We start from the raw sequence: 57,671 nt of genomic DNA, 5'->3' as shown, positions 1-57,671 counted from the left end.
TGCACGACCAGATCATCGCACTCTCCGGCGTCTTCGAAGCCGCCGCCCTAGTAGACCGCCTCGCCCGCACCGGCCAGGTTCCCGAGGCGCCGCTGGGCTGCATGCTCGGCAGCCTGCTGGTGCGCGACCCGAAGACCACCCTCGACGTCTACGGCGGCGACACCGCCAACCTGCGCGAGGGCTTCCGCGCCCTGGTCAGCGCTCTGGAGCGCGACCCGAACAGCCTGCAGCGCGAACCGCTGCGCTACGCCCTGTCGCTGATCGGCCTGGAACGCCAGCTGAACAAGCGCGACGACATGCTCGACATCATGGGCACCCGCCTGGACCAGATCCAGCAGCAGGTACAGCACTTCGGGCTGGTCCACGAGAACGTCATCGCCTCCTGCGCCGGCCTCTACCAGGATACCCTGAGCACCTTCCGTCAGCGCATCCAGGTGCACGGCGACATGCGCCACCTGCAGATCAATGCCAACGCCGCGCGCATCCGCGCCCTGCTGCTGGCCGGCATCCGTTCCGCACGCCTGTGGCGACAGCTCGGCGGCAACCGCTGGCAGATGCTGTTTGCCCGAAAGAAAATGCTCAACGAGCTGCGCCCCCTGCTGCGCGGCTGAAGCATGCCCTTCCGGTCGCCGCAAGGGCGACCGGTTCGCGCCATTCGTGTATGATGTGCGCCCTTTTCGTTGACCGACAGCTACGAGAACGCCCCCATGCAGCTTTCCTCCCTTACCGCGGTTTCCCCCGTTGACGGCCGTTACGGCAGCAAAACCAGCGCCCTGCGTCCGATCTTCAGCGAATACGGCCTGATCCGTTTCCGCGTCCTGGTGGAGGTCCGCTGGTTGCAGCGTCTCGCCGCCCATGCCGGCATCCCTGAAGTAGTGCCCTTCTCCACCGAAGCCAACGCCGTGCTGAACCAACTGGCCGACGACTTCCAGCTGGAGCACGCACAGCGCATCAAGGACATCGAGCGCACCACCAACCACGACGTCAAAGCCGTGGAATACCTGCTCAAGGAGCAGGCGGCCAAACTGCCGGAACTGGCCAAGGTCAGTGAGTTCATCCACTTCGCCTGCACCTCCGAGGACATCAACAACCTGTCCCACGCCCTGATGCTGCGCGAAGGCCGTGACACCGTGCTGCTGCCGCTGATGCGCCAGATCGCCGAGTCCATCCGCGAGCTGGCGGTGAAGTTCGCCGACGTGCCGATGCTCTCGCGCACTCACGGCCAGCCGGCCTCCCCGACCACCCTGGGCAAGGAACTGGCCAACGTCGTCTACCGCCTGGAGCGCCAGATCAAGCAAGTCGCCTCGATCGAGCTGCTGGGCAAGATCAATGGCGCCGTGGGCAACTACAACGCCCACCTGTCCGCCTATCCGCAGGTTGACTGGGAAGCCAACGCCCGCGAATTCATCGAGGGCGACCTGGGCCTGAACTGGAACCCCTACACCACCCAGATCGAGCCGCACGACTACATCGCCGAGCTATTCGATGCCATCGCGCGCTTCAACACGATCCTTATCGACTTCGACCGCGACGTCTGGGGCTACATCTCCCTGGGCTACTTCAAGCAGAAGACCGTCGCCGGCGAAATCGGCTCCTCGACCATGCCGCACAAGGTCAACCCGATCGACTTCGAGAACTCCGAAGGCAACCTGGGCATCGCCAACGCACTGTTCCAGCACCTGGCCAGCAAGCTGCCGATCTCCCGCTGGCAGCGCGACCTGACCGACTCCACCGTGCTGCGCAATCTGGGCGTCGGTTTCGCCCACAGCGTCATCGCCTACGAAGCCAGCCTGAAAGGCATCGGCAAGCTGGAGCTGAACGCCGCGCGCATCGCCGAAGACCTGGACGCCTGCTGGGAAGTCCTGGCCGAGCCGGTACAGACCGTCATGCGCCGCTACGGCATCGAGAACCCCTACGAGAAGCTCAAGGAGCTGACCCGCGGCAAAGGCATCAGCGCCGAGGCCCTGCAGGTCTTCATCGAAGGTCTCGACATGCCGGCTGAAGCCAAGGCCGAACTGAAGAAACTGACCCCCGCGAACTACATTGGTAACGCTGCCGCCCAGGCCAAGCGCATCTGAGATTCGCCCCGACTTTGCACGCCCGGCTGTGCCGGGCGTTTTTGTTTCAAGGACTTAGACATGAATCCTGCTATTCCTCTTCAGCTTTTGGGCGGCATCAGCGCCGAAGAATTCCTCCGCGACTACTGGCAGAAGAAGCCCCTGCTGGTGCGCCAGGCCATCCCGGATTTCAAGAGCCCACTCGACCCTGACGAACTGGCCGGCCTCGCCCTGGAAGAGATGATCGAGTCGCGCATCGTCGTCGAGCACGGCGACAGCCCCTGGGAACTGCGCCGCGGCCCGTTCCAGGAAGACACCTTCAGCCAGATGCCCGAGCGCGACTGGACCCTGCTGGTGCAGGCTGTCGACCAGTTCATCCCGGAAGTCGCGGAGCTGCTGGAACACTTCAAGTTCCTGCCCAGCTGGCGTATCGACGACGTGATGATCAGCTATGCCGCACCGGGCGGCGGAGTTGGCCCGCACTTCGACAACTACGACGTGTTCCTGCTGCAGGGCCACGGCCACCGTCGCTGGAAAGTTGGCCAGACCTGCGACGCCAGCAGCCCGATGCTGCCGCACGCCGACCTGCGCATCCTCGCCGAATTCGAAGAGAGCGCCGAGTGGGTCCTGGAGCCCGGCGACATGCTCTACCTGCCGCCGCGCATAGCCCACTACGGCATCGCAGAAGACGACTGCATGACCTATTCGGTCGGCTTCCGCGCCCCCAGCGCCGCCGAAGTGCTGACCCACTTCACCGACTTCCTCGCCCAGTTCCTTTCCGACGAAGAGCGTTACAGCGACGCCGGCATGGCCGCGATGAAAGGTGATTTCGACCAGCACCAGATCCAGCGCGACGCCCTCGACCGCCTGAAGAACCTGCTGCAGGAACACATGAGCGACGAGCGCCTGCTGCTCACCTGGTTCGGCCAGTTCATGACCGAGCCACGCTACCCGGAACTGGTGGCCGGCGAGGAGATCGAGGAAGCCGACCTGACCGCCGCCATCGAAGACGGCGAGGTCCTGATTCGCAACCCCAGCGCCCGCATGGCCTGGAGCGAAGTGGACGTCGGCCTGCTGCTATTCGCCAGCGGCCAGACCGTGGTGCTGCCGGAAAAACTGCGCGACCTGCTCAAGCTGGTGTGCTCGGCGGAATCGCTGCACGAAGGGAATCTCGGCCAATGGCTGGCCGACGACGATGGGCGTAAGCTCATCGGAGAACTGATCAAACAGGGCAGTCTGGAGTTTGCCGATGAGTAGCAAGATCAGGGTTCGCGTCGCGGACTGGCAGAAGGATAATGCCGACCTGCGGCGCATTCGCGAGGCGGTGTTCATCGCCGAGCAATCGGTTCCGCCGGAACTCGAATGGGACGCCGAGGATGTCGAAGCCGTGCACTTCCTGGCCTTCGAAGGCGACTACGCCATCGGTACCGCCCGACTCCTGCCGGACGGGCATATCGGCCGGGTATCGGTGCTCAAGGACTGGCGCGGCCTGAAGGTGGGCGACCTGCTGATGCGCGCCGCCATCGAGCAGGCCGAAAGCCAGGGGCTGAAACGCCAGCTGCTGACGGCACAGGTCTACGCCATTCCTTTCTACGAACGGCTAGGCTTCCAGGTAGCCAGCGGTGAATTCCTCGACGCCGGCCTCCCCCACGTGGACATGGTGCGCGAAAGCGCCTGAGCACTTGCCAGGCAAGTGCCTGATAGAAAGGAGCGACATGGAAAACGCCCCGGACCAAGACGACCTCCCGGTAGAACTGCCGGACATCGAGTTTCAGTCACCGGGGCGTTTTGCCGTCCACAACCCGCCCAGCGAAGCGCTGCCGCCCATCACCCTGGAGCCGGCGCCCTTTCGCCTCAGCGAAGGCGATCAGCTGCACCGCTTCAGCAAGCCGGACGACGCCCGCGCACACGCCCTGGCGCTGATCCAGCAGGCACGCCGCACGCTTTATCTCTATACGCCCGACCTGGAGCCCTGGCTGTACCATCACAGCAGCATCCAGGAGGCCTGCACGCAACTACTGCTGGGCAATCCGCGCAACCGCCTGATGATCCTGGTGCGCGACAGTACGCGCGCCGTGAAGGAAGGCCATCGCCTGCTCAACCTCAGCCGACGCCTGTCCAGCTACTGCCAGATCCGCCGGATCAATCCTGATTACCCGAGCGAGGAGCACGCCTTCCTGCTCGCCGACAATTGCGGCCTGCTGCTGCGCCCGGAGCCAGGCGAGTACGCGGGCTACGCGCACTACAACAACAGCGGGCGCGTCCGCCAATTGATCGCGCAATTCGAACAGACCTGGAACACCAGCGTCCTCGACCCGAACCTGCGGAGTTTCCTGATTTGAGCCTACGCCCACTTGCCCTGGTGCTTGCCTGCGCCTTCAGCCTCAGCGCTGTAGCGGCGCCGCGCACCGAGATCCTCCCGCTCAACTACCGCACCGCCGAAGATGTGCTGCCGGTGGCACAGCAGGTACTAGGCAACGAAGGCCGAGTCACCGCCTACGGCAACCAACTGGTCGTGAATGCCGAACTGGCAAAGATCCGCGAACTGCAGCAGGTGCTCGAACAACTGGATACCCGCCCACACCAACTACTGATCAGCCTCGACACCGTCGACGGTAGCCAGGGCAGCCAGAGCGGCTACTCGGTGAATGGATCGGTCAGCGCCGGCAATGTGGAGATCCAGTCCGGCCGCGGCGAAGTGAACGGCCGAGACCAGGTGCGCATCATCAACCGCTCCACCAGCAGCCGCGGCGGCGGCACCCAGCAGGTGCGCGTCACCGAGGGCTCGCCCGCCTTCATCCAGGTCGGCCAGAGCCAGCCGGTGACCAACGCTGGTGTAGGTCCCTACGGCCAGGTCTACAGCCAGACCGAGTACCGCGACGCCAACCAGGGCATGTACGTGACCGCGAGCCTCTCGGGGAACCTCGTGCACATTACCCTGAGCACCCGCAACGACCGCTTCAACGGCAACTACCAGGGATCGATGAACACCAGCTCGGCCGACACCCAGGTCAGCGGTCCGATTGGCCAGTGGATCGAAATCGGCGGCGTCAGCGAAAGCAACCAGAGCACCCAGGGCGGCTACACCCGCCAGTACAGCACCCAGGGGCGCAGCGACAGCAGTCTGCGGGTGAAGGTCGAAGTGCTCGACTAATCCTTCCGTAGGTGACCTGCCAGTCCTCGTTAGACCTTCGTGTAGTAGTCCAAAAAAAACACTACAAAACGTTTGACGAACGCTCGTTTGAAAGTGCATGATGGCCTCGCTCCCGCTAACCAGAGGGCCTCAAAGCCCTCCGGATCGTGCCAACGGCCTACCCGTCGCGCCGGTTCGTGTTGTTAAGCCCACAAGGCGGATCGACGAGGTTGCGACTGGCAAGAGGTTGTCCTGAGGGACGGGGAAGCAAGCCTAAGCAACAGCACGAAGTGACGGATTCAGCCGTCCACCATTGCCCAACGGCTGCCACGAGCCGGCAAGCGATTCTGGATGTCACCGCTGCAGTCACGAGTCTGTACGCCGCGCCACCCCACTCCTCCAGCGTCATTCCTTCTTTCGGTCGCCCCTTCGCCCTCCCGCGGCGAGCAACCCGCAGCCAATTCCGTTTCGATACAGGTTTTGAGTGGGTAAGTCGGTGCTCAACCAAACACATACTTTGAAGGATTGACCATGTCCGCATATCAAAACGACATCAAAGCCGTTGCCGCTCTGAAAGAGAAAACCGGTAACAGCTGGAGCGCTATCAACCCCGAGTCGGTTGCCCGTATGCGCGCTCAGAACCGCTTCAAGACTGGTCTGGACATCGCCAAGTACACTGCGGCCATCATGCGCAAGGACATGGCCGAGTATGACGCCGACACCTCCGTCTACACCCAGTCCCTGGGTTGCTGGCACGGCTTCATCGGTCAGCAGAAGCTGATCTCGATCAAGAAGCACCTGAAGACCACCAACAAGCGCTACCTCTACCTGTCCGGCTGGATGGTTGCCGCGCTGCGTTCCGACTTCGGCCCGCTGCCCGACCAGTCCATGCACGAAAAAACCGCCGTCTCCGGCCTGATCGAAGAGCTCTACACCTTCCTGCGCCAGGCTGACGCCCGCGAACTGGACCTGCTCTTCACCGCCCTGGACAGCGCCCGCGCCGCCGGCGACAAAGCCAAGCAGGACGAAATCCAGGCTCAGATCGATGGCTACGAAACCCACGTAGTACCGATCATCGCCGACATCGACGCCGGCTTCGGCAACCCGGAAGCCACCTACCTGCTGGCCAAGAAAATGATCGAAGCCGGTGCCTGCTGCATCCAGATCGAGAACCAGGTTTCCGACGAGAAGCAGTGCGGCCACCAGGACGGCAAAGTGACCGTTCCGCACGAAGACTTCCTCGCCAAGATCAACGCTGTTCGCTACGCGTTCCTCGAGCTGGGCGTTGACGACGGCGTGATCGTTGCCCGTACCGACTCCCTGGGCGCCGGCCTGACCAAGCAGATCGCCGTGACCAAAGAGCCGGGCGACCTGGGCGACCAGTACAACTCCTTCCTGGATTGCGAAGAAGTTTCCGCTGCCGAACTGCAGAACGGCGACGTAGTGATCAACCGCGGCGGCAAACTGCTGCGTCCGAAGCGCCTGGCTTCCAACCTGTTCCAGTTCCGCAAGGGCACCGGCGAAGACCGTTGCGTCCTCGACTGCATCACCTCGCTGCAGAACGGCGCTGATCTGCTGTGGATCGAAACCGAGAAGCCGCACGTTGGCCAGATCAAGGGCATGGTTGACCGCATCCGCCAAGTCATCCCGAACGCCAAGCTGGTGTACAACAACAGCCCGTCGTTCAACTGGACCCTGAACTTCCGCCAGCAGGTCTTCGACGCGTTCGTTGCCGAAGGCAAGGACGTTTCCGCCTACGACCGCGCCAAGCTGATGAGCGTCGAGTACGACGAGACCGAACTGGCCCAGGTTGCTGACGAGAAGATCCGTACCTTCCAGCGCGATGGTTCCGCCCACGCCGGCATCTTCCACCACTTGATTACCCTGCCGACCTACCACACCGCCGCCCTGTCGACCGACAACCTGGCCAAAGGCTACTTCGCCGACCAGGGCATGCTGGCCTACGTGAAAGGCGTTCAGCGTCAGGAACTGCGTCAGGGTATCGCCTGCGTCAAGCACCAGAACATGGCTGGCTCGGACATCGGCGACAACCACAAAGAGTACTTCGCTGGCGAAGCCGCTCTGAAAGCCTCGGGTAAAGACAACACCATGAACCAGTTCCACTAAGAACTGGCTCACCGGCCCTTCGGGGCCGGGAGGCACCGCAAAACCCCGGCACTCGCCGGGGTTTTGCTTTTTGTGCTTGGCCGAACCGCCAGCCGCCCGCTCCCCGCCCGCCAAGGGCAGATCAGCATTCACGTGCCAGCCTCGGGCCTCCTCCATATGAATGGAAACGCCCATGCCCCAGCGCAACCGCCTCGCCCTCGCCGCCCATCTCATCCAGCGCCTGCCGCGCCGTCTTCACGAGTCGCTGCTCAGCCGCCTGTTCTGCTCCCAGGTACGCTTTGCCGGCACCGCGGGCATACGCATCCAGAAGCTCTCCAGCGATGAAGTACGGATGAGCCTGGCCAACCACCGCCGAGCCCGCAACCACATCGGCGGCGTACATGCCGCCGCCATGGCGCTACTGGCCGAATCCGCCAGCGGCTGCCTGGTCGGCATGAATCTGCCCGATCACAAGCTGCCACTGATCAAGACCCTCAGGGTGGATTACCTGCGCCGGGCCCGCGGCAGCCTGCGCGCTATCGCCACACTGGCGCCTGAGCAGCGCCGTGCGATGCTGGAGCAAGACAAGGGGGAAGCGATGATCCAGGTGACGCTCCTGGACGACTCCGGCGCAGAGCCGGTGCGCTGCGAGATGCACTGGGCGTGGATTCGGAAGGGAAATTGAACCACCCCGAACGAGGGGCGCCAAAGGGAACTGCCAGGGGATAATTGAATGCCGAGAATTGAGCGAAATAAAAGCGCCGCCGCTTATATGTAGTAAAGTTACGGATATACGACACTGCAAATGATAATACTTATCATTTATCGATTGGCAATTTATTGCGGCCAAATACCTCGAAAGTACTATTCGACCAAAGCCCAAGTGCCGCCACACTAAGCGCCCAGAGCCGCGCAAACAGGGCGCTACGGGAAATGCAAAAGGCTTTTGCCCGAATTAGAAGCATCTGTTTGTGTTGGAAAAATTTACTTGCTGAAGGCTTTGGGCATAAAATTGGAAAGATGACCTGAACCCTTAGCTCACTATCCTTGAGTTGTCGGGTTCGCAGTAGTCAGGCGTTGCGCCTGGAACCCAAGACAATCGTTATTTGTAGGAAGGAGTATCGGCATGCCCAATCCAGCTGAACTTGCAGCTCAACACTGGGGACTCGCCGCCTTCCTTTTAGGAGTGCTGGGCCTGCTCGGCTTCATGCTAGGGGTTTCCAGCCTGCTTGGCAGTAAGGCATTTGGTCGCAGCAAGAACGAACCGTTCGAATCCGGGATCGTTCCTACCGGCAGCGCACGCCTGCGTCTGTCGGCAAAATTCTATCTGGTCGCGATGCTCTTCGTGATCTTCGACGTCGAAGCCCTCTTCCTTTTCGCCTGGTCAGTGTCCGTCCGTGAAAGCGGCTGGGCCGGTCTGATCGAGGCAACCATTTTCATAGCAATTCTGTTGGCAGGTCTTGTCTACCTGTGGCGTATCGGCGCGCTCGATTGGGCGCCGGCGGCACGTCGCGCACGGCAGGCGAAGCTAAAACAATGAGGCTTTGGCGATGCAATACAAACTTACCCGGATCGATCCGGATGCGCCCAATGATCAGTACCCGATCGGCGAACGCGAAACGGTAGAAGACCCGCTCATCGAAGGGCAGGTCCACAAGAACATCTTCATGGGCAAGCTCGAGGATGTTCTCAACGGTGCGGTGAACTGGGGTCGCAAGAACTCCCTGTGGCCGTACAACTTCGGGCTGTCCTGCTGCTACGTGGAGATGACCACGGCGTTCACCGCGCCGCACGACATCGCCCGTTTCGGCGCCGAAGTGATCCGTGCATCGCCGCGCCAGGCTGACTTCATGGTCATCGCCGGCACCTGCTTCATCAAGATGGCTCCGGTCATCCAGCGCCTGTACGAACAGATGCTGGAACCCAAGTGGGTTATCTCGATGGGGTCGTGCGCCAACTCCGGCGGCATGTACGACATCTACTCGGTCGTTCAGGGGGTCGACAAGTTCCTCCCCGTGGACGTGTACATCCCCGGCTGCCCGCCCCGTCCGGAGGCGTTCCTGCAAGGCCTGATGCTGCTGCAGGAATCCATCGGCCAGGAGCGTCGTCCGTTGTCCTGGGTTGTAGGCGATCAAGGCGTCTATCGCGCCGACATGCCTGCCCAGAAGGATCTCAAGCGCGAACAGCGCATTGCGGTCACCAACCTGCGCAGCCCCGACGAAGTGTGATCCGGCCCTCCACGAGAGGCCCGTTTTCACTCCACCGTTGACCGAGTGACTTAAAGACTATGAATGCAGACTCCGCTCTGTACATCCCGCCTTACAAGGCAGACGACCAAGATATCGTCGTCGAACTGAATTCCCGCTTTGGCGCCGAGACCTTCACCGTCCAGGCCACCCGCACCGGCATGCCGGTGCTCTGGGTCGCCCGTGAGCGCCTGATCGACGTCCTCACCTTCCTGCGCAATGTGCCCAAGCCGTACGTCATGCTCTATGACCTGCACGGCGTGGACGAGCGCCTGCGCACCCATCGTCGCGGCCTGCCGGGCGCCGATTTCAGTGTGTTCTACCACCTGATGTCGCTCGAGCGTAACAGTGACGTGATGATCAAGGTGGCCCTCTCCGAAGGCGACCTGAACGTACCGACCGCCACCCGTATCTGGCCGAACGCCAACTGGTACGAGCGTGAGGTCTGGGACATGTATGGGATCACCTTCAATGGTCACCCGCACCTGACCCGCATGCTGATGCCGCCGACCTGGGAAGGTCACCCGCTGCGCAAGGACTACCCGGCGCGCGCCACCGAGTTCGATCCCTACGCGCTGTCCGCCGCCAAGCAGGACCTCGAGCAGGAAGCCCTGCGCTTCAAGCCCGAAGACTGGGGCATGAAGCGCCACGGCGAGAACGAGGACTTCATGTTCCTCAACCTCGGCCCGAACCACCCGTCCGCCCACGGTGCGTTCCGCATCATCCTGCAGCTGGACGGTGAAGAGATCCTCGATTGCGTTCCGGAGATCGGCTACCACCACCGTGGCGCCGAGAAGATGGCCGAGCGTCAGTCCTGGCACAGCTTCATTCCGTACACCGACCGTATCGACTACCTCGGCGGCGTGATGAACAACCTGCCGTACGTGCTCTCGGTCGAGAAGCTCGCCGGCATCAAAGTGCCGCAGCGCGTCGACGTCATCCGCATCATGATGTCGGAGTTCTTCCGCATCCTGAACCACCTCCTCTACCTGGGTACCTACATCCAGGACGTGGGTGCGATGACCCCGGTGTTCTTCACCTTCACCGACCGCCAGCGCGCCTACAAGGTCGTCGAAGCCATCACCGGCTTCCGCCTGCACCCGGCCTGGTACCGCATCGGCGGCGTCGCCCACGACCTGCCGCGTGGCTGGGACAAGCTGGTCCGCGAATTCCTCGACTGGATGCCCAAGCGTCTGGACGAGTACGAAACCGCTGCCCTGAAGAACAGTATCCTGCGTGGCCGTACCATCGGCGTTGCCCAGTACAACACCAAGGAAGCGCTGGAATGGGGCACCACCGGTGCCGGCCTGCGCGCCACCGGCTGTGATTTCGACCTGCGTAAAGCCCGCCCCTACTCCGGCTACGAGAACTTCGAGTTCGAAGTGCCGCTGGCGGCCAACGGCGACGCCTACGACCGCTGCATGGTCAAGATGGGTGAGATGCGCCAGAGCCTGCGCATCATCGAGCAGTGCCTGAAGAACATGCCCGAAGGCCCGTACAAGGCGGATCACCCGCTGACCACGCCGCCGCCCAAAGAGCGCACGCTGCAGCACATCGAAACCCTGATCACCCACTTCCTGCAGGTTTCCTGGGGCCCGGTCATGCCGGCCAACGAAGCCTTCCAGATGGTGGAAGCGACCAAGGGCATCAACAGCTACTACCTGACGAGCGATGGCAGCACCATGAGCTACCGGACCCGTATCCGGACGCCCAGCTTCCCGCACCTGCAGCAGATTCCGTCGGTGATCAACGGCAGCATGATTGCTGACCTGATCGCCTATCTGGGCAGTATCGACTTCGTTATGGCCGACGTGGACCGCTGATCATGAGTACCCTTATCCAGACTGATCGTTTCGAACTCAGCGAAACCGAGCGCTCGGCCATCGAGCACGAAATGCATCACTACGAGGACTCCCGCGCGGCGTCCATCGAAGCCCTGAAGATCGTCCAGAAGCAGCGCGGCTGGGTGCCGGACGGCGCCATCCCGGCGATCGCCGACATCCTCGGCATCCCCGACAGCGATGTCGAAGGCGTGGCTACCTTCTATAGCCAGATCTTCCGCCAGCCGGTCGGCCGCCACATCATCCGCGTCTGCGACAGCATGGTCTGCTACATCGGCGGCCACGAGTCCGTGGTCGGCGAGATCCAGAAGCAACTGGGCATCGGCCTCGGCCAGACCACCGCCGACGGCCGCTTCACCCTGCTGCCAGTGTGCTGCCTGGGCAACTGCGACAAGGCCCCGGCGATGATGATCGACGACGACACCTTCGGCGACCTGCGTCCCGACGGCGTCGCCAAACTGCTGGAGGCCTACGCATGAGTCGCCTCACCTCCTACGGCACGCCCAACCGCACCGCGCGCGCGGCCGAAACCCATCCGCTGACCTGGCGCCTGCGTGACGACGGCGCACCGGTCTGGCTGGAGGAGTACCAGTCGAAGAACGGCTACGCTGCCGCGCGCAAGGCGCTGGCGCAGATGGCCACCGACGACATCGTCCAGACCGTCAAGGATTCCGGCCTCAAGGGCCGCGGCGGTGCGGGCTTCCCCACCGGCGTGAAGTGGGGCCTGATGCCCAAGGACGAATCCCTCAACATCCGCTACCTGCTGTGCAACGCGGACGAGATGGAGCCCAACACCTGGAAGGACCGCATGCTCATGGAGCAGCTGCCGCACCTGCTGGTGGAAGGCATGCTGATCTCCGCGCGTGCCCTCAAGGCGTACCGGGGCTACATCTTCCTGCGCGGCGAGTATGTCGACGCCGCCCGCAACCTGAACCGCGCCATCGAGGAAGCCAAGGCCGCCGGCCTGCTGGGCAAGAACATCCTCGGCAGCGGCTTCGATTTCGAGCTGTTCGTCCACACCGGCGCCGGCCGCTACATCTGTGGCGAAGAGACCGCGCTGATCAACTCGCTGGAAGGCCGCCGTGCCAACCCGCGCTCCAAGCCGCCCTTCCCCGCCGCTGTTGGCGTCTGGGGCAAGCCGACCTGCGTGAACAACGTCGAGACCCTGTGCAACGTGCCGGCGATCGTCGAGCACGGCGTCGACTGGTACAAGAGCCTGGCCCGTCCGGGCAGCGAAGACATGGGCACCAAGCTCATGGGCTTCTCCGGCAAGGTGAAGAACCCCGGTATCTGGGAACTGCCCTTCGGCCTCCCGGCCCGCGAGCTGTTCGAGGACTACGCTGGCGGCATGCGCGACGGTTACAAGCTCAAAGCCTGGCAGCCGGGCGGCGCCGGTACCGGCTTCCTGCTGCCGGAACACCTGGACGCCCTGTTCTACGCCGGCGGCGTCGCCAAGGTCGGCACCCGTATGGGTACTGGCCTGGCCATGGCGGTGGACGACAGCGTCAACATGGTTTCCCTGCTGCGCAACATGGAAGAGTTCTTCGCCCGCGAATCGTGCGGCTGGTGCACTCCGTGCCGCGACGGCCTGCCGTGGAGCGTGAAAGTTCTACGCGCGCTGGAGAAAGGCGAAGGCGCCCAGGGCGACCTGGAAACCCTCGAGCAGCTCGTCAACTTCCTCGGCCCAGGCAAGACCTTCTGTGCCCACGCACCGGGTGCCGTCGAGCCGCTGGGCAGCGCACTGAAGTATTTCCGTCCGGAGTTCGAAGCGGGCATTTCCCGCCAGGCTCAGGCCGTACAAGCACCGCAGACTGTCGGCGCTTGATGCTTTGATCGCCGGGCGCTGCGCCCGGCGTTGTTTCGTTGCAGTGCCGCGGCGTGCCGCTGGCCCGATGAAACCGTGATTTCTATTAGCCACGCCCGCTGACAACGGGCCAACGAAGACTTAGACCCATGGCCACGATCCACGTAGACGGCAAGACGTTAGAAGTCGACGGAGCGGACAACCTGTTGCAGGCCTGCCTCTCCCTCGGTCTCGACATCCCCTACTTCTGCTGGCACCCGGCGCTCGGAAGCGTCGGCGCATGCCGCCAGTGCGCGGTCAAGCAGTACACCGACGAGAACGACAAACGCGGTCGTCTCGTCATGTCCTGCATGACTCCCGCCACCGACAACACCTGGATTTCCATCGAGGACGAAGAGGCCAAGCAGTTCCGCGCCAGCGTCGTCGAATGGCTGATGACCAACCACCCGCACGACTGCCCGGTCTGCGAGGAAGGCGGTCACTGCCACCTGCAGGACATGACGGTGATGACCGGCCACAACCAGCGCCGGTACCGCTTCACCAAGCGCACCCACCAGAACCAGGAGCTCGGCCCGTTCATCGCCCACGAGATGAACCGCTGCATCGCCTGCTACCGCTGCGTCCGTTACTACAAGGACTACGCCGGCGGCACCGACCTGGGCGTCTACGGCGCGCACGACAACGTCTACTTCGGCCGGATCGAGGACGGTGTGCTGGAGAGCGAATTCTCCGGCAACCTGACCGAGGTCTGCCCGACCGGCGTGTTCACCGACAAGACCCACTCCGAGCGCTACAACCGCAAGTGGGACATGCAGTTCGCCCCGAGCATCTGCCATGGCTGCTCCAGCGGCTGCAACATCAGCCCCGGCGAGCGCTACGGTGAAATCCGCCGCATCGAGAACCGCTACAACGGCTCGGTGAACCACTACTTCCTGTGCGACCGCGGCCGTTTCGGCTACGGCTACGTCAACCGCGAAGACCGCCCGCGTCAGCCGCAGCTGGTGCTGAGCAAGCAGAAGCTCTCGCTGGACGGCGCCCTCGACCAGACCGCCGCCCTGCTCAAGGGTCGCAAGGTCATCGGTATCGGTTCGCCGCGTGCCAGCCTGGAAAGCAACTACGCCCTGGCCGAGCTGGTCGGCGCGCAGAACTATTACAGCGGCATCTCCGCCGATGAGCTGCAACGCCTGCAACTGGTGCTGAAGGTCATGCAGGACGGCCCGCTGCCGGTGCCGACCATCCGTGACATCGAAGACCACGACGCGGTATTCGTGCTCGGCGAAGACCTGACCCAGACCGCTGCCCGTATCGCCCTGGCCCTGCGCCAGTCGGTGAAAGGCAAGGGCGAGGACATGGCCGCCGCGATGAAGATCCAGCCGTGGCTCGACGCCGCGGTGAAGACCATCGCCCAGCACGAGATGAACCCGCTGTTCATCGCCAGCCTGGATGAAACCCGCCTGGACGACGTCGCCGCCGAGTGCGTGCACGCTGCTACCGAAGACCTGGCTCGCCTGGGCTTTGCCGTGGCCCACGCCATCGATCCGAGCGCCCCGGCCGTGGCCGGCCTCGATGCCGAAGCCGCCGCCCTGGCCCAGCGCATCGCCGATGCACTGGTTGCCGCCAAGCGTCCGCTGGTCATCTCCGGCACCTCGCTGGGCAGCAACGCCCTGATCGAGGCCGCCGCGAACATCGCCAGCGCGCTGAAGAACCGCGAGAAGAACGGCTCCCTGAGCCTGGTCGTGCCGGAAGCCAACAGCCTGGGCCTGGCCCTCTTCGGTGGTGAATCCGTCGAAGCCGCCCTCGAGCAGCTGACCTCTGGCGCCGCCGATGCCGTGGTGATCCTGGAGAACGACCTGTACCGCCGCGCCGACGCCGCTGTTGTCGACGCCGCCCTGGCCGCCGCCAAGATCGTCGTGGTTGCCGACCACCAGCAGACTGCCACCAGCGCCAAGGCCACCGTCCTGCTGCCGGCCGCCAGCTTCGCCGAAGGCGATGGCACCCTGGTCAGCCAGGAAGGCCGCGCCCAGCGCTTCTTCCAGGTCTACGATCCGACCTACTACAACGCCGACAACCTGGTCCGCGAAGGCTGGCGCTGGCTGCACGCCCTGCACAGCACTCTCGAAGGCAAGCGCGTCGACTGGACCCAGCTGGACCACGTGATCGACGCCGTCGTCGCCGCCAAGCCGCAACTGGCCGGCATCCGCGAAGCCGCGCCGAATGCCGCGTTCCGCATCAAGGGCCTGAAGCTGGCGCGCGAGCCGCACCGCTACTCCGGCCGTACCGCCATGCGCGCCAACATCAATGTCAGCGAGCCGCGTCAGCCGCAGGACATCGACTCCGCCTTCGCCTTCTCCATGGAAGGCTACTCCGGCAGCGCCGAACCGCGTCAGCAGATTCCGTTTGCCTGGTCCCCGGGCTGGAACTCCCCGCAGGCCTGGAACAAGTTCCAGGACGAAGTCGGCGGCCACCTGCGCGCCGGCGATCCGGGCGTACGCCTGATCGAAGCCAAGGGCGAAGCCCTGTGGTTCAGCGAGATTCCTGCGCCGTTCCACACCGCCGCCAGCCAGTTCAAGGTGGTGCCCTTCTATCACCTGTTCGGCAGCGAGGAGAATTCCGCCAAGGCCGCCCCGGTGCAGGAGCGCATCCCGCAGACCTACGTCACCCTGGCCAAGTCCGAGGCTGACCGTCTGGGCGTCAACGAAGGCGCGATCATCCGCCTGACCGTCAAGGGCCAGGAACTGCGCCTGCCGCTGCGCGTGAGCGAAGAGCTCGGCGCCGGTCTGGTCGCCCTGCCAGTCGGTCTGCAAGGCATTCCCGCCGGTGTCATCGGCGCTGTCGCTGATGGTCTGCAGGAGGCTGCGCAATGAGCTTGATGAGCATGAGCTGGCTGACACCCGCCATCGTCGACATCCTGATCGAGGTCATCAAGGCCATCGTCATCCTGCTCGCCGTGGTCGTCTGCGGCGCGCTGCTCAGCTGGGTCGAGCGTCGTCTGCTCGGCCTCTGGCAGGACCGCTACGGTCCGAACCGGGTCGGCCCCTTCGGTGCCTTCCAGCTCGGCGCCGACATGCTGAAGATGTTCTTCAAGGAAGACTGGACCCCGCCGTTCGCCGACAAGATGATCTTCACCCTCGCCCCCATGATCGCCATGGGCGCGCTGCTGGTCGCCTTCGTCGTCATCCCGATCACCCCGACCTGGGGTGTGGCGGACCTGAACATCGGCATCCTGTTCTTCTTCGCCATGGCTGGCCTGACCGTGTACGCGGTGCTGTTCGCCGGCTGGTCGAGCAACAACAAGTTCGCCCTGCTCGGCAGCCTGCGCGCCTCGGCCCAGACCATCTCCTACGAGGTGTTCCTGGCCCTGTCGCTGATGGGCATCGTGGCCCAGGTCGGCTCGTTCAGCCTGCGCGACATCGTCGATTACCAGGCCGAGCACATGTGGTTCATCATTCCGCAGTTCTTCGGTTTCATGACCTTCTTCGTCGCCGGCGTCGCCGTGACTCACCGTCACCCGTTCGACCAGCCCGAAGCCGAGCAGGAACTGGCAGACGGTTACCACATCGAGTACGCCGGCATGAAGTGGGGCATGTTCTTCGTCGGTGAGTACATCGGCATCGTGCTGGTGTCCGCGCTGCTGGCGACCCTGTTCTTCGGTGGCTGGCACGGGCCCTTCGGCATCCTGCCGCAGATCCCGTTCATCTGGTTCGCCCTGAAAACCGGCTTCTTCATCATGATGTTCATCCTGCTGCGCGCGTCCATTCCGCGCCCGCGCTATGACCAGGTGATGGCCTTCAGCTGGAAGTTCTGCCTCCCGCTGACTCTGATCAACCTGCTGGTGACCGGCGCTGTCGTGCTGGCGACCCAGTAAGGAGCAAGACAATGATCAAATACATTTTCGAAGTCGTGCATGGCACCTACACCCAGCTTCGCAGCCTGGTGATGATCTTCGGCCATGCCTTCCGCAAGCGTGACACCCTGCAATACCCGGAAGAAGCCGTGTACCTGCCGCCGCGCTACCGCGGTCGCATCGTCCTCACCCGCGACCCCGATGGCGAGGAGCGCTGCGTTGCGTGCAACCTCTGCGCCGTGGCCTGCCCGGTCGGCTGCATCTCCCTGCAGAAAGCCGAGACCGACGACGGTCGCTGGTACCCCGAGTTCTTCCGCATCAACTTCTCCCGCTGCATCTTCTGCGGCCTGTGCGAAGAAGCCTGCCCGACCACCGCGATCCAGCTGACGCCGGATTTCGAAATGGGCGAGTTCAAGCGCCAGGACCTGGTCTACGAGAAGGAAGACCTGCTGATCTCCGGCCCCGGCAAGAACCCGGACTACAACTTCTACCGCGTTGCCGGCATGGCCATCGCCGGCAAGCCGAAAGGCGCCGCGCAGAACGAAGCCGAACCGATCAACGTCAAGAGCCTGCTGCCGTAAGGAGACGTCGCGTGGAATTCGCTTTCTACTTCGCCGCCGGCGTCGCCGTGCTGGCAACCTTCCGGGTCATCACCAACAGCAACCCGGTGCATGCCCTGCTCTACCTCGTAATCTCGCTGCTGGCCATTTCGATGACCTTCTTCAGCCTCGGCGCCCCGTTCGCCGGCGCCCTGGAAATCATCGTCTATGCCGGCGCGATCATGGTGCTGTTCGTCTTCGTGGTGATGATGCTCAACCTCGGCCCGGCCATCGCCGAGCAGGAGCGCAAGTGGCTCAAGCCTGGCGTCTGGATCGGCCCGGGCGCGCTGGCCGCAGTCCTGCTGGTCGAGCTGCTGTGGATGCTCTCGCGCACCCCGAGCGGCGCTGGCATCGGTCACACCACCGTGGACGCCAAGGCCGTGGGCATCAGCCTGTTCGGCCCGTACCTGCTGGTCGTCGAACTGGCCTCGATGCTGCTGCTGGCGGCACTGGTCGCCGCCTACCACCTCGGCCGCCACGAAGCGAAGGACTAACACCATGAATACAATTCCTCTCGAACACGGACTGGCGCTCGCCGGTGTGCTGTTCTGCTTCGGCCTGGTGGGCCTGATGGTACGACGCAACATCCTGTTCGTACTGATGAGCCTGGAAGTGATGATGAACGCCGCCGCGCTGGCCTTCGTGGTCGCCGGTAGCCGCTGGGCGCAGCCCGACGGCCAGGTGATGTTCATCCTGGTGCTCAGCCTGGCTGCGGCCGAGGCCAGCATCGGCCTGGCGATCCTGCTCCAGCTGTATCGCCGCTTCCATACCCTCGATATCGACGCTGCCAGCGAGATGCGCGGATGAACCTGCTGCCCCTTACTTTCCTGTTCCCTCTGGTCGGCTTCCTGCTGCTCTCGTTCTCCCGTGGCAAGTGGTCGGAAAATCTCTCGGCTCTGGTCGGTGTCGGCTCCGTGGGGCTCGCCGCCCTCTCCGCCTTCTGGGCGATCTGGAGCTTCCACAGCAACCCGCCCGAAGGTGGCGCCTACAGCCTGGTGCTGTGGCAATGGATGAGCGTTGGTGACTTCAAGACCAACTTCACCCTGTACCTGGACGGCCTGTCGGTCACCATGCTCGGCGTGGTCACCGGCGTCGGCTTCCTGATCCACCTGTTCGCCTCCTGGTACATGCGCGGTGAAACCGGTTACTCGCGTTTCTTCGCGTACACCAACCTGTTCATCGCCAGCATGCTGTTCCTGGTGCTGGGCGATAACCTGCTGTTCATGTACTTCGGCTGGGAAGGCGTGGGCCTCTGCTCCTACCTGCTGATCGGTTTCTATTACAACCACGTACCGAACGGCAACGCGGCACTGAAGGCCTTCATCGTGACCCGCGTGGGTGACGTGTTCTTCGCCATCGGCATGTTCATCCTGTTCCAGCACCTGGGCACGCTGAACATCCAGGAACTGCTGGTCCTGGCTCCGCAGCACTTCGCCAAGGGCGACCTGTGGATCAACCTGGCCACCCTGATGCTGCTCGGCGGCGCCGTCGGCAAGTCCGCCCAGCTGCCGCTGCAGACCTGGCTGGCCGACGCGATGGCCGGCCCGACTCCGGTCTCCGCGCTGATCCACGCCGCCACCATGGTGACCGCGGGCGTCTACCTGATCGCCCGCTGCCACGGCCTGTTCGAGCTGGCTCCGAACGTACTGGAGCTGGTCGGCATCATCGGCGCAGTGACCCTGGTCCTGGCCGGCTTTGCCGCCCTGGTGCAGACCGACATCAAGCGCATCCTCGCCTACTCGACCATGAGCCAGATCGGCTACATGTTCCTGGCCCTGGGCGTCGGCGCCTGGGGTGGCGCGATCTTCCACCTGATGACCCACGCCTTCTTCAAGGCCCTGCTGTTCCTTGCCTCCGGTGCGGTGATCGTTGCCTGCCACCACGAGCAGAACATCTTCAAGATGGGCGGCCTGTGGAAGAAGCTGCCGCTGGCCTATGCGAGCTTCGTGGTCGGTGGTGCGGCGCTATCTGCCCTGCCCTTCCTGACCGCCGGCTTCTACTCCAAGGACGAGATCCTCTGGGAAGCCTTTGCCAGTGGTCACCAGAACCTGCTGATCGCCGGTCTGGTTGGCGCGTTCATGACTTCGCTGTACACCTTCCGCCTGATCTTCATCGCCTTCCACGGCGAAGCGAAGACCGAAGCGCACGCTGGCCATGGCATCAGCCACTGGCTGCCGCTGGGTGTGCTGATCGTGCTCTCCACCTTCATCGGCGCGCTGATCACTCCGCCGCTGGCCGGCGTCCTGCCGGAAAGCGCCGGTCACGCCGGTGGTGAAGCCAAGCACAGCCTGGAAATCGCCTCGGGCGCCATCGCCATCGCCGGTATCCTGCTGGCGGGCCTGCTGTTCCTCGGCAAGCGCCGCTTCGTCAGCGCCGTCGCCCAGAGCGCACCGGGCCGCTTCTTCGGCACCTGGTGGTACCACGCTTGGGGCTTCGACTGGCTGTACGACAAGCTGTTCGTGAAACCCTACCTGCTGATCTGCCGCCTGCTGGCCGCGGACCCGATCGACAAGACCCTGGTCCTGGTCCCGCTCACCGCCCGCGGTGGCAACAAACTCCTCAGCCTCACCGAGAACGGCCGCCTGCGTTGGTACGCCGCTTCCCTGGTGGGTGGCGCCGCGCTGCTCCTCGGCGCGCTGCTGCTGGCTTAATGAATTCACGAAAGAGATTGAGCCCGACATGATTCTGCCCTGGCTAATCCTGATCCCCTTTATCGGCGGCTTCCTTTGCTGGATCGCCGAGTACACCAGCAAGACCCTGCCTCGCTGGGTCGCCCTGGGATCGATGGTCCTCACCCTCGCCCTGAGCCTGTGGGTGTGGCACACCGGTGACTTCCAGCTGGCCCCGGCGCCGGGTGGCGAGCCGCAATGGACCCTGCAGTTCCAGGTACCCTGGATCGAGCGCTTCGGCATCAGCGTGCACCTGGCAATGGACGGCCTGTCCCTGCTGATGGTCGCGCTGACCGGCCTGCTCGGCGTGCTGTCCGTCCTCTGCTCGTGGAACGAGATCCAGCGCCGCATCGGCTTCTTCCACCTGAACCTGCTGTGGATCCTGGGCGGCGTCATCGGCGTATTCCTCGCCGTCGACCTGTTCCTGTTCTTCTTCTTCTGGGAAATGATGCTGGTGCCGATGTACTTCCTCATCGCGCTCTGGGGTCATAGCTCGGACGACGGCAAGAAGACCCGCATCTACGCCGCCACCAAGTTCTTCATCTTCACCCAGGCCAGTGGCCTGGTGATGCTGGTGGCAATCCTCGGCCTGGTGTTCGTGCACTACAACACCACCGGCGTGCTTACCTTCAACTACGCCGACCTGCTGAAGACCCAGCTGCCGCCGCACACCGAGTGGATCCTGATGCTCGGCTTCTTCGTCGCCTTCGCGGTGAAGATGCCGGTCGTGCCGGTGCACTCCTGGCTGCCGGATGCCCACGCCCAGGCACCGACCGCTGGTTCCGTGGACCTCGCCGGCATCCTGCTGAAGACCGCCGCCTACGGCCTGATCCGCTTCGCCCTGCCGCTGTTCCCCAACGCCTCGGCCGAGTTCGCCCCGATCGCCATGACCCTGGGTCTGATCGGCATCTTCTATGGCGCCTTCCTGTCGTTCGCGCAGACCGACATCAAGCGTCTGGTGGCTTACTCCTCCGTGTCGCACATGGGCTTCGTGATGATCGGCATCTACTCCGGCAGCCCCCAGGCGCTGCAGGGCGTAGTGGTGCAGATGATCGCCCACGGCCTCTCCGCTGCCGCGCTGTTCATCCTGTGTGGCCAACTGTACGAGCGCCTGCACACCCGTGACATGCGCAAGATGGGCGGCCTGTGGTCGCGCATCCCGTACCTGCCAGCCGTAGCGCTGTTCTTCGCCACTGCCTCGCTGGGTCTGCCGGGTACCGGCAACTTCGTCGGCGAGTTCCTGATCCTGTTGGGCAGCTTCAAGGTCGTTCCGGTGATCACCGTGATCGCCACCTTCGGCCTGGTGTTCGGCTCGGTCTACTCGCTGATCATGATCCACCGCGCGTACTTCGGCCCGTCCAAGTCCGACACCGCCATCGCCGGCCTGAACTTCCGCGAACTGAGCATGGTGCTCGGCCTGGCGGTGTTGCTGATCCTGCTCGGCGTTTACCCGCAGCCGGTTCTCGACACCTCCGCGGCCACCATGCACGGCGTCCAGCAGTGGCTGGGTGCCGCCCTTTCCACCCTGGCAGTACGGTGAGCGCGACATGACCTTCACGATTCAACACTTCATCGCGCTCCTGCCACTGCTCATCACCAGCGCCACCCTGGTGGTGGTGATGCTCGCCGTGGCCTGGAAGCGTAACCACTCGATGACCGCCACCCTCTCGGTGATCGGTCTGAACCTGGCGTTGCTGTCGATCTTCCCGGTGCTGAAAGTCACCCCGATCGAAGTCACCCCGCTGATGCTGGTAGACAACTTCGCCTGCTTCTACATGGCGCTGATCCTGGTCGCCGCCCTCGCCTGCACCACGCTCGCCCATGCCTACATGGAGAGCTTCCCGGGTAACCGCGAAGAGCTCTACCTGCTCCTGCTGCTGTCCACCGCGGGCGGCCTGGTGCTGGTCAGCGCGCAGAACCTGGCCGGTCTGTTCATCGGCCTGGAGCTGCTGTCGGTGCCGGTCTACGGCATGGTGGCCTATGCCTTCTTCAACAAGCGCACCCTCGAAGCGGGCATCAAGTACACCGTACTGTCCGCCGCCGGCTCGGCTTTCCTGCTGTTCGGCATGGCCCTGCTCTATGCCGAGTCCGGCAGCCTGAGCTTCGCCGGTATCGGTGCGTCGCTGGCAGAAGGCACCAGCCATGGCCCGCTGCTGTCCATCGGGGTCGGCATGATGGTCGTCGGCCTGGGCTTCAAGCTGTCGCTCGCGCCGTTCCACCTGTGGACCCCGGACGTCTACGAAGGCGCCCCAGCGCCGGTAGCGACCTTCCTCGCCACCGCCAGCAAGGTCGCCGTGTTCGCCGTGCTGCTGCGCCTGTTCCAGATCGCTCCGGCGGCCCTGAACAACGGCCTGCTGCATGATGCCATTGCGGTCATCGCCATTGCCTCGATCCTGATCGGCAACCTGCTGGCGCTGACCCAGAGCAACATCAAGCGCCTGCTCGGCTACTCGTCCATCGCCCACTTCGGCTACCTGCTGATCGCCCTGGTGGCGAGCAAGGGCCTGGCCGTGGAAGCTGTCGGCGTGTACCTGACCACCTACGTGGTTACCACCCTGGGCGCCTTCGGCGTGGTCACCCTGATGTCCACTCCGTACAGCGGCCGCGACGCCGACGCGCTGTTCGAGTACCGCGGCCTGTTCTGGCGCCGCCCGGTGCTGACCGCGGTGATGACCGTGATGATGCTGTCCCTGGCCGGCATCCCGCTGACCGCCGGCTTCATCGGCAAGTTCTACATCGTCGCCACCGGCGTCGAGTCGCAGCACTGGTGGCTGGTCGGCTCCCTGGTACTGGGCAGCGCCATCGGCCTGTTCTACTACTTGCGCGTGATGGTGACCATGTTCCTGGTCGAACCCAACATGAAGCGCCACGACGCGCCCCTGGACTGGGCCCAGCGCGCCGGCGGCATCATGCTGGTGGCCATCGCCCTGCTCGCCTTCTTCCTCGGCGTCTACCCGCAACCGCTGCTGGATATCCTCCAGCACAGCGGCCTGGTAGCCGTCGCCGGCTAAGGTCGACAGGCAACAAAAAACCCCGCTTCGGCGGGGTTTTTTATTGGGCGCAATTCATGCGCGGTGCCTTTTTGTAGGAGCGAGCTTGCTCGCGAACACCCTCCGCTGCGAGGCCGGGTTCGCGAGCAAGCTCGCTCCTACAGTTCTGTCGCCCTACTCCGCGCCCTTGGTCACTTCACCTTCACGGCCGGTGAACAAGTCCCACGACGCCATGAACAGCGCTGCGATCAGCGGGCCAATGACGAAGCCGTTGAGGCCGAACAGCGACATGCCGCCGAGGGTGGAGATCAGCACCACGTAGTCGGGCATCTTGGTGTCCTTGCCCACCAGGATGGGGCGCAGGATGTTGTCCACCAGGCCGATCACCACCACGCAGAACAATGTCAGCACCACGCCCTGCCAGATCGCTCCGGTGAGCAGGAAGTAGGCGGCCACCGGCACCCAGATCAGCCCCGCGCCGATAGCCGGCAGCAGCGAGAGGAAGGCCATCAGCGTGCCCCAGAGCAGCGAGCCCTGGATGCCGAGGAACCAGAAGATCAGCCCGCCCAGTGCGCCCTGGGTCGCGGCGACAGCAATGTTGCCCTTCACCGTGGCGCGGATCACCGTGGTGAACTTGGTGAACAGGTGCTGCTTGTGGTCGATGCTCAACGGCACCGCCTGCTTGATCCGCCGCCCCAGCGCCGGGCCGTCACGCAGCAGGAAGAACAGCAGGTAGAGCATGATGCCGAAGCTGATGACGAACTCGAAGGTGTTCTGGCCAATGCTGAACGCCTTGGTCGCCACCAGTTGGCTCGCCTGCATCGCACCTGACGAGAGCTTCTCCTGCAGGCTGGACAGGTCGGCCAGGTCGAAGCGCTCCAGCCATTGGTGCGCCCAGGCAGGCAGTGCGGCCACGGCCTGCTGGAAGTAGGTGACGAAGTTCAGCTCACCGGACTTCAGGCGCTGATACACCGTGGCGCCCTCCTGCACCAGCGCGCCGGCGATGAAGGTTACCGGCAGGATCACGATCAGGAAGCAGATTGCCAGGGTGATCAGCGCCGCCAGGTTGTTGCGCCCGTTCAGGCGCACCCGCAGGCGGCGCTGCAAGGGGGCGAAGATGATCGCCAGGATGGTGCCCCAGAACACTGCGCCGTAGAACGGCAGCAGTATCCAGGCGAAGGCGATGGTCACCACCGCCAGCAGGGCGAGGAACGTCCGGTATTCCAGTTTCGAGTCGAGCATGAGCGGGTCCGTGCGTGGGAAACCTGCTCATTAGTCAGCAGATGGCCTGCCGAGTGCAACTTTACCTGCGCATTTCCCCGCGCCAGGCCTTACAACACCATCGCCGCGACCCAGCCGAAGACCATCAGCGGCAGGTTGTAGTGCAGGAAGGTCGGTACCACAGTGTCCCAGATGTGGTTGTGCTGGCCGTCGACGTTCAGGCCGGAGGTCGGGCCAAGGGTGGAGTCCGATGCTGGCGAGCCCGCGTCACCCAGCGCTCCTGCGGTACCGACGATGCTGACGATGGCCAGCGGGCTGAAGCCCAGGTGCACCGCCAGCGGCACGAAGATCGCCGCAATGATCGGCACCGTAGAGAACGACGAGCCGATGCCCATGGTCACCAACAACCCCACCAGCAGCATCATGAAGGCGCCCAGCGCCTTGCTGCTGCCAATCCAGCCAGCGGCGCTGTCCACCAGGCTCGCGACCTGCCCGGTGGCCGTCATCACGGCGGCGAAGCCCTGGGCGGCGATCATGATGAAACCGATCATCGCCATCATCTTCATGCCTTCGGTGAACAGGTCGTCCGCCTCCTTCCAGCGCACCACGCCGGACAGCGAGAACACCAGGAAACCCACCAGCGCGCCGAGGATCATCGAGTCCAGCAGCAGCTGCACGGCGAATGCCGCCACCACTGCGACGCCGGCCACGGCGAGGCTCATCTTGCTGTAGGGCGTATCGACCCGCTCAGCCTGTTCGATGCGTTCCAGATCGTAATCACGCTTGCGCCGGTAGCTGAAGCACACCGCGATCAACAACCCGCAGACCATGCCCAGCGCCGGGATCAGCATGGCGTGGGTGACGTTGATGCCCTGCACGTCGACGCCCGCGCGCGCCACGTTGGCCAGCAGGATCTGGTTCAGGAAGATGTTGCCGAAACCCACCGGCAGGAACATGTAGGGCGTGATCAGGCCAAAGGTGATGACGCAGGCGATCAGCCGGCGGTCGATCTGCAGGCGCGTCAGGACGTAGAGCAGTGGCGGCACCAGCAGCGGAATGAAGGCGATGTGGATCGGCAGGATATTCTGCGAGGAGATCGCCACCACCAGCAGCAGGGCAATCATCATCCACTTGAAGGCACTGGAACCGTTTGCCTCATGTCGGCCGAGCATCGCCAGGGCGCGGTCGGCCAGGGCGTGCGCCATTCCGGAGCGCGCGATGGCCACGGCGAAGGCGCCGAGCATGGCGTAGGACAGCGCCACCGTCGCACCGGCACCCAGGCCCTCGTTGAACGCCTTGAGCGTGCCGTCCATGCCCAGGCCACCGAGCAGACCACCTGCCACTGCACCGGCGATCAGCGCGACCACCACATGCACGCGACACAGGCTCAACACCAGCATCAGGCCAATGGCGATCAACACCGCATTCATTCCAGCACTCCTTCCAGGGCTCGCCGCGCCAGGGCGCGGGCAAAAGGCGCGCACTCTGCCAAACGCTCGCCGGGGTGTCAAAATTTCAGTCGAATCAAGACGTTTCCGAGTTCGCCTGGCAGGACTTTCACGCAGACGAGCACGCTTCTTGCCTGGCTTTTCGCCGCCCGTCGGCCAGGCACGCCAGAATCGCCTGTTTTCTGGCGTTTCGCCCCGTCGCGGGTCAAGAAGATGCGGGAAAGGCCGATATAGCTGGCATCCCGAGGCTTAGTTCAAACAAGGATTCCCCTCCATGCTTCTGCGCCGTCTTTCCATCCAGTGGAAGATCACCTTGCTTGCCGGGCTCTGCCTGCTCGGCGTTGTCTCGCTGCTGTCCGGGCTGTCCGTTTACCGCACCCAGCACAGTACCGCGCTGGTCAAGCAATCGAGCACGCAGATGCTCGACGAAGCAGCCAAGGCCCGCCTGCAATCACGCGGTGAAGTCCAGGCCATGCGCATCCAGCGCTACATCATGGACGCCTATCAATATGGCAAGGGTTTCTCACGGCAGGTGCTGTTCCTGCGTGACCAGGCGCAGAAGCGCTTCCTCGATGCCTACGACCTGCGCGAGGATCTGACCCGCCAGGTGAAAACCGCGCTGGAAGGCAACCCGGAACTGCTCGGCCTCTACGTCGCCTTCGAACCCGACGCGCTGGATGGCAAGGACAAGCTGTTCGCCGGCCAGGGCGAACTGGGCAGCAATGATGCCGGTCGCTTCTCCATCTACTGGTCCCAGGCCACGCCGGGTCACCTCGAGTCCGAGGCCATGGCCGAATCGCTGCTCAACGACACCAGCCCCGGCCCGAGCGGCAGCGCCTACAACGCCTGGTTCACCTGCCCCAAGACCACCGGCCAGCCCTGCGTGCTCGATCCGTATTTCGACGACGTTGGCAGCAAGAAGATGCTGATGACCAGCATCGCCTTCCCGCTGGAGCTGGACGGCAAGGTCATCGGCGTCATGGGCCTGGACATCAGCATGGAGAAGCTGCAGGAAATTGCCGTGGAAGGCAGCCAGGAACTCTATGACGGCCAGGGCCGCGTCAGCATCGTCAGCGCGGCAGGCCTGCTCGCCGGTCACAGCGCGGATGCCTCGAAGCTGAGCAAGAACCTCAAGGAGGTCTACCCGAACCAGGGCGCCGACCTGCTGCAGGCCATCGCCGCCAACCATGAGCAGGTGTTTCGCCAGGACGACCAATTGCGCGTAGTCGAACCGTTGCAGCCGATCCCCGGCTCCAAACCCTGGGGCGTGCTGCTGGAAGTCCCGCAGAACGTCCTGCTCGGCCCGGCCATCGAACTGCAGAACGAGTTGGATAACCAGCGTGTGCAAGGCACCGTCTCGCAGTTGGGCTTCGGCCTGATCGCCGTGCTGATCGGCCTGTTCGCCATGTGGCTGACTGCCCGCGGCGTGACCCGWCCGATCCTCGGTGTGGCCGCCATGCTGCGCAACATCGCCAGCGGCGAAGGTGACCTGACCAAGCGCCTGGACTACGCCGGCAAGGACGAACTGGGCGARCTGGCYGGCTGGTTCAACCGYTTCCTCGACAAGCTGCARCCGATCATCCGCGACGTGAAATCCTCGGTGCACGACGCCCGCGCCACYGCYGACCAATCMTCGGAAATCGCCAGCCAGACCAGTGCCGGCATGCAGCAGCAGTTCCGCGAAGTCGACCAGGTCGCCACYGCCTCGCAGGAGATGAGCGCCACCGCCCACGACGTCGCCAACAGYGCCGCCATGGCCGCYGACGCTGCCCGTGGCGCCGATGGTGCGACCCGYGATGGTCTCAACGTGATCGATAACACCACCCGCCTGATCGACGAACTRGCYAGCGACATGAGTAGCGCCATGAGCCAGGTSGAAGGYTTGGCGGCGAGCAGCGAGCAGATCGGCTCGGTGCTGGAAGTCATTCGCGGCATCGCCGAGCAGACCAACCTGCTGGCGCTCAACGCGGCCATCGAAGCAGCCCGCGCTGGTGAAGCCGGGCGCGGCTTCGCGGTGGTCGCCGACGAGGTGCGCAACCTCGCCAAGCGCACCCAGGATTCGGTGGAGGAAATCCGCCAGGTCATCGAAGGCCTGCAGAACGGCACCCGCGACGTGGTYGGCGCGATGAGCAACAGCCACCGCCAGGCGCAGGACAGCGTGTCCCAGGTCGARCAGGCCGTGGCCGCGCTCAAACGCATCGGCGATGCGGTCAGCGTGATCACCGACATGAACCTGCAGATCGCCAGCGCCGCCGAGGAACAGAGCGCGGTGGCCGAGGAGATCAACCGCAACGTGGCGGGGATTCGTGACGTGACCGAATCGCTGTCCAGCCAGGCGCAGGAATCGGCGCAGGTRAGCCAGTCGCTGAACAAGCTGGCGAACCATCAGCAGGGGTTGATGGATCAGTTCAGGGTCTGAGGTTTTACACCGGCGCGTGGGCTTCCCCCTCACCCCAGCCCTCTCCCAGCGGGAGAGGCGGCAGTCCGCACGCGCCTGTACGCTCGCCGCTCTTTCTGCGTCATTGATAGCGAGCTAACGCTTTACTTCCACAGCACTCCGAACGCTCCCCTCTCCCGCTGGGAGAGGGTGAAGGTCGCCCAAGCACAGGCCTATCCCGTAGGCGCGGACTTTGTCCGCGATTCAGCCACATTGCACCGGGTTCGCGAGCAAGCTCGCTCCTACAAAAAGCGCACGCTGCAGCCCCTGTAGGAGCGAGCTTGCTCGCGAACCGAACGGCACGGCACGGCACGGCACGGCACCATCCCAACCCATCCGAACAACGCCAGCCAATAAAGTCGCGCCGGCTCTATCACGCCAAGCGGCGGGGCAATTCGACAACCACCCGCAACCCACCCAACTCACTGCTTTCCAGCTTCAGGCTGCCACCGCAGGCCGCCGCGATATCCCGCGCGATGCCCAGGCCCAGACCATGCCCGGCCACCTGCTCATCCAGCCGAGTGCCACGTTCCAACACGCTGTCTCGCTGGTCCTCGGCAATACCGGGACCATCGTCGTCCACGCTCAGCCGGTATGCGTCTGCGCCCTTCTCCACCGTCAACCGCACCTGGGCATCGGCCCATTTGCAGGCGTTGTCCAGCAGATTACCGAGCATCTCCAGCAGGTCTTCCCGGTCATACGGCAAGCGCGTGGCGGGCGGCGCCTGCCAGTCGATGGCGAGATGATCGCCATGAATGAGCTTGAGCATGTCGCACAGGCTGGGCAACTCGGCATCACAGTCGAAGTGCGCGCCAGGTAATGCCTCGCCCACCAACCGTGCACGCCCCAGTTCGCGGGCCAGGCGCTGTTCGATCTGCTCCAACTGCTCCTGCAGCACTCGCCGCAGCTCCGGGTAATCGCGCAGCTCTTCGCGGTCAGCAAGGCTGATGAGCACCGCCAGCGGGGTCTTCAGGGCATGGCCCAGGTTGCCCAGCGCATTGCGCGAGCGGCGCAGGGTATCCTCGGTGTGCTGCAGCAGGTGGTTGGTTTGTTCCACCAACGGCTCCAGCTCACCGGGCACCTGGCTGTCCAACTGGCTGCGCTGACCTTCCTGCAACTGTGCAATCTGCTGGCGTACCCGCTCCAGCGGGCGCAGGGCACGGCGCACGGTGAAGCCCTGGAATACCAGGATCAGCAGCAACGCCAGGGCTCCGGCGCCCAGGCCGATATTGCGCAGACGATTGAAGCTCTTGAGGACGGGCGTGTAGTCCTGGGCAACGACGATGCTGATTTTCTTGCCGTAGCGCTTGTAGTCGCCGCGATAGACCAGCAGCCGCTGGCCTTCGGGGCCTTTCTCCAGCGACTTGGCCAGCCCCTTGTGCGAGGGCAGCTTCAGCTCGTTGTCCCACAGCGATCGAGAACGCCAGGTCTGCTCGTCGAAGCGGATGACGAAGTAGCGCCCGGAGAACAGCCGCTCATAGGCCGCATCGACCCGCTGGCCGTCCAGTTGCAACCCCGCGGGGCCACGGGTGATACCCACCAGCAGGCTTTCCGCCTCGTCCTGCAAGCCGTTCACCAGGTAGCGGCGCAAGCCCTGGTCGAACAGCCAGAGGCCCGCCTGGGCCAGCACGAGACCGACCACCACCAGTACCACACCCAGCCCGAGACCGAGCCGGCGCTGGATCGATATCAATTGGCGGCTCCGTTGCCGGTGAAGCGATAGCCCTGCCCGCGACGGGTCTCGATGATCTCGCGGCCAAGCTTGCGGCGCAGGTGATTGATATGCACCTCGATGACATTGGAGTCGCGCTCGGTCTCGCCGTCATACAGGTGCTCGGCCAGGTGCGACTTCGACAGCAACTGGCCGGGATGCAGCATGAAGTACCGCAGCAGACGGAACTCGGCGGATGTCAGGTCGACTTCCTTGCCGCCCTGCTGCACGCACTGGCGCGATTCATCCAGGCTCAACCCGGCCACTTCCAGCTGGCTCTGGTTCGCCAGCCCGCGGGCACGCCGCAGCAGCGCCTGGATACGCAACAACAGCTCTTCGGGATGAAACGGCTTGGTCAGGTAGTCATCGGCACCGGCCTTCAGGCCGTCGATGCGCTCGGCCCAGGAGCCCCGTGCGGTGAGAATCAGCACTGGCGTCGCCAGGCCCATGCCGCGCCACTCCTGCAGCACCTCCAGCCCCGGGCGGCCCGGCAGGCCCAGGTCGAGAACGACCAGGTCGTACGGCTCGCTGGCGCCTTGCACTGCAGCGTCGCGCCCGTCGGCCAGCCAGTCCACCGCATAGCCCTGGCGGGTAAGGGTCGCCAGTAGCTCGTCAGCCAGGGGTACGTGGTCTTCCACCAGCAACAGGCGCATCAGTCGTCTTCCTTATCCTTGAGGATGCGGCCATCGCGGGCATCCAGTTCCAGTTCGCGCACCACACCGTCGACGGTGAGCAACTCCACTTCGTAAATGTAGTTGCCGTGCTCCCTCTCCAGCTCGGCTTCGAGCAGGCGCGAGCCTGGGTAGCGGCTCAGCGCGGCGGGGAGGATTTCCTCGAAGGGGCGGATCACCCCTTCCTTGCTCAGGCGCAGGGCTTCATCCTGGCTCAGGTCATGGGCCTGCGCGGCGCCGGCCAGGGCGGTGAGCCCCAGGCCGAACAGCATCGCGCGCAGCGAAACGGTCTTCATCAGTCATCCTGGTGATCGGTGAGGACTTCGCCGGTGACCGCATCCAGTTCGACATCCCACTTCACGCCCTGGGCGTCCTTGATGTCGACCTTGTAGAGATAGCGGCCATGCTCCAGCTCGAGCTCGCTATCGTACACCGAACCGCCGGCATGCTTGGTCAGCGCGGTGCGGTTGAGCTCCTCGAAATTGCGGATGGTGCCCGCATCGCGCAGGCGCAACGCCTCGTCCGGACCAATGTCATGGGCCGTGGCAACGCCTGCACCCAGCAGCAGTGCGGAGAGCGTGGTCAGGATCAGCAGCCATTTCATGAGCGTACCTCGTCAGAATTTCACTGCTGTCAGATTAAGGTGAAGGACTTAATTCAAGCTGAATCGGCAACGATCATTCACCCGGTGAAGTATCCTTGCTCCACGCACACAGGCTCTATAATCGCGGCCTGCCACAGCGAGGCCCGCATGACCGCCATCCAGATCAAGACTTCCTCCCTCACCCTCAAGGCCGGAAGCCGCGCGCTCCAACGCATCCGCGAACAGGGGCTGGCCCCCGCCGATGTAGGAATCCTTCCCGGTGCCGCCGGCGGGCCGAAAGCGCTGGGCATCCAGGGCCTGGACCTCGCGCTGTTCGGCGAATGGTTGCCGCGAGCGCCACGTGAGCGCTCGCTGATCGGGGCGTCCATCGGCTCCTGGCGATTCGCCAGCGCCTGCCTGCCCGACCCGGCCGAAGGCATTCGCCGCCTGGGCGAGCTCTACACCCAGCAACGCTTTGCCCGCAACGCGAGCATCAGCGACGTGTCGAGGAGCTGCGCGAAAATGCTCGACGACCTGCTCGACGGCCGCGACACCAGCGTACTGGACAACCCCTGGTACCGCCTCAACGTGGTGGTAGTGAAGAGCCACGGCCGCCTCGCGCAGGACGGCAAGGCCAACCTCGGCCTGGGCCTGGGGGCGGTGATCCGCGACAACCTGGTCGGCCGCCGCCACCTGCACCGGCACTTCGAACGGCTGATCATCCATGACGCCCGCCGCGCACCGCCGCTGGAGGCGCTGTCGGACTTCCCCTCGCGCTACCTGCACCTGGACCTGGCCAACCTGCGCCACGCCCTGCTCGCCTCCGGATCGATCCCCATGGTCATGGAAGGCGTGCGCGACATTCCCGGCGCCGGCCCCGGCACCTACCGCGACGGCGGCCTGCTGGACTATCACCTGGACCTGCCTTACCAGCCCGAAGGCGTGGTGCTCTACCCGCACTTCACCGACAAGGTCATCCCCGGCTGGTTCGACAAGGGCCTGCCCTGGCGCCGTGGCGACAGCGGCCGCCTGCAGGACGTGTTGCTGCTTGCGCCGTCGAAGGAGTACCTGGCACGGCTGCCGCACAACAAGCTGCCGGATCGCAAGGACTTCCATCGCTACATCGGCGACGACGCGGGCCGCGAGCGCTACTGGCGCAAGGCGATGGATGAAAGCCGGCGGATGGGCGACGAGTTCCTTGAACTGGTAGACAGCGGCCGCCTGGGCGAGCGCCTGCAGCCACTGACATAATCGGCGGATTCACGCATCCGGCAAGGAATCGCTATGCGCCATTCTCGAAAGCTTCGCTCACTCCTGATTTCCCTCCTGCTCGTGGCCGCTGGCACGCAGGCCGCCACCGACGCCAAGGCGCAGCGGGAAATCAGCCAACTGCTCGACTTCGTCGAGCACAGCGACTGCCAGTTCATCCGTAACGGCAGCGAGTACCCGGCCGCTGAAGCGCGGGCGCACCTGCAGAAGAAGCTGGGCTACCTGGAGAACAAGGACATGGTCAGCAGCGCGGAAGACTTCATCGAACGCGCCGCGACCAAGAGCAGCATGAGCGGCCAGCGCTATCAGGTGGATTGCCCGGCGGGCAAGCAGGACGCCAACGCCTGGCTGAGCAATGAGCTCAGGCGATTGCGCGAGCTACCGCAGGGCAACTGAGCACGTGCGCAGGAGCGAGCTGTGCCCGCATAACGCGTCATAGCGGAACGCCGATCAGCCCGGCTGCTCATCCAGCCGCGGTTTCCAGAACATCGGACCGTAATGCCAGGCGAACATCAGGAAAGCCACGACCCAACAGGCGGCCGCGACGCTCAAGCCCTCCAGCGGCCACCAGATCACCAGCAGCACCCGCGCGACCACGCCAAGGTTGAGCAAAGCGAACGCCCAGGCCATTGCCTTCGGCGGCTGCAGCGGCCGCCCGGTATGGCCCAGACTGACGCGGGCGATCATCGCCAGAATGAGGCCGCCCACTCCGCCCACGGTGAGGGCGTGGATCGCCAGGCTGACGTTGAAGGTCGGCGCAAAATTCCACAGCGCCATTCCCGCCGGGGCCAGCAGCATCCACAGGTAGGCCAGGTGCAACGACCAGAGCAGCGGCACACTCCAGAAGCTGTTGTCGTACCAACGCCACAAGCGGATCAGGTGCCCCACCGCCAGCGCGGCAAACAGCAAGCCCACCAGCGGGTGCGGGGTCAGGCCAATTCCAACCGCGGTCAGCACCGCCACCAGCAGGGTGCCGCCCAGCAATGAATTATCCAGCCAGTTCCAGGCCGGCACCTGAGCGGCGCGGCCCAGTCCACGCTGGGTGAAAAAGGGAATCACGCGGCCACCGATCAGCCCCATCAGCGCCGCCACCAGCCACAACGCCCCCAACGCGCCACCGCGCTGCCAGCTCTCGTTACCCATCCAGACGCCGGCCATCACCAGTGCATCGGCGAGCGTCAGCAGGCTCAGCACCACGATGATCGGGTAGTTACGCTTCTGGCGGACCTGCCACAGACTGCGGCCGATGAAAAACGCCAGTGCCGGCATGAACGCCAACTCCAGCACGGTGACCAGCCATAGCGGCGCCCCGACGAGCCAACCCACCCGCGCCGCCAGCCAGACCAGCGACAGCACCATCAACGGCTTGCCGCTGACGCCGGGGCGCCCGGTCCAGGTCTGCACGGCGGTCAACAGGAAGCCGGCAATGATCGCCGCCGCGAAACCGAAGAGCATTTCATGGCGATGCCAGCCCAGCCAGCCGCCCAGCGGTTGCCACGTGGGCAGCACACCGAGCAGCACGGCCGCCCAAGCCGCGATGGCGATCAGCGCGAACACCGCGCCGCCGAGGAAGAACGGGCGGAACCCCAGGCGCCACAAGGGCGCGATGGTCAGCAGAGCCTTTCGATCAACCAGTAACACAGCAAGCCTCCCAGCCTTCCTTGCGCATCTGATGCTGGGCCACCAGCCGCAGCACGTAGCCCAGCTTCAATAATGTGGGCCCGAGAATGGTGAAGGCATGAGCTGCGACAACGCTTTGCAGGCTCAGATGACCATCGACGAAATAGGCTCCCACGATTCCCAGCAGCAACAACACGAGCCCGCCGGTCAGCAGCGACCAGGACATCGACAGATTGCGTTGCGGGCAGGCGAAAAGACGTTCCATCACACACCTCCTCGGGTTGCGCCGGCCCGCCATCGGGCCGGCGCTCAGGTTCAGACCTCCAGCGCGCTGGCCGGGCCGAAGAACTCATAGTGGGACTGTTGCTCGGGTACACCGATTGCACGCAGGTGACGCTTCACCTGGACCATGAACGGCTTGGGCCCGAGGAAATAGGCGTCCAGGTCGCGGTCTTCCGGCAGCCAGTCGGCCAACAACTCCTGACTGAGGAAGCCTTCGACGTGAGCGGCGTCCTGGGCACGCGGCTCGCTGTAGCAGAAGTAATGCTTGAGCTGCGGATGCGCTTCGGACTGCGCCTCGACCCACTCGCGGAACGCATGCACTCCGCCGTGGCGGGCGCAATGGATGAAGTGCACCTCGCGACCGGACTCCAATGCTGGTTTGAGCATGGCCAGCGCCGGGGTGATACCGACGCCGGCAGTGATCAGTGCCAGCGGCTTGTCACCGCTGCGCAGGACGAAATCGCCCGCTGGTGGGAACAGGTCCAGTTCATCACCGACGTTCAGGTGATCGTGCAGGTAGTTCGAAACTTTGCCTTCGGGCTCGCGCTTCACACTGATACGGTATTCACGGCCATTCGGCGCGTCGGACAGCGAGTAGGTGCGACGCACTTCTTCCCCACCGATGTCCAGGGACAGCCCGATGTACTGCCCAGGCTGGAAGTCCAGCAGCGGCTCGCCATCCAGCGGCTGGAAGTAGAACGAGGTGATCTCCTCGCTCTCGTCTTCCTTGCGGGCGATGCGGAAGCGCCGGGCGCCACGCCAGCCGCCGCGTTGCTCGGCATTCTGCTGATACACCGACTCCTCGGCGCCGATCAGGATATCGGCCAGTTGGCCGTAAGCGGCGGCCCAGGCATCGATCACTTCCTGCGTGGCGATCTCCTCGCCCAACACTTCACGAATCGCGCGCAGCAGACAGGTGCCGACAATGGGGTAGTGCTCCGGCTGGATCTGCAGTGCCACGTGCTTGTTGACGATCTTCGCCACCAGCGGGCCGAGCTGTTCCAGTTCGTCGATGTGACGGGCATACATCAGCACGCCGTTGGCCAGCGCGCGGGGCTGGTCGCCGGATGCCTGGTGAGCCTGGTTGAACAGCGGACGAACTTCCGGGTACTCGCTGAGCATCATCTTGTAGAAATGCTGGGTCAGAGTCTCTCCGCCAGTCTCCAGCAGAGGGACAGTGGCCTTGACCAGGGTACGGTGTTCGTTGGACAGCATGTGTATTTCCTCGGGTTGGCCAGGCATCGAGTGAGTCTGCCTGTGCTTTCTGAAAGATGTACTTCAGGAAGCGTGCCAAGCTTGCAGCCCTTGATTTTCGGGCTCTCTGTATATAAATGAGTCATAATGACCCTTATCTACTGATGTCAAAAAGACTTCAAAGAGGTCAAAATGACTCGAAACCCCCTGCTTGCCACTCTCCTCCCCTTGGTCGCCGATCTGTCCCGCGAATTACCGGACGGCGAACGCTACCGCCGCCTGCTCGAAGCCCTTCGCGGCCTGCTGCCTTGCGATGCCACTGCCCTGCTGCGCCTGGAAGGCGACCAACTGGTGCCGTTGGCCGTGGATGGACTCAGCCAGGACACCCTGGGCCGTCGCTTCAAGATCAGTGAGCACCCTCGCCTGCGCGCCCTCATCGAACACCCTGGGCCGACACACTTCGCCGCCGACTGCGGCCTGCCTGATCCCTATGACGGCCTGGTGGAGGGACTCCACGGTGACCTGGAAGTCCACGACTGCCTTGGCTGTCCGCTGTTCCTCGACGGCCAGCCATGGGGCCTTCTGACCCTGGACGCATTGGATCCCGAGCGGTTCTCCACCGGCGACCTGGACAACCTGGAGGCCTTTGCCAGCCTGGCAGCTGCCACGGTCAAGGCCAGCCAGCGCATGCTTGATCTGGCCTTGCGCGCCGACCAGGAGCAGCAGCGCGCGGATGCCTACCAGCGCGCTTCTGGCGATCAGCCCAAGGAGCTCATTGGCCAGAGCAAGGCCCACCAGGCGCTGATGGGCGAAATCCAGGTGGTTGCCGGGAGCGATCTGAGCGTGCTGGTCACTGGGGAAACCGGTGTCGGCAAGGAGCTGGTGGCTCAGGCCATCCACTCCAACTCGCTGCGTCGCAGCCAGCCGCTGATCAGCCTGAACTGCGCAGCACTGCCGGAGACCCTGGTGGAAAGCGAGTTGTTTGGCCACGTTCGCGGTGCCTTTTCCGGCGCGGTGGGCGAACGGCGTGGCAAGTTCGAACTGGCCGATGGCGGCACCCTCTTCCTCGACGAAGTCGGTGAGCTACCGCTGGCGATCCAGGCAAAGCTGCTGCGCGTACTGCAGAGCGGCCAACTGCAACGCCTGGGCTCTGATCGAGAGCACCACGTGGATGTACGCCTGATCGCCGCCACCAACCGTGATCTCGCCGAAGAGGTCCGCGCTGGCCGCTTTCGTGCCGATCTCTACCACCGGCTGAGTGTCTACCCGCTGCGCGTCCCGCCGCTGCGTGAGCGGGGGAACGATATTCTGCTGTTGGCGGGCTACTTCCTCGAACAGAATCGGCCGCGCCTGGGTCTGCGCAGCTTGAGACTCACGCGCGAAGCCCAGGCAGCGCTGGTTGGCTATCCGTGGCCGGGAAACGTACGGGAACTGGAACACCTGATAGGTCGCGCATCGCTGAAGGCGCTCGCGAATCACTCACAGCGCTCGCGCATCCTCAGCCTGGATGTCGAGGACCTGACGCTCAACTCCTTGCAGAAGAGCGCAGCAGATGATCTTGCTGGGGAGGTTTCAAGTGGAGTGGACAGCGCGCCGACCGGGGAGCTGCGTCCTGCGGTGGATGCCTTCCAGCGGCGCATGATCAGTCAGAGCCTGGAACGGCACGACGGCAACTGGGCTGCCGTCGCCCGCGACATGGGCCTGGATCGTGCCAACCTCAACCGCCTGGCCAGGCGCCTGGCGATCAAATGAACCCTACCGGACCCGCATGACGCTAGGTGGGCGAAATCGTGAGCGGGTCCGGAGGGTGCTCCTTTCCGACAAAGCGACTGCTGAAATGCTCAGCCAGACCGCCTCGCCGGAGCATCTTCAGGTATCAGAACGCTTTCCGCGGATCAGCAGGTCGACACGACGGTTCGGTGCGTTACAGGCGATCTTATCGTTACGCGAACCACTGTCACATTGCACCACCGGCTCGCTACTGCCGTAACCCACTGCACGAATCGCCTCGGTCCCCACTCCCAGTTGCAGCAGGACACTTTTCACCGTTTGCGCTCGAGCCTCGGACAAGCGCTGATTGGACTGCACACTACCAATCGGATCAGCATGCCCACCCACCTCTACGCTTTCCACATGCTGCGACTTGATCGCTTCGGCAATCTTGCGCAACTCCGCGTGCCCCACGTCGGTGATGTCGGAGTATCCACTCTTGCCAAAGTTGAACAGCACGTCACTGCGCAGGCTCAAACGGGTTTCGGTCTCGCATGGGACCACCGAACTGGCTCGATTGATGACGTGCCTTTGCAAGCGCAGGCCCTGTAATTGCTGCTCGGCATTTTGACGATTCAGGACCACCGGCGTACTCGATTTCGGGTTGGCAGCGACCTCGAGGAAATAGCTCTTTCCACCCTCGAATACTGCAGAGGTACGAGGATTCAACTTGCCCTCATAGAGAGGCTCGTCGCCAATGTAGGCCTCCAGGGAGTGCTCGCCTGCCGGAACACAGAACACGGTATAACCGCCAGGCATCAAAGCTCCCTGCAACTCGCGGTCCACGTAAACATTGGCACCTTGCGTGCCCTGGTCGGCACCGCGAAAGAAAACCACCTGGGATTGCTCGGCTACCACAGCATCCACCGGCTGATAGGCCGCGCCAAAGATCGACTCATTGGGACTGGCCAGAACAGAAACACTGCAACTGATAGCTGCACAGAGAACGCTCACTCGGGCCGCCCTGTGCATTGCCTTGTAAATGGGATATTCCATTGAAATGCTCTCCATTGCCTCGTTGCGGACAGAACGAGGCATACGATTGAACTAGCTGCTAATACCGGAGCGCGAGAGACTCGCGCCCCGGTCGACGCTTAGCCGACGAGATGTACCTGGACCTGGTCCTCGACCCAGACCTCGCCAGTACCCGAGCTGTACACCTTGTAGGCATGGCCATCGTTGCCGGTGGCACTTGACTCGGTCCAGGTGATCCCGGTCTTGACCAGGTCGACATTGCCACTGGTGTCACCATTGACCACCAGCTGCTTCTTGCCGTCCTTGAACATCAGATCGCTTTCACCCATTCGCAGCACATCGTCCAGCTTGACCGTCAGGCTGTTACCGCCCTGCCCCAGGTCGAACTTCTCGAAGCTGATCACCTTGTTCTTCATGACCGCCAGGTTGATGTTCATCCCTTGACCGTCGAAGACCAGGGTGTCGGTCCCCGAGCCGCCGTTAACACCSAGGAAATCGGTGCTGACGATRTGGATGAARTCRTTGCCCTCACCGCCGTTGGCAAAGTCCATGGTGCCGATGTTCATGATGGTGTCGTTGCCGAACCCACCGACGATGTAGTCATTCACCGGATTGCCATTCTCGTCCTTGCCATCCGCGACCAGGTAATCGTCGCCACTGGTGTACTTCTTGGTGAACGAATCGGACGAGGAGTAGTAGACGTACATCGCCCCTGAGTCGGTAGCCGTGAAGTCGGCGTTGTAGGCTCCGGTGGCGATATCCATCATGCCATCGCCGTTCCAGTCCCCCATCGCCACGCCATTACCCAGTTCGAAGCCAGCACCCTCGCCATACAGCGCGTAACCCTTGGTCGGATCATTGATCACATCCTTGATCGACCAGATGGCCGGCAAGCCGTGCTCGGTGCCATAGACCACGTACACCGCTCCCGAGTTATCGCCGTTGCCCTTGCCAGGACGGTCGGCATAACGCGCACCGATGATGAAGTCGTTGATGCCGTCACCGTTGATGTCGCCGCCCGCGCGGATACTCACACCGAACCACTCATCCACGGTGCTCTGCGTCCACTTGCCAGTGGCCGAGTTGTAGGTCGCCTTCTCGTTGAGGATGAGCGAGCCGACACTGGAGTCGAACATCGGGTTGGTGTTGAACTGCGATGGCACGCCGACGGTATTGAGTGCATCCAGGTTGATATCGCTGGTGTACCCACCCGCCTTGCCATAGATCACCCACACACGGCCCGGGTCACCCGGCTCCGAGTACGGCGCGGCGATAGCGAAGTCGCCAATGCCGTCACCGTTGATGTCACCCAAAGCGGTGATAGTGTTGGTGGAATAGTCCTGGCGTGCCGAACCCAGCCACTCGTAGTGCTGCGAGTTGATCCGAATGCCTTGATCCACGGTCATGTTCTTGAGGTCGAGTGACGACCCCAAACCACCTGCCTTACCGTAGACGAGGTAAGCAGTACCTGCCGAAGCGCCATACCCCTGCGACATGATGTTGTTGGCACGCGGATCGGCGATCACGAAATCGTCGATACCGTCGCCATTGACATCGCCGATATTGTTGATCGAGTCACCCAGATCGACGCCGTTCACCTGCGAGGAATTGGTAACAGTGCCGGTGAACGAGTTGATGATCGTGGTGCCGTTAACACCCGCCGGGAAGTGCGCCCAGGTCTGGCTGGAACCAGTGCCAGTGGCCGGATTGCTCCAATCCATGACGATGTTCTTGTTGACGTTGGCGCCGCCGTACAGAACGTAGCCCGCACCACTGTTATTTGGGCCCGCCTCGCGGTTACCGAACAACAGGTCCGTGTAGCCATCGCCGTTGAAGTCGCCACCGCCACCCACACCGATACCGTTCCAGCTGTCATAGCCAGGCGCAGACGGGTTGCTGGTCGAGACGCCAGGGTTGCGGATCACGAAGCCATGGGTGTTGTCACCAGCATCGATGGTCGCAAGGTCCACCGTGCCATTACCCCAGCTGTTGTTCGGCCCGCCGAAGATCACATAGATCTTGTCCGGCCAGTGCGAGGAAATGATGACATCGTTGTAGCCGTCGCCATTGAAGTCACCCAGTGCGTTGATGCCGCTACCTATGATGTCGTTGTTGTAAGCACCCGCGAAGAAGATGCCCTGGCTCGGCTTCAGGTTGGTGATCATGTTCTGATCCAGCACCGGTAAACCATTCTCGCTACCGTACAGGATCCATGCACCACCGTTGTTGGTGCGCCCCAACGTGTCGGAGTTACGAGCGGAGACCAACAGGTCATCGATACCATCGCCGTTGAAGTCGCCGATGTTGACCACGTCCCAACCAAACTCGAAGCCTCCCTGCTTCGCGCCGTAATAATGCTGCGGCACCGACTGGGTGATGGTCAGGATATGGTTCTGGTCATCCAGGGAACCCACATAGCTCGCCGAACCTGTCACGCCGGAAGCAGTAGTCGCCACCGCCTTCAGCAGGTAATCACCGTAGTGCAGCGACCACAGGTCAGTGCTCCAGGTGCCATCGCTGTTGATCTTGATGCCCTGGCCGTAGATGTCCTCGCCAGGATCGATCTGGTTGTTTCCGTTCTTGTCCCAGAACAACGTGATGGTCAGGTCTTCGAGCTTGTGGCTACCGGACTTCACCGTACCGTTGATCGTYGGCGTCATGATCGAGGTGATGTTATCGGTGTTGGACACGCCGTTGTCGCTGGCAGGATCCAGGGCGAAGGTCACCTTGTTGGTCGGCTGGGAATTATCGATGATGACTGACTGGGAGCTTGCCGCTCCGGCAATACCCGCTTCGCTGAGAACACGCGACTCGAAGATGTACTTGCCGTCTATCAAGGATATCGCGGTGTTGTCATAGCTCCAGCGCAGGCGATCCTCGCTGAGCGTGGCATCCTTCCAGGTAACTCCACCATCGGCAGAGAACTGCACCTTCTCGCCAGACTGCAACACGCTGTCGACTGTGCCGCTAATCAGCAGTGTACGGTCCTGGGTGATGAAGTCATGGTCAGAAACCCCCGTGTCATCACTGATGGCCGTAATAGTCGCGAGATGCGAAGGTGCAGACGAATCCAGCATGATGCTGTACTTCGCACTCGGGGCGGTGGCGTTGCCGGCCGGGTCGGACTCTACCGCGGTCAGGTCGTTCAGACCCGATACCAGGGCAGTCGCAGGCTGCATCGTCCAATGCCCGGTAGCGTCTACGGTCGCCGTGCCGATCCGATGGTTATCGGTGCTGTCCTTCGCGTACACAGTGATAGTGTCGCCGGCCGTACCGGTACCGCTGATCACCGGACGCGAGTCGTCGGTAACACCGCCACTGAGCACATTGCCGGTAACATTACCGACGCTGTCCAGCACGCCGGTAATCGCCAGTTTGCTGGCATCCGGCGGGGTGTAGTCAGTGGTAATGGTGAAGACGTCGGACTTCGGACTGGTGTTGCCGGCCTTATCGGTCGCATCGGTGGTGAACTTGTGCTCACCCTCGCTGATACCGGTGGTCGGCGTGTAGTTCCACTTGCCATCCGCACCAGCGATCACGCTGCCCAGCACCGTACCGTTGTCGTAGACGGTGACCTTCGAGCCGGCTTCGGCYTGGCCCGTCAGGGTCGGTGTCGGGTCATCGGTCACCCCGCCATTGGCGATCGGACCGGTGATGGCACCGACATCGTCAATGACTTCGCCAATGGTCGGCTTGGCCGGTGGCGTGGTRTCGACGCTGAAGTTGAACGCCGACGAATTGCTGGTGTTACCCGCCAGGTCCTTCGACTCGGCCTTGAGGCTATGCGCGCCCTCGKCCAGGTCGGCAGTCGGCTTGAAGCTCCAGGTGCCATCGGCTTTCACCGTGGTGGTACCCAGCGCAACGCTGCCATCGAAGACCGTGATGGTCGCACCAGCCTTGCCCTTGCCGTCGATCTCCGGACGGGTATCGTCGGTCACGCCGTCGTTGGGGGCGATGTTGCCAGTGATGCTGCCGACCGCATCGATCACGCGAACGATGCTCACGTCGACCGTGCTGGTGTCTACCACCACGTTCAGCGGGGCACTCTGGCCACTGCCGTTACCAGCTGCATCCACCACTTCCGTGGTGAAGGCATGGTTGCCTTCAGGCAGATCGCTGCTCGGCGTGAAGCTCCACTTGCCATCGGTGCCCACAGGGGCTTCGCCGATCTTGGCGCCGTTGTCGTAGATGATGACCTTGCCGCCGGCTTCCGCGCCGCCACTGAAGGTCGGACGGCTATCGTCGGTGGTGTCGCCACTGTGCAGCGGACCGGTCTGGTTGCCCACATCGTCCAGTACCACCAGGTCGGTCACGTTGGCCGGCTTGCTGGTGTCGGTGCTGAAGTTCCAGATGCCGGTCGGGTCGCTGACCTGCCCTACGGYRTTGGTCGCGGTRGCGGTGACGTTGTGCAGGCCATCGGCCAGGATGTTGGTGGTGATGGTCCAGCTACCCGAAGCATCGGCCTTGGCGCTGCCGATCAGGGTGCTGCCGTCGTAAAGCTTGATGACGGCGCCACCTTCCGAAGTMCCCTTGAAGGTCGGCTGGGTGTCGTCGGTCACATCGCCTTTCTGCAGGAAGCCGGTGTACGGCCCTACGTCGTCGAAGACGCTCTCGATCGCCGGGGCCTGCGGTTTGCCTGTATCCAGGGTGAAACTGTATTTCGCGCTGGGATCTGTGGCATTGCCTGCAGGGTCACTCTCCACGGCGGTCAGGTCATTCAGACCAGAGACCAGTTTGAAGTCCGGCTGCAACGACCAAGTGCCATCCGCTTTGACGATGGTTGTACCAACCGGATGGTTTCCGGTGAAGTCCTTGGAGTAGACCGTGATGGTGTCGCCAGCCGTACCGGTACCGCTGATCACCGGACGCGCGTCGTCGGTGATACCGCCGTTGACAATATTGCCAGTGACCGGTCCTTCGTTATCCATCACGCCGGAGATGGACAGCTTGGAAGAGTCCGGCGGCGTAGTATCGATACCCACGGAAATGACGGTAGGGTCGCTGGTGTTGCCAGCATCGTCGCTGGCAATGACGGTGATCTTGTTGTCGCCCTCCGGCAGCGGTTGAGTCGGAGTTGCCTTCCAGTCACCGTTATCGTCGGCCACAACGGTGATGGTCTCACCAGTCGGGAAGGTGATCGAGACTTCAGCTCCCGGCTCGGTCTTGCCATCGATGGTCGGCAGGTTGTCATTGGTAATGCCGTCACCCTTGATCCCCGTGTCGGAATCCGGATCCAGCCAAACCTGCGGGGCGTTCGGAGAGGTAGTGTCGACATTGACCACGAACGGATCCGACATCGGGCTGGTGTTGCCCGCAACATCGGTCACGGTCAGCGTGATGTCATGCGCGCCTTCGGCAAGCGCCAGGTCAGCGGGAGCCTCGTAGCTCCATTTGCCATCCGGGCCCACAACCACTTGCGCAATCTTCTCGCCGTTGTCGTAAAGGGTGACGATCTCGCCAGCCTCGCCATTGCCGGAGAACGTCGGACGGGGATCGTTGGTGCTGTCACCACTGTTCAGGTCACCGATCTTGGGCTCGACATTGTCGTAAACCTCGGACAGGGCACCATCCGGACCGAACGTCGGCTTCGGAGGGATCGAAGTGTCGATGTCGACGGTGATGACAGTGGGCTGGCTCGGGTTGCCTGCCACATCGGTGGCAATGATGGTGATGACGTTGCTGCCTTCCGACAACGGCTGGGTCGGCGTCACCGACCAGTTGCCCTGATCATCTGCCGTGGCAGTGAGTGTCTCGCCGGTCGGCAGAGTCACCGTAATCTCGGCGTGTGGCTCAGTCTTACCGTCGATAGTCGGCATGGTATCGCTGGTGATGCCATCACCTTTGACGCCGGTATCGGAGTCGGGATCCAGCCATACCTGCGGGGCATCCGGAGGAGTGGTATCGATCACCACAGGAATAATGATCTGGCTCTGGTTACCGGCAGGATCCTGCTCGATGACCTTGATATCAGCATTGCCATCCGGCAGCGGCTGGCTCGGCGACGGAGCTACCCAGGAACCATCTTCCTGGACTTGAGTGGTGACAGTCTCGCCGGTCGGATAGACGACGATAATGGTATCGCCTGGCTCCCCGTTGCCATAGATGGTGGGAGCGTTGTCCGGGCTGTAGTAGTCATTGCCATCGAAGTGGCCACCATCGATGCGCGCAGCGGGGGCAGGCGGAGGAACGGTATCGACGGAGAAGTCGATCACATGAACCGGCTCGCTGGGGCTGTTGCCCGGGGCGTCCTGGACGAGGTCGATGCTATGGTTACCGTCACTCAGGTCACTGGCGGGGACGAACTCCCACTTGCCATCCTCCCCTACCGTGACCGTACCAATTTCCACACCATTGTCGAGTACGTGGATGACGGCGCCGGGCACGCCACCGCCGGAGATTGTCGGCCGATTATCATCAGTAGCCTGGCCGTTGGTCAGATCCCCTGTGATCGGACCGACCTTGTCAGTGACTTTGGTATCGGTTACGTCAGGGCTGGTCGGGGGAGCTGCCGCAGGCTTGGGATGATGTTTATGGTCGTCCTTGTTGGCAGCATATGCCGCGCCACCTGCCGCCAGAACACCAGCACCGGCCAGCAACGGCCACAGCAGGAAGCCGCCACTCTCGTCGACGTCACCGTCAATGACGGGGACTACGCCTAGCGGGTTTCCGCCCAACGCTATAGGGGCCTCTTCGCCGTCGGCGAGCATCAGTTGACTATATAAGCCTTCACCGTCGGTACGCACATAGGCGTACATCTGGCCACTCTCGGAAACACCATAGAGCTGTGAGTCCATGCCATCGGCGAAGAAGTCCTGGATGGTGAGGTCAGGCTTGTCGCTGCCCTCGAAGAACACCTGGAGATCCTTGCCTTCGCGCTTGACGGTGACGTTTTCTGGCGCAACGTCGCTATCGTCAAGCTTGAGGAGATACTTGGTACCGACTTTAGCCTTGATCTTGCCGCCGTCCTTGAACGTAACCCGCTGGGCTGCATTCTCGGCAACGGCGATCAAGCCAACTTTTTCAACTGACATAAAAAACCCACCTTTGGGGACACGATCCTTGAGGTGGGGAGAGTAAATTTTTGCAGCGAACTTCCAGATCAGACCGGTCCCATGTCCGGTGAGGAATTTCCGATACGGCGGTCTCCCGTCCGTAAGAAGCGAGCCAAGCCTCTGGACGATAGCAAAGGCGGGCAAAACCCTCCGGAGACGAAACCGATCTGCCTGCTGAGCCGCAGGATAAGACAGGGCGCATGGGGCGCTGGATAGATGAGCGGCAGAAAAAAAGCCGAAACGAAAAAGCCCACCTCGAGAGGTGGGCTTTTTACAATGGGCTTATCTTCAAGCCCGGATCGCGAAATTTCGCAATCCAAATATGGTGGGTCGTGTAGGATTCGAACCTACGACCAATTGGTTAAAAGCCAACTGCTCTACCGACTGAGCTAACGACCCAAAATTTGGTCGGGGTAGGGGGATTCGAACTCCCGACATCTTGCTCCCAAAGCAAGCGCGCTACCGGACTGCGCTATACCCCGTTTGAAAGTTGGCTCCGCGACCTGGACTCGAACCAGGGACCCAATGATTAACAGTCATTTGCTCTACCGACTGAGCTATCGCGGAACGAAGAACCTTTCAATCTCTTCCACTTCGCTTCCGGCTTCACCGGAATCCCGTATCAGAGGCGCGCCATTTTACGTATATCGAAACGCCTGTCAACACTCTGATCCAAAAAGTTTTTCTTCGCTTTGCAGGGCCCGGGCTGATTGCTATATCTGCTTGGAAAAACACGAGTGATCCACCGCGGGTGTAAACGGAACGATCACGCACAGGATGGCCATGAGCAACAAGGACACCCCACCGCCCTCCCCGATCGCCAGCCGGGTCATCCAGCCCCGCTTCGGCGAGTTGGTCCAGGGCTGCCGCCAATTGGCGATGAATCACATCGCCGAGCTTCTGGGCAATGTCTTCGCCCAGGTGGACGACACACTCTTCGAGTGCGCGGAAAAAGCCGAGAACAATCAGGTCCAGGCGCTGTTCTTCGACGCCATGCGCGAAGTCCGTCGTGAGCGGCCGAACCTCGAACGTTTCTACCACCAGCGCATCGCCCAGGGCCTGAGCGACTTTCTCGAAGGCAAGCTACCCACCGCCGAGCCGCTGGAAGAGCTGGACATGGACCAGTTGACCCTGGTCGGTAACGACGAATATGAAGAGACGCTCCTGGTGACCAATATGGTCAATCAGGTACGCGCCCACTGTGCCCAGTTGCTATTCGCCCTCGATCAACGCCTGGCGCTACTCAACAACGGCAGCAAGCTGGGCGAGGACCGCAATCCCTTCGGCCCACAGGCCGTTGCCCAGGCATTCCGCGACACCCTGGCACGCAGCGCTTTCCCACTACGCATCAAGACCATCCTGTATGTCCTGTTCGATCAGCAGGTCATGCAGCATCTTCAGCCGCTCTATGAACAGCTGAACAAGCGGCTGGCCGACGGCGGCGTCCTGCCTAACCTCAAGTACCGCCCGCAGGGGCAGCGCTCGGCGAATGCGCCGCCGCCCCGCTCCGTGATGGAAGAGAAAGACGCAGGGGCGACGAACGGCATTCCATTGGCGCCCCCGACCTATGCCACAGGCGATCTGCCGGAGATGCCGCCCGGAGACCGCAATGCGCTGTTCGGCGGCCTCGCCGTGCTGCTTGCCGAGCGCCGTCGACGCGGAGACAAGGCCACCCTGTTCGGCAACACCCAGAGCATTGTCAGCTTCGGTCCGAGCTCCGCCACGACGACCTACAGCGCCAACGAACTGCTGGAAGCATTGAATCGCCTGCAGCGCGAATCCGCCCAGGAACTGGCCCAGCGCCTGCGCCAGCCGCAACCGGTCGATGCACTGAAAGCCGACCTGCAACGCCAGCTGGAAGCCGGCAGCGCCCAGCCCAGGAACACTCGCCTGACCGACCAGGAGGCCGACGTCATCGACCTGGTGGGCATGGTCTTCGACTTCATCCTCGATGACGAGAATCTGCCTGACAGTTGCAAGACCACGCTTTCCCACCTGCACACCCCCTTCCTCAAGGTGGCGCTGCTGGACAAGCAACTGTTCACCCAGCACCACCATCCCGCTCGCAAGCTGCTCAACGCCATGGCCCAGGCCGGCGTGCTCTACGGCGGAGAGGGCGAAGAGCGCGCACTGCTGGCGAAGATGCACTGGGTGGTCGAGCGGGTGATCCAGGATTTCGTCGGCGACCTGTCGCTGTTCGACACCCTGCTGGGCGACTTCAACGAATACGTCACCAACCTGCGGCAGAAGGTCGAGCTGCGCGAGCGCCGGGCCATGGAAGCCGCGCGTGGCCGTGACCGCCTCCTGGCCGCCCGAGAACAAGCGCTGGACGCTGTTACCAAGGTGACCCACGAGCGCGAACTGCCGGAGCTGGTGCGTAATTTCCTCGAAATGAGCTGGTGTGATGCCCTTACCTTCATCGTCCTGCGCAGTGGTGAGCACAGTGACGAATGGAGGCGCGCCTGCGAGGTTGCCGAGCAGTTGGCCTGGAGCGTGACACCGCTGGATGCCGACGGTCGCGATCATCTGCAAGCGATCCGCCTGGCCCTGCTGGAAGACCTGCGCAAGGGGCTGGAGGTGCTGGGCGGCTACCACGAAGACGGAATCCGCCGGCTACTGCAGGACCTGGTCGCCTGCCAGCACGCGATTCAGGCACAGAAGCCGCAGATCGCCGCGCAACTCAAGCAGGAACTACCGGAAAGCCCTCTGGGCGCCATGCTTGGCGCCGAAGGGCACACGCTGGTCAAACCCGATAGCGAGGCACTCTCCGAGCGCGTGCGGGTATTGATGAAAGAGCTGAGCCAGCTGGAGTTCGGCACCTGGTTCGAGTTCAGCGACACCACTCCGGCTCGCCGGCTCAAGCTTTCGTGGTTCAGCCCGACCACGCGCAACTATATGTTCGTCGACCACACCGGGCAGCGAGTGGCGGTCAAACCGATAGTGCAGTTGGCCCAGGAGATGGAAGCGGGCAAGGTCCGCCTGGTACCGACGGAACAGTCCGCCCCGCTGATGGATCGCGCCTTGAATGCGATCTACCGGGTCCTGCAACGCTTTACCTCCGGGCGCAGCCCGGCACAGACCTGAGGAAGCAGTCGATGGGAGAACGTCGCCAGCACAGCCGGCAGCAGACCGGGCTGACCGTGGAAGTCTTCGACCGCCATACCGGGCGCAGCCTGGGTCGACTCGCCGACCTCTCTGCCGAAGGGTTCATGCTTTGCGGCGTGGACGTCCCGGAGGCCGACTCCGTCTGGGATTGCCAGCTCGTACCGGCACCGCCGCTGGACGAGATTGGCGAAATCCATCTGGGCGCGGACTGTCTGTGGAGCCGAGCCGGCACCGACGGCCAATTGGGCTGGGCGGGCTTCCACATCATCGATATCGCCGAGGACCAGGCCGAACTGGTCGAGCAGTTGCTGCTCATGCTCGGTGGCGACCGCGAGCCTGGCTAGAAACTCACCCATGCCTGTAGGCACGAGCTTGCTCGCTCCTACAAAGAGCCATGAAAAAGCCCGCCGATGGGCGGGCTTTTTCGTGGAGCGGGGATCAGGAGAAGACTATCTCGTCGTTCTCGACCTTGGCGTGAATCTTCGCGCCAGGGTTGAACCTGCCGGCCAGGATCAACTGCGCCAGCGGGTTCTCGATCCAGCGCTGGATCGCACGCTTGAGCGGCCGCGCGCCATACACCGGGTCGAAGCCGACGGCGATCAGCTTGTCCATCGCCTCGTCGCTCAGCTCCAGGCTCAGCTCGCGCTCAGCCAGGCGTTTGCGCAGGCGGCCCATCTGGATCCGCGCAATGCCGGCGATCTGCTCGCGGGCCAAGGGTTCGAAGACCACTACTTCGTCGATCCGGTTGATGAATTCCGGTCGGAAGTGTGAATTCACCGCGTCCATGACCGCAGCATGCTGGGCCTCACGATCGCCGACCAGCTCCTGGATCTGCGCCGACCCCAGGTTCGAGGTCATCACCACCACGGTGTTGCGGAAGTCCACGGTACGGCCGTGGCTGTCGGTCAGACGACCATCCTCCAGCACCTGCAGCAGCACGTTGAAGACGTCCGGATGGGCCTTCTCGACTTCGTCGAGCAGTACCACCGAGTACGGTTTGCGGCGCACAGCCTCGGTCAGGTAACCGCCTTCTTCATAACCCACGTAGCCCGGCGGTGCACCGATCAGGCGAGCCACGGAGTGCTTCTCCATGAACTCGGACATGTCGATGCGCACCAGCGCTTCCTCGGTGTCGAAGAGGAATTCGGCCAGGGCCTTGCACAGCTCGGTCTTGCCCACCCCGGTCGGGCCGAGGAAGAGGAACGAGCCGCTCGGGCGGTTCGGGTCAGCCAAGCCAGCACGGGAACGGCGCACGGCGTTGGAGACGGCCACCACGGCTTCGTGCTGGCCGATGACGCGCTTGTGCAGCTCGTCTTCCATGCGCAGCAGTTTCTCGCGCTCGCCTTCGAGCATCTTGGAGACAGGAATGCCGGTCCACTTGGCGACGACCTCGGCAATTTCCTCGTCGGTCACCTTGTTGCGCAGCAGTTGCTTCTCGGTCTGGCCGTGCTGGTCGACCATCTGCAGGCTGCGCTCCAGGTCCGGAATGGTCTGGTACTGGATGCGCGCCATGGTTTCCAGGTCGCCCTTGCGCCGGGCGGTTTCCATTTCCTGCTTGGCCTGCTCGATCTTCTGCTGGATCTGCGCGGAACCCTGAACCTCGGCTTTCTCCGATTTCCAGATTTCCTCAAGATCAGCGTACTCGCGCTCGAGCTTGGCGATGTCTTCTTCGAGCTTGGCGAGGCGCTTCTTGGTGGCCTCGTCATCCTCTTTTTTCAGTGCCTCGCGCTCGATCTTCAGCTGGATCAGGCGACGATCCAGGCGATCGAGTTCCTCCGGCTTGGAGTCGATCTCCATGCGGATGCGGCTCGCAGCCTCGTCGATCAGGTCGATGGCCTTGTCCGGCAGCTGACGGTCGGTGATGTAGCGGTGGCTGAGCTTGGCCGCGGCGATGATCGCGCCATCGGTGATGGTGACGCCGTGGTGCACCTCATAGCGCTCTTTCAGGCCACGCAGGATGGCGATGGTGTCTTCCTCGCTCGGCTCATCCACCAGCACTTTCTGGAAGCGGCGCTCCAGGGCGGCATCCTTCTCGATGTACTGGCGGTACTCGTCCAGGGTGGTGGCGCCCACGCAGTGCAGTTCGCCACGGGCCAGGGCCGGCTTGAGCATGTTGCCGGCGTCCATGGCACCCTCGGCCTTGCCAGCGCCGACCATGGTGTGCAGTTCGTCGATGAACAGGATGATCCGGCCTTCCTGCTTGGACAGCTCGTTGAGCACGGCTTTCAGGCGCTCCTCGAACTCGCCGCGGAACTTGGCACCGGCGATCAGCGCGCCCATGTCCAGCGCCAGCAGGCGCTTGTCTTTCAGGCCGTCGGGCACTTCGCCGTTGACGATGCGCTGGGCCAGGCCTTCGACAATGGCGGTCTTGCCGACACCGGGCTCGCCGATCAGCACGGGGTTGTTCTTGGTGCGGCGCTGCAGGACCTGGATGGTCCGACGGATCTCGTCGTCACGGCCGATCACCGGGTCGAGCTTGCCGTCCTCGGCGCGCTTGGTCATGTCGACGGTGTACTTGTCCAGCGCCTGACGCGACTCTTCGACGTTGGGGTCGTTCACTGCCTCGCCGCCGCGCAGGTTGGTCACGGCATTTTCCAGGGCCTTCTTGGAGACGCCCTGGCTGGTCAGCAGCTTGCCGAGCCTGGTGCTGTCGTCCATGGCGGCCAGCAGCACGAGTTCGCTGGAGATGAACTGGTCCCCCTTCTGCTGGGCCAGGCGGTCAGCCTGGTTGAGCAGGCGCGCCAGATCCTGCGACAGGTTCACGTCGCCGGTGGGGTTCTGGATCTTCGGCAGCGTGTCCATCTCTTTATTAAGAGAGGAGCGCAGCGCGGGAATGTCGAAGCCAACCTGCATCAGCAGGGGCTTGATGGAGCCGCCCTGCTGATCGATCAGCGCGGACAGCAGGTGCACCGGCTCGATGGCCGGGTGGTCATGTCCAACGGCCAGGGACTGGGCATCGGAGAGTGCAAGCTGGAGCTTGCTGGTCAAACGGTCGATTCGCATGAGGGTCGTCCTTCCTTTCTAGAGCGGGCCGGAGCGATGGATGCCCCTGGTCACGACTAACCCGCCGGGATGCCAGATAGATAAGGTCGATTTTGGTCGGTTCAAGCCATTTGGCCATGACACCCGTCAGTTCGTGTCTTCGGAAGGCCCTCCGGAGCGGAGTTGAACCTGTAGGAGCGAGCTTGCTCGCGAACCTCGCCTGACACAAAGGTATCCAGCGGTTCGCGAGCGGGCTCGCTCCTACAAACGGGCAGTCAGGTCAGCCAGATCAGGCTGGCCAGGCGGCCGGTGCGCGAACTGCGGCGGTAGGAATAGAAGCGCTCGGTGTCGGTGAAGGTGCAGAAATCGCCGCCGTAGACGGCGGTCACGCCTTTCGCTGCGAGGCGGGTACGCGCCAGTTCATAGATGTCCGCCATGAACTTGCCGGCATTGGCGCTGGGCAGGAAGGCGCGCTCGGCTTCGGCATGCTCGGCCAGGAAGGCTTCGCGCACTTCCGGGCCGACCTCGAAGGCCTGCGGACCGATCGACGGCCCCAGCCAGACCAGCAATTGCGACGGTTCGATGCCCATGGCATCCACGGTCGCCTCCAGCACGCCACCGGCCAGCCCGCGCCAACCGGCATGGGCCGCGGCGACGCGAGTGCCTGCTCGGTCACAGAACAAGGCAGGCAAACAGTCGGCGGTCATGATGGTGCAGGCGATGCCCAGGGTATCGCTCCAGCTGGCATCCGCGGTGGCGACGACGGACGGATCGGCCTCGACCACCTCGATGCCATGCACCTGGCTCAACCAGGCCGGCTGGCAACCCAGCTCGGCAGTCAGGCGACGGCGATTCTCGGCCACGGCAGCCGGCTCGTCACCGACATGGTCACCGAGGTTGAAACTGTCGAAAGGCTCGACGCTGACACCGCCGGCGCGGGTCGTCCCGCAGGCACGAACATTTGCCGGTGCCGGCCAATCGGGCGTCAGCCATGAAGTCATACGAAGGACTCGTTGTCCTGACGCAGCAGGCTCAGCAGCCAGGTGAAATCGTCCGGGAGCGGCGACTCCCATTTCATCCGCACGCTGGTGGCCGGGTGATCCAGCTCCAGGAAACGCGCGTGCAGGGCCTGGCGCGGGAAGTCGCGCAGGGACTCGATGAGGGTCGGGCTGGCACCCGGCGGAATACGGAAACGCCCGCCGTAGGTGGGATCTCCCACGAGCGGATGGCCGATGTGCGTCATATGGACGCGGATCTGGTGGGTACGGCCGGTTTCCAGCTTCACCCGGGTGTGGGTGTGCGCGCGGAAGCGCTCCAGCACGCGGTAATGGCTGATGGCGACCTTGCCGGTCTCGATCACCGCCATCTTCTGCCGTTGCACGCCGTGACGACCGATGGGCGCGTCGACGGTGCCCCCGGCGACGATGACGCCGGTAACGATGGCTTCGTAGATGCGGCTGACCGAGCGCGCCTGCAACTGCGCGACCAGGTTGGTGTGGGATTCCAGGGTCTTGGCCACCACCATCAGGCCGGTGGTGTCCTTGTCCAGGCGGTGCACGATGCCGGCGCGCGGCACATTGGCCAGATGCGGCACGTGGTGCAGCAGCGCATTGAGCAGGGTGCCGTCCTGGTGGCCCGCGGCGGGGTGAACCACCAGGCCGGTAGGCTTGTCGATGACCAGGATGTGATCGTCTTCATAAACGATGTCCAGCTCGATGTCCTGGGCGACCCATTCACCCTGGGCCTCCAGCTCGACATCCAGTTCCAGGCGCGAGCCGGCATGGACAATGTCGCGCGGACGCAGCACGGCGCCGTCGACCTTGAGACGGCCGTCCTTGATCCAGCCAGCCAGGCGGGAGCGGGAGTGGTCGGAGAAGAGCTGGGCGGCGACCTGGTCGAGACGCTGACCACCGAGGTCGAACGGCACTTCTGCCGCGAGTTGGATCATATTGGACATGACTGGACACGAAGGGCGCGCGGCCTTTTGGTTCGGCTGTGCGCTGTGGTTAAATACGGGGCCTTTGTCCCAGGGGTATCCCTGGGGCGCCAATCATAACAGACGGTTGCGGCCGCGACAGCCGACCGTCCAGGGACGCAAGCCGCCATGCAAGTGAAACACCTGCTGCTGATCGCCATCCTCGCCTTCGTCACCGCTTGCTCCTCCAAGGGTGAGAAGGTGGATGAGAACCTGAGCGAAAGCCAGCTGTACCAGCAGGCACAGGATGACCTCAATAACAAGAGCTACACCAACGCCGTCGCCAAGCTGAAGGCGCTGGAGTCCCGCTATCCGTTCGGCCGCTATGCCGAGCAGGCCCAGTTGGAACTGATCTACGCCAACTACAAGAACATGGAGCCCGAGGCCGCCCGCGCCTCCGCCGAGCGCTTCATCCGCCTGCACCCGCAGCACCCGAACGTCGACTACGCCTACTACCTCAAGGGCCTGGCCTCCTTCGACCAGGACCGCGGCCTGCTGGCGCGCTTCCTGCCGCTGGACATGACCAAACGTGACCCGGGCGCCGCCCGCGACTCGTTCAACGAGTTCGCCCAACTGGTCAGCCGCTACCCGAACAGCCGCTACGCCCCGGACGCCAAGGCGCGCATGATCTACCTGCGCAACCTGCTGGCGGCCTACGAAGTACACGTCGGCCACTACTACCTCAAGCGCCAGGCTTACGTCGCCGCCGCCAATCGCGGCCGCTACGTGGTCGAGAACTTCCAGGAAACCCCGGCCGTCGGCGATGGCCTGGCGATCATGGTCGAGGCTTACCAGCGCCTGGGCCTGAACGACCTGGCCGATTCCAGCCTGGAAACCCTGAAGGCGAACTACCCGGACAACCCCAGCCTCAAGGATGGCCAGTTCGTTCCGCGTGAAGACGAAGCCGACAACCGCTCCTGGCTGGCCAAGGCCACCCTGGGCCTGATCGAGACCAATGATGCCCCGCCGCACATGGAAACCCAGGCATCCAAGGACGTGATCAAGCAGTACGAAGACGCCGAACAGCAGATCCCCGCCGAGCTCAAGCCCGAGAACCAGAGCGACGTGGAAGAGGAACAGCACGAGTCCGAAGGCAACTCCGGCAGCAGCAACCGTTCCTGGTTCAGCTACATGACCTTCGGTATCTTCGACTGATACCGTCAGGTTCGACGAAAAAGGGAGGCTTCGGCCTCCCTTTTTTCATCCTGGAAAGATTCAAGGGTCTTTTACCCCTGATCGGCGGAGCGCACACGGGCTCACTGTGCGGCGCCGCGAGGCTTGGATAAACTGCCGCTCTTTATGCACAAGGGATTGCCATGACCCGTCTGCTGTTCTGGATCGCCCTCTTCGCCCTCGGTTGGTGGCTGTGGCGCAAGGCCACCCGACCGGCGCGCCCCGTCGAGAAGCCCAAGGGCGACGACCCCGCCGCGCCGATGGTCCGCTGCGCACAGTGCGGCGTGCACGTGCCGCAGAGCCACGCCCTGCAGGATGAGAGCAAGTGGTACTGCAGCCGCGCGCACCTCGAACAGGACCGCACCGACCGTGGTCGCTGAAGGGATCTCCCTTACGGGCCAGGGCCTGCGTGTCCTGCGCCTGTACCACCTGTATCGCCTGACCATCGGCCTGGTGCTGGTACTGCTGATCTCCAGCAGCCTGGATGATGAACTACTCAAGCTGGCCCACCCCGAGCTTTTCCATGTCGGCTGCTGGGTCTACCTGATCCTCAACATCCTGATCGCCGTGCTGATGCCGACACCGCGCCAGCTGCTGCCGCTGTTCATCCTGGCAGCGCTGGACATACTCCTGCTCAGCGCGCTGTTCTATACCGCCGGCGGCATCCCCAGCGGCATCGGCAACCTGATGGTGGTCGCCGTGGCCATTGCCAACATCCTGCTGCGCGGGCGCATCGGCCTGCTGATCGCCGCTATCGCCGCCATCAACCTGATCTACCTGACCTTCTACCTGAGCCTCAGCCAGGTCACCGCCCTCAACCACTACGTGCAGGCCGGCGGCCTGGGTGCCCTGAGCTTCGCCTCGGCCCTGCTGATCCAGGCCCTGGCCCGGCGCCAGCAGATCGTCGAAAACATCGCCGAGCAGCGTGCCACCACGGTAGCCAACCTCGAAGAGCTCAACGCGCTGATCCTGCAGCGCATGCGCACCGGCATCCTGGTACTGGGCGATCGTCACCGCGTGCTGCTGGCCAACCAGAGCGCCACTACGCTGCTGGGCGGCCACGACCTGCCAGGCCACTCGCTGGCCGAGTACAGCCCGCAGTTGGTCTCCAGCCTGCAGCAATGGCAGCAGAACCCCGCCCTGCGCCCGCCAAGCCTGCAACCCATGGAGTCCGGCCTGACCGTACAGCCCAGCTTCATCCCGCTGCGCCGGGGCAACGAACAGCACATCCTGATGTTCCTCGAGGACATCTCGCAGATCGCCCAGCAGGCCCAGCAGCTCAAGCTCGCCGCGCTTGGCCGGCTGACCGCCGGCATCGCCCATGAAATCCGCAATCCGCTGGGCGCGATCAGCCATGCCGCCCAGTTGCTGCTGGAATCGGAAGAACTGGACAAGCCCGACCGGCGCCTGGCGCAGATCATCCAGGACCAGTCGCGGCGCATGAACCTGGTCATCGAGAACGTTCTGCAGCTGTCGCGCCGACGCCAGTCCGAACCGCAGCTGCTCGACCTGAAATACTGGCTGCACCGCTACGCTGGCGAGATGCGCGAAGGCCTGCGCGAGGGACAGCAGATCCACGTGGAGACCGGCCAGGGCACCGTGCAGACGCGCATGGACCCACATCAGTTGACGCAGGTACTGACCAACCTCGTGCAGAATGGGTTACGGTACAGCACCCAGAAGAACGGCACCGGCCAGGTCTGGCTGCGCCTGTACCGCGACAGCGAGACCGACTTGCCCGTGCTGGAAGTGCTCGACGACGGTCCCGGCATCAGCGCCGAACAGCGGGGGAAACTGTTCGAGCCGTTCTTCACCACCGAAAGCAAGGGCACAGGCCTTGGCCTGTATATCTCCCGCGAGCTGTGCGAAAGCAATCAGGCTCGACTGGACTACAAGACGCGTGACGAAGGCGGCAGCTGCTTCCGCATCACCTTCGCCCACCCGCGCAAACAAAGCTAAGAAGACGCAAAGAACATGAGCCGTCAAAAAGCCCTGATCGTCGACGACGAACCCGACATTCGCGAGCTGCTGGAAATCACCCTCGGCCGCATGAAGCTGGACACCCGCAGCGCCCGCAACGTCAAGGAAGCCCGCGACTTCCTGGCCCGCGAGCCGTTCGACTTCTGCCTCACCGACATGCGCCTGCCCGACGGCACCGGCCTGGACCTGGTGCAATACATCCAGCAACGCCATCCGCAGATGCCGGTGGCGATGATCACCGCCTTCGGCAGCCTGGATACCGCGGTGCAGGCGCTCAAGGCCGGCGCCTTCGACTTCCTGACCAAGCCTGTGGACCTCGCCCGTCTGCGTGAGCTGGTGAACTCCGCCCTGCGCCTGCGCTCGCCGGAAGCCGAGGAAGCCCCGGTGGACAGCCGCCTGCTCGGTGATTCCCCACCCATGCGCACCCTGCGTAACCAGGTGGCCAAGCTGGCCCGCAGCCAGGCGCCGGTTTATATCAGCGGCGAATCCGGCAGCGGCAAGGAACTGGTAGCCCGGTTGATCCACGAGCAAGGCCCGCGGGAGGTCCAGACCTTCGTGCCGGTCAACTGCGGCGCCATTCCGTCAGAGCTGATGGAAAGCGAGTTCTTCGGCCACAAGAAAGGCAGCTTCACCGGCGCCGTGGAAGACAAGCTGGGCCTGTTCCAGGCGGCGAACGGCGGCACCCTGTTCCTCGACGAGGTGGCCGACCTGCCGCTGCCGATGCAGGTCAAGCTGCTGCGCGTCATCCAGGAAAAGGCCGTGCGCGCCGTGGGTGGCCAGCAGGAAGTCGCGGTAGACGTGCGCATCCTCTGCGCGACCCACAAGGACCTGGCCGCCGAAGTGGCCGCCGGGCGCTTCCGTCAGGACCTATACTATCGCCTGAACGTCATCGAACTGCGGGTTCCGCCCCTGCGCGAGCGTCGTSRAGWTGTGC

General features: G+C 63.4%; 45 protein-coding genes, 3 tRNA genes and 1 pseudogene (1 of these 49 running past the window's edge). 32 read left to right on the top strand and 17 right to left on the bottom strand.

Annotated elements, in window-relative coordinates:
- The 21 genes from hflD to nuoN all read left to right on the top strand — a co-directional run.
- Positions 1-611, top strand: the 3' portion of a protein-coding gene (gene hflD / locus A6723_RS17075) for a high frequency lysogenization protein HflD (protein WP_024765136.1). 10 nt of this gene lie to the left of the window's left edge; the window shows 611 of its 621 coding nt (coding positions 11-621); its start codon lies off the left edge, out of view; the stop codon is at positions 609-611.
- A gap of 96 nt (positions 612-707) precedes the next feature.
- The gene (gene purB, locus A6723_RS17070; RefSeq protein WP_054909439.1) at positions 708-2,078 is read left to right on the top strand and encodes an adenylosuccinate lyase; all 1,371 of its coding nucleotides are present in this window, start codon (positions 708-710) and stop codon (positions 2,076-2,078) included.
- A 60-nt stretch (positions 2,079-2,138) separates the two neighbouring features.
- Positions 2,139-3,314: a cupin domain-containing protein gene (locus tag A6723_RS17065; RefSeq protein WP_037012450.1), complete on the top strand. Its 1,176-nt coding sequence runs from the start codon at positions 2,139-2,141 to the stop codon at positions 3,312-3,314.
- Entirely contained in the window at positions 3,307-3,735 is a 429-nt protein-coding gene (locus A6723_RS17060; RefSeq protein WP_054909440.1) for a GNAT family N-acetyltransferase, read from the top strand. The genes A6723_RS17065 and A6723_RS17060 overlap by 8 nt, the downstream gene beginning before the upstream one ends.
- Positions 3,736-3,772: 37 nt before the next feature.
- A complete protein-coding gene (locus A6723_RS17055; protein ID WP_054909441.1) occupies positions 3,773-4,399 on the top strand; it encodes a hypothetical protein in 627 nt (208 codons plus the stop codon).
- Positions 4,396-5,211, top strand: a complete 816-nt coding sequence (locus A6723_RS17050) for a secretin N-terminal domain-containing protein (protein ID WP_054909442.1) — start codon at positions 4,396-4,398, stop codon at positions 5,209-5,211. Before A6723_RS17055 ends, A6723_RS17050 begins: the two co-directional genes overlap by 4 nt.
- A gap of 510 nt (positions 5,212-5,721) precedes the next feature.
- Positions 5,722-7,317 carry an isocitrate lyase gene (locus tag A6723_RS17045; RefSeq protein WP_054909443.1) on the top strand — a complete coding sequence of 532 codons (1,596 nt, stop codon included), beginning with the start codon at positions 5,722-5,724 and terminating at the stop codon, positions 7,315-7,317.
- 172 nt (positions 7,318-7,489) lie between these two features.
- Positions 7,490-7,981 carry a DUF4442 domain-containing protein gene (locus A6723_RS17040; protein WP_054909444.1) on the top strand — a complete coding sequence of 164 codons (492 nt, stop codon included), beginning with the start codon at positions 7,490-7,492 and terminating at the stop codon, positions 7,979-7,981.
- Positions 7,982-8,422: 441 nt separating this feature from the next.
- Positions 8,423-8,836, top strand: coding sequence for an NADH-quinone oxidoreductase subunit A (gene ndhC, locus A6723_RS17035; RefSeq protein WP_015477476.1), 414 nt, complete (start codon positions 8,423-8,425; stop codon positions 8,834-8,836).
- Positions 8,837-8,846: 10 nt separating this feature from the next.
- Complete coding sequence (locus A6723_RS17030) at positions 8,847-9,524, top strand: NADH-quinone oxidoreductase subunit B family protein (protein WP_045214755.1); 678 nt, start codon at positions 8,847-8,849, stop codon at positions 9,522-9,524.
- Positions 9,525-9,583: 59 nt separating this feature from the next.
- Entirely contained in the window at positions 9,584-11,365 is a 1,782-nt protein-coding gene (nuoC, locus tag A6723_RS17025) for an NADH-quinone oxidoreductase subunit C/D (protein ID WP_045214752.1), read from the top strand.
- The gene (nuoE, locus tag A6723_RS17020) at positions 11,362-11,862 is read left to right on the top strand and encodes an NADH-quinone oxidoreductase subunit NuoE (RefSeq protein WP_169887231.1); all 501 of its coding nucleotides are present in this window, start codon (positions 11,362-11,364) and stop codon (positions 11,860-11,862) included. The genes nuoC and nuoE overlap by 4 nt, the downstream gene beginning before the upstream one ends.
- On the top strand, positions 11,859-13,208 hold the full coding sequence (gene nuoF / locus A6723_RS17015) for an NADH-quinone oxidoreductase subunit NuoF (RefSeq protein ID WP_054909445.1): 1,350 nt from the start codon (positions 11,859-11,861) through the stop codon (positions 13,206-13,208). The genes nuoE and nuoF overlap by 4 nt, the downstream gene beginning before the upstream one ends.
- Before the next feature lie 128 nt (positions 13,209-13,336).
- Positions 13,337-16,051 carry an NADH-quinone oxidoreductase subunit NuoG gene (gene nuoG / locus A6723_RS17010; protein WP_054909446.1) on the top strand — a complete coding sequence of 905 codons (2,715 nt, stop codon included), beginning with the start codon at positions 13,337-13,339 and terminating at the stop codon, positions 16,049-16,051.
- A gap of 11 nt (positions 16,052-16,062) precedes the next feature.
- Entirely contained in the window at positions 16,063-17,052 is a 990-nt protein-coding gene (gene nuoH / locus A6723_RS17005; protein ID WP_054909469.1) for an NADH-quinone oxidoreductase subunit NuoH, read from the top strand.
- Between the two features lie 11 nt (positions 17,053-17,063).
- Complete coding sequence (nuoI, locus tag A6723_RS17000) at positions 17,064-17,612, top strand: NADH-quinone oxidoreductase subunit NuoI (RefSeq protein ID WP_024765123.1); 549 nt, start codon at positions 17,064-17,066, stop codon at positions 17,610-17,612.
- 11 nt (positions 17,613-17,623) lie between these two features.
- Positions 17,624-18,124, top strand: a complete 501-nt coding sequence (gene nuoJ / locus A6723_RS16995) for an NADH-quinone oxidoreductase subunit J (RefSeq protein ID WP_024765122.1) — start codon at positions 17,624-17,626, stop codon at positions 18,122-18,124.
- Between the two features lie 4 nt (positions 18,125-18,128).
- A complete protein-coding gene (gene nuoK, locus A6723_RS16990; protein WP_024765121.1) occupies positions 18,129-18,437 on the top strand; it encodes an NADH-quinone oxidoreductase subunit NuoK in 309 nt (102 codons plus the stop codon).
- Positions 18,434-20,281: an NADH-quinone oxidoreductase subunit L gene (nuoL, locus tag A6723_RS16985; protein WP_054909447.1), complete on the top strand. Its 1,848-nt coding sequence runs from the start codon at positions 18,434-18,436 to the stop codon at positions 20,279-20,281. The genes nuoK and nuoL overlap by 4 nt, the downstream gene beginning before the upstream one ends.
- Positions 20,282-20,309: 28 nt before the next feature.
- The gene (gene nuoM, locus A6723_RS16980; RefSeq protein ID WP_054909448.1) at positions 20,310-21,839 is read left to right on the top strand and encodes an NADH-quinone oxidoreductase subunit M; all 1,530 of its coding nucleotides are present in this window, start codon (positions 20,310-20,312) and stop codon (positions 21,837-21,839) included.
- A 7-nt stretch (positions 21,840-21,846) separates the two neighbouring features.
- Positions 21,847-23,310 (top strand): NADH-quinone oxidoreductase subunit NuoN, encoded by a 1,464-nt coding sequence (gene nuoN / locus A6723_RS16975; protein WP_054909449.1) that lies wholly within the window; start codon positions 21,847-21,849, stop codon positions 23,308-23,310.
- A 153-nt stretch (positions 23,311-23,463) separates the two neighbouring features.
- Here the strand turns inward: nuoN and A6723_RS16970 are convergent, their stop codons facing one another.
- Both A6723_RS16970 and A6723_RS16965 read right to left on the bottom strand, forming a co-directional pair.
- A complete protein-coding gene (locus A6723_RS16970) occupies positions 23,464-24,531 on the bottom strand; it encodes an AI-2E family transporter (protein WP_054909450.1) in 1,068 nt (355 codons plus the stop codon).
- Positions 24,532-24,620: 89 nt separating this feature from the next.
- The gene (locus A6723_RS16965) at positions 24,621-25,940 is read right to left on the bottom strand and encodes a Na+/H+ antiporter family protein (protein ID WP_054909451.1); all 1,320 of its coding nucleotides are present in this window, start codon (positions 25,938-25,940) and stop codon (positions 24,621-24,623) included.
- A gap of 292 nt (positions 25,941-26,232) precedes the next feature.
- Here A6723_RS16965 and A6723_RS32680 point away from each other — a divergent pair.
- Together A6723_RS32680 and A6723_RS32675 are read left to right on the top strand one after the other, a co-directional pair.
- A pseudogene (locus A6723_RS32680) lies at positions 26,233-27,519 on the top strand (HAMP domain-containing protein); the annotation flags it as partial.
- A gap of 102 nt (positions 27,520-27,621) precedes the next feature.
- Entirely contained in the window at positions 27,622-28,377 is a 756-nt protein-coding gene (locus A6723_RS32675) for a methyl-accepting chemotaxis protein (protein WP_371914062.1), read from the top strand.
- A 391-nt stretch (positions 28,378-28,768) separates the two neighbouring features.
- Here the strand turns inward: A6723_RS32675 and A6723_RS16955 are convergent, their stop codons facing one another.
- The 4 genes from A6723_RS16955 to A6723_RS16940 are packed head-to-tail and all read right to left on the bottom strand — an operon-like array spanning position 28,769 to position 31,381.
- Positions 28,769-30,088 (bottom strand): sensor histidine kinase, encoded by a 1,320-nt coding sequence (locus A6723_RS16955; RefSeq protein ID WP_054909453.1) that lies wholly within the window; start codon positions 30,086-30,088, stop codon positions 28,769-28,771.
- On the bottom strand, positions 30,085-30,759 hold the full coding sequence (locus tag A6723_RS16950) for a response regulator transcription factor (protein WP_054909454.1): 675 nt from the start codon (positions 30,757-30,759) through the stop codon (positions 30,085-30,087). Before A6723_RS16950 ends, A6723_RS16955 begins: the two co-directional genes overlap by 4 nt.
- Positions 30,759-31,049, bottom strand: a complete 291-nt coding sequence (locus tag A6723_RS16945; protein ID WP_054909470.1) for a PepSY domain-containing protein — start codon at positions 31,047-31,049, stop codon at positions 30,759-30,761. The genes A6723_RS16950 and A6723_RS16945 overlap by 1 nt, the downstream gene beginning before the upstream one ends.
- Positions 31,050-31,072: 23 nt before the next feature.
- The gene (locus A6723_RS16940; protein WP_054909455.1) at positions 31,073-31,381 is read right to left on the bottom strand and encodes a PepSY domain-containing protein; all 309 of its coding nucleotides are present in this window, start codon (positions 31,379-31,381) and stop codon (positions 31,073-31,075) included.
- A 147-nt stretch (positions 31,382-31,528) separates the two neighbouring features.
- Between A6723_RS16940 and A6723_RS16935 the strand changes: the two genes are divergently transcribed.
- Both A6723_RS16935 and A6723_RS16930 read left to right on the top strand, forming a co-directional pair.
- Positions 31,529-32,611: a patatin-like phospholipase family protein gene (locus tag A6723_RS16935; RefSeq protein WP_054909456.1), complete on the top strand. Its 1,083-nt coding sequence runs from the start codon at positions 31,529-31,531 to the stop codon at positions 32,609-32,611.
- Positions 32,612-32,644: 33 nt separating this feature from the next.
- Positions 32,645-33,025, top strand: a complete 381-nt coding sequence (locus A6723_RS16930; RefSeq protein WP_054909457.1) for a DUF5329 domain-containing protein — start codon at positions 32,645-32,647, stop codon at positions 33,023-33,025.
- A gap of 54 nt (positions 33,026-33,079) precedes the next feature.
- Here A6723_RS16930 and A6723_RS16925 read toward each other — a convergent pair whose 3' ends face one another.
- Genes A6723_RS16925 through hmpA form a run of 3 tightly spaced genes read right to left on the bottom strand, consistent with a single transcriptional unit; the run spans position 33,080 to position 35,746 of the window.
- Complete coding sequence (locus A6723_RS16925; protein WP_054909458.1) at positions 33,080-34,270, bottom strand: NnrS family protein; 1,191 nt, start codon at positions 34,268-34,270, stop codon at positions 33,080-33,082.
- Positions 34,257-34,514: a hypothetical protein gene (locus A6723_RS16920; RefSeq protein WP_054909459.1), complete on the bottom strand. Its 258-nt coding sequence runs from the start codon at positions 34,512-34,514 to the stop codon at positions 34,257-34,259. Before A6723_RS16920 ends, A6723_RS16925 begins: the two co-directional genes overlap by 14 nt.
- A 50-nt stretch (positions 34,515-34,564) precedes the next feature.
- Positions 34,565-35,746 (bottom strand): NO-inducible flavohemoprotein, encoded by a 1,182-nt coding sequence (hmpA, locus tag A6723_RS16915; protein WP_054909460.1) that lies wholly within the window; start codon positions 35,744-35,746, stop codon positions 34,565-34,567.
- A gap of 171 nt (positions 35,747-35,917) precedes the next feature.
- On the opposite strand from hmpA, the gene norR reads away from it, so the two are divergent.
- Positions 35,918-37,477, top strand: coding sequence for a nitric oxide reductase transcriptional regulator NorR (norR, locus tag A6723_RS16910; protein WP_054909461.1), 1,560 nt, complete (start codon positions 35,918-35,920; stop codon positions 37,475-37,477).
- A gap of 117 nt (positions 37,478-37,594) precedes the next feature.
- Here the strand turns inward: norR and A6723_RS16905 are convergent, their stop codons facing one another.
- The 5 genes from A6723_RS16905 to A6723_RS16885 all read right to left on the bottom strand — a co-directional run bounded on the left by A6723_RS16905 (position 37,595) and on the right by A6723_RS16885 (position 46,089).
- Positions 37,595-38,491, bottom strand: coding sequence for an OmpA family protein (locus tag A6723_RS16905; RefSeq protein WP_054909462.1), 897 nt, complete (start codon positions 38,489-38,491; stop codon positions 37,595-37,597).
- A 98-nt stretch (positions 38,492-38,589) separates the two neighbouring features.
- On the bottom strand, positions 38,590-45,501 hold the full coding sequence (locus tag A6723_RS16900; protein WP_083192873.1) for an Ig-like domain-containing protein: 6,912 nt from the start codon (positions 45,499-45,501) through the stop codon (positions 38,590-38,592).
- 344 nt (positions 45,502-45,845) lie between these two features.
- A tRNA-Lys gene (locus tag A6723_RS16895) sits at positions 45,846-45,921 on the bottom strand.
- Positions 45,922-45,927: 6 nt separating this feature from the next.
- A tRNA-Pro gene (locus A6723_RS16890) sits at positions 45,928-46,004 on the bottom strand.
- A 9-nt stretch (positions 46,005-46,013) separates the two neighbouring features.
- Positions 46,014-46,089 (bottom strand) — tRNA-Asn (locus A6723_RS16885).
- Positions 46,090-46,305: 216 nt separating this feature from the next.
- Here A6723_RS16885 and A6723_RS16880 point away from each other — a divergent pair.
- Both A6723_RS16880 and A6723_RS16875 read left to right on the top strand, forming a co-directional pair.
- Complete coding sequence (locus A6723_RS16880; RefSeq protein ID WP_054909979.1) at positions 46,306-48,606, top strand: DUF1631 domain-containing protein; 2,301 nt, start codon at positions 46,306-46,308, stop codon at positions 48,604-48,606.
- An 11-nt stretch (positions 48,607-48,617) separates the two neighbouring features.
- Positions 48,618-48,971: a PilZ domain-containing protein gene (locus A6723_RS16875; RefSeq protein WP_054909950.1), complete on the top strand. Its 354-nt coding sequence runs from the start codon at positions 48,618-48,620 to the stop codon at positions 48,969-48,971.
- Positions 48,972-49,065: 94 nt separating this feature from the next.
- Here the strand turns inward: A6723_RS16875 and clpB are convergent, their stop codons facing one another.
- The 3 genes from clpB to rluD form a co-directional block, all read right to left on the bottom strand.
- Positions 49,066-51,630 (bottom strand): ATP-dependent chaperone ClpB, encoded by a 2,565-nt coding sequence (gene clpB / locus A6723_RS16870; protein WP_054909949.1) that lies wholly within the window; start codon positions 51,628-51,630, stop codon positions 49,066-49,068.
- 254 nt (positions 51,631-51,884) lie between these two features.
- Entirely contained in the window at positions 51,885-52,610 is a 726-nt protein-coding gene (gene pgeF, locus A6723_RS16865) for a peptidoglycan editing factor PgeF (protein ID WP_054909948.1), read from the bottom strand.
- Positions 52,607-53,566, bottom strand: a complete 960-nt coding sequence (rluD, locus tag A6723_RS16860; protein WP_054909947.1) for a 23S rRNA pseudouridine(1911/1915/1917) synthase RluD — start codon at positions 53,564-53,566, stop codon at positions 52,607-52,609. The genes pgeF and rluD overlap by 4 nt, the downstream gene beginning before the upstream one ends.
- A gap of 147 nt (positions 53,567-53,713) precedes the next feature.
- Here rluD and A6723_RS16855 point away from each other — a divergent pair, with 147 nt between their 5' ends.
- The 4 genes from A6723_RS16855 to A6723_RS16840 all read left to right on the top strand — a co-directional run.
- On the top strand, positions 53,714-54,739 hold the full coding sequence (locus A6723_RS16855; protein ID WP_064979814.1) for an outer membrane protein assembly factor BamD: 1,026 nt from the start codon (positions 53,714-53,716) through the stop codon (positions 54,737-54,739).
- A gap of 155 nt (positions 54,740-54,894) precedes the next feature.
- Positions 54,895-55,137 (top strand): PP0621 family protein, encoded by a 243-nt coding sequence (locus A6723_RS16850; RefSeq protein WP_054909944.1) that lies wholly within the window; start codon positions 54,895-54,897, stop codon positions 55,135-55,137.
- Complete coding sequence (locus A6723_RS16845; RefSeq protein WP_054909943.1) at positions 55,127-56,716, top strand: PAS domain-containing sensor histidine kinase; 1,590 nt, start codon at positions 55,127-55,129, stop codon at positions 56,714-56,716. Before A6723_RS16850 ends, A6723_RS16845 begins: the two co-directional genes overlap by 11 nt.
- 15 nt (positions 56,717-56,731) lie before the next feature.
- Positions 56,732-57,671: sigma-54 dependent transcriptional regulator (locus A6723_RS16840; RefSeq protein ID WP_064979813.1), on the top strand; the 940-nt coding region annotated here is incomplete at its 3' end.

The organism is Pseudomonas sp. AU11447 (genome assembly GCF_001672555.2).
GTDB classification, from domain to species: Bacteria; Pseudomonadota; Gammaproteobacteria; order Pseudomonadales; family Pseudomonadaceae; genus Pseudomonas; species Pseudomonas nitroreducens.
Note: the sequence above shows the minus strand (reverse complement) of the source record. Positions and strands in the feature narration are given on the sequence as shown.

Coding starts and splice junctions, on each gene's coding strand:
- A6723_RS16945 (WP_054909470.1), bottom strand. CDS start 31,049: ATGCTGTTCGGCCTGGGGCTCACCGCCCTGGCCGGCGCCGCGCAGGCC.
- purB (WP_054909439.1), top strand. CDS start 708: ATGCAGCTTTCCTCCCTTACCGCGGTTTCCCCCGTTGACGGCCGTTAC.
- A6723_RS16950 (WP_054909454.1), bottom strand. CDS start 30,759: ATGCGCCTGTTGCTGGTGGAAGACCACGTACCCCTGGCTGACGAGCTA.
- A6723_RS16940 (WP_054909455.1), bottom strand. CDS start 31,381: ATGAAATGGCTGCTGATCCTGACCACGCTCTCCGCACTGCTGCTGGGT.
- clpB (WP_054909949.1), bottom strand. CDS start 51,630: ATGCGAATCGACCGTTTGACCAGCAAGCTCCAGCTTGCACTCTCCGAT.
- ndhC (WP_015477476.1), top strand. CDS start 8,423: ATGCCCAATCCAGCTGAACTTGCAGCTCAACACTGGGGACTCGCCGCC.
- nuoK (WP_024765121.1), top strand. CDS start 18,129: ATGAATACAATTCCTCTCGAACACGGACTGGCGCTCGCCGGTGTGCTG.
- nuoN (WP_054909449.1), top strand. CDS start 21,847: ATGACCTTCACGATTCAACACTTCATCGCGCTCCTGCCACTGCTCATC.
- nuoH (WP_054909469.1), top strand. CDS start 16,063: ATGAGCTGGCTGACACCCGCCATCGTCGACATCCTGATCGAGGTCATC.
- nuoM (WP_054909448.1), top strand. CDS start 20,310: ATGATTCTGCCCTGGCTAATCCTGATCCCCTTTATCGGCGGCTTCCTT.
- pgeF (WP_054909948.1), bottom strand. CDS start 52,610: ATGACTTCATGGCTGACGCCCGATTGGCCGGCACCGGCAAATGTTCGT.
- A6723_RS16920 (WP_054909459.1), bottom strand. CDS start 34,514: ATGGAACGTCTTTTCGCCTGCCCGCAACGCAATCTGTCGATGTCCTGG.
- norR (WP_054909461.1), top strand. CDS start 35,918: ATGACTCGAAACCCCCTGCTTGCCACTCTCCTCCCCTTGGTCGCCGAT.
- A6723_RS16905 (WP_054909462.1), bottom strand. CDS start 38,491: ATGGAATATCCCATTTACAAGGCAATGCACAGGGCGGCCCGAGTGAGC.
- A6723_RS16855 (WP_064979814.1), top strand. CDS start 53,714: ATGCAAGTGAAACACCTGCTGCTGATCGCCATCCTCGCCTTCGTCACC.
- nuoG (WP_054909446.1), top strand. CDS start 13,337: ATGGCCACGATCCACGTAGACGGCAAGACGTTAGAAGTCGACGGAGCG.
- A6723_RS17065 (WP_037012450.1), top strand. CDS start 2,139: ATGAATCCTGCTATTCCTCTTCAGCTTTTGGGCGGCATCAGCGCCGAA.
- A6723_RS16875 (WP_054909950.1), top strand. CDS start 48,618: ATGGGAGAACGTCGCCAGCACAGCCGGCAGCAGACCGGGCTGACCGTG.
- A6723_RS17055 (WP_054909441.1), top strand. CDS start 3,773: ATGGAAAACGCCCCGGACCAAGACGACCTCCCGGTAGAACTGCCGGAC.
- nuoI (WP_024765123.1), top strand. CDS start 17,064: ATGATCAAATACATTTTCGAAGTCGTGCATGGCACCTACACCCAGCTT.
- A6723_RS17060 (WP_054909440.1), top strand. CDS start 3,307: ATGAGTAGCAAGATCAGGGTTCGCGTCGCGGACTGGCAGAAGGATAAT.
- A6723_RS16880 (WP_054909979.1), top strand. CDS start 46,306: ATGAGCAACAAGGACACCCCACCGCCCTCCCCGATCGCCAGCCGGGTC.
- A6723_RS16970 (WP_054909450.1), bottom strand. CDS start 24,531: ATGCTCGACTCGAAACTGGAATACCGGACGTTCCTCGCCCTGCTGGCG.
- nuoC (WP_045214752.1), top strand. CDS start 9,584: ATGAATGCAGACTCCGCTCTGTACATCCCGCCTTACAAGGCAGACGAC.
- A6723_RS17045 (WP_054909443.1), top strand. CDS start 5,722: ATGTCCGCATATCAAAACGACATCAAAGCCGTTGCCGCTCTGAAAGAG.
- rluD (WP_054909947.1), bottom strand. CDS start 53,566: ATGTCCAATATGATCCAACTCGCGGCAGAAGTGCCGTTCGACCTCGGT.
- A6723_RS17040 (WP_054909444.1), top strand. CDS start 7,490: ATGCCCCAGCGCAACCGCCTCGCCCTCGCCGCCCATCTCATCCAGCGC.
- hmpA (WP_054909460.1), bottom strand. CDS start 35,746: ATGCTGTCCAACGAACACCGTACCCTGGTCAAGGCCACTGTCCCTCTG.
- A6723_RS16965 (WP_054909451.1), bottom strand. CDS start 25,940: ATGAATGCGGTGTTGATCGCCATTGGCCTGATGCTGGTGTTGAGCCTG.
- A6723_RS17030 (WP_045214755.1), top strand. CDS start 8,847: ATGCAATACAAACTTACCCGGATCGATCCGGATGCGCCCAATGATCAG.
- nuoF (WP_054909445.1), top strand. CDS start 11,859: ATGAGTCGCCTCACCTCCTACGGCACGCCCAACCGCACCGCGCGCGCG.
- nuoL (WP_054909447.1), top strand. CDS start 18,434: ATGAACCTGCTGCCCCTTACTTTCCTGTTCCCTCTGGTCGGCTTCCTG.
- A6723_RS16930 (WP_054909457.1), top strand. CDS start 32,645: ATGCGCCATTCTCGAAAGCTTCGCTCACTCCTGATTTCCCTCCTGCTC.
- A6723_RS16935 (WP_054909456.1), top strand. CDS start 31,529: ATGACCGCCATCCAGATCAAGACTTCCTCCCTCACCCTCAAGGCCGGA.